The sequence below is a fragment of the Nocardioides zhouii genome, assembly GCF_004137345.1.
Classification (GTDB): domain Bacteria; phylum Actinomycetota; class Actinomycetes; order Propionibacteriales; family Nocardioidaceae; genus Nocardioides; species Nocardioides zhouii.
In genome coordinates, this window is sequence record NZ_SDWV01000017.1 from 1 (window position 1) to 57,240 (window position 57,240).

49 protein-coding genes (1 of these 49 only partly in view) are annotated in these 57,240 nt (G+C 72.3%); 15 read left to right on the forward strand and 34 right to left on the reverse strand.

Annotated features, from left to right (window positions below; genetic code table 11):
• The first annotated feature begins 71 nt into the window (after nt 1-71).
• Nucleotides 72-686, forward strand: a complete 615-nt coding sequence (locus tag EUA94_RS15540; protein ID WP_277986120.1) for a ClpP family protease — start codon at nt 72-74, stop codon at nt 684-686.
• Complete coding sequence (locus EUA94_RS15545; RefSeq protein ID WP_129427805.1) at nt 683-1,288, forward strand: ClpP family protease; 606 nt, start codon at nt 683-685, stop codon at nt 1,286-1,288. Before EUA94_RS15540 ends, EUA94_RS15545 begins: the two co-directional genes overlap by 4 nt.
• 86 nt (nt 1,289-1,374) lie before the next feature.
• On the opposite strand, the gene EUA94_RS15550 is transcribed toward EUA94_RS15545, so the two are convergent.
• The 5 genes from EUA94_RS15550 to EUA94_RS15570 all read right to left on the reverse strand — a co-directional run bounded on the left by EUA94_RS15550 (nt 1,375) and on the right by EUA94_RS15570 (nt 5,488).
• Nucleotides 1,375-1,671, reverse strand: a complete 297-nt coding sequence (locus EUA94_RS15550; protein ID WP_129427806.1) for a helix-turn-helix domain-containing protein — start codon at nt 1,669-1,671, stop codon at nt 1,375-1,377.
• A 59-nt stretch (nt 1,672-1,730) separates the two neighbouring features.
• Nucleotides 1,731-2,843, reverse strand: coding sequence for a trans-sulfuration enzyme family protein (locus EUA94_RS15555; RefSeq protein WP_340640864.1), 1,113 nt, complete (start codon nt 2,841-2,843; stop codon nt 1,731-1,733).
• On the reverse strand, nt 2,825-3,298 hold the full coding sequence (locus tag EUA94_RS22755; RefSeq protein WP_242494913.1) for a hypothetical protein: 474 nt from the start codon (nt 3,296-3,298) through the stop codon (nt 2,825-2,827). The genes EUA94_RS15555 and EUA94_RS22755 overlap by 19 nt, the downstream gene beginning before the upstream one ends.
• Before the next feature lie 69 nt (nt 3,299-3,367).
• Complete coding sequence (locus EUA94_RS15565; RefSeq protein ID WP_207210575.1) at nt 3,368-3,973, reverse strand: helix-turn-helix domain-containing protein; 606 nt, start codon at nt 3,971-3,973, stop codon at nt 3,368-3,370.
• Nucleotides 3,974-4,027: 54 nt separating this feature from the next.
• Nucleotides 4,028-5,488 (reverse strand): protein adenylyltransferase SelO, encoded by a 1,461-nt coding sequence (locus EUA94_RS15570; protein ID WP_129427809.1) that lies wholly within the window; start codon nt 5,486-5,488, stop codon nt 4,028-4,030.
• Nucleotides 5,489-5,530: 42 nt separating this feature from the next.
• On the opposite strand from EUA94_RS15570, the gene EUA94_RS15575 reads away from it, so the two are divergent.
• A complete protein-coding gene (locus EUA94_RS15575; RefSeq protein ID WP_129427810.1) occupies nt 5,531-5,932 on the forward strand; it encodes a GFA family protein in 402 nt (133 codons plus the stop codon).
• Between the two features lie 14 nt (nt 5,933-5,946).
• On the opposite strand, the gene EUA94_RS15580 is transcribed toward EUA94_RS15575, so the two are convergent.
• The 3 genes from EUA94_RS15580 to EUA94_RS15590 all read right to left on the reverse strand — a co-directional run bounded on the left by EUA94_RS15580 (nt 5,947) and on the right by EUA94_RS15590 (nt 8,634).
• On the reverse strand, nt 5,947-6,648 hold the full coding sequence (locus tag EUA94_RS15580) for an ANTAR domain-containing protein (protein ID WP_129427811.1): 702 nt from the start codon (nt 6,646-6,648) through the stop codon (nt 5,947-5,949).
• A 63-nt stretch (nt 6,649-6,711) separates the two neighbouring features.
• Nucleotides 6,712-8,277: a peptide chain release factor 3 gene (locus tag EUA94_RS15585; RefSeq protein WP_129427812.1), complete on the reverse strand. Its 1,566-nt coding sequence runs from the start codon at nt 8,275-8,277 to the stop codon at nt 6,712-6,714.
• 57 nt (nt 8,278-8,334) lie between these two features.
• Nucleotides 8,335-8,634, reverse strand: coding sequence for a sigma factor (locus tag EUA94_RS15590; RefSeq protein ID WP_165356919.1), 300 nt, complete (start codon nt 8,632-8,634; stop codon nt 8,335-8,337).
• Between the two features lie 92 nt (nt 8,635-8,726).
• Between EUA94_RS15590 and EUA94_RS15595 the strand changes: the two genes are divergently transcribed.
• Together EUA94_RS15595 and EUA94_RS15600 are read left to right on the forward strand one after the other, a co-directional pair.
• The gene (locus EUA94_RS15595) at nt 8,727-9,161 is read left to right on the forward strand and encodes a MarR family winged helix-turn-helix transcriptional regulator (RefSeq protein WP_129427814.1); all 435 of its coding nucleotides are present in this window, start codon (nt 8,727-8,729) and stop codon (nt 9,159-9,161) included.
• A 36-nt stretch (nt 9,162-9,197) separates the two neighbouring features.
• Nucleotides 9,198-10,415, forward strand: coding sequence for a glycoside hydrolase family 16 protein (locus EUA94_RS15600; RefSeq protein WP_129427815.1), 1,218 nt, complete (start codon nt 9,198-9,200; stop codon nt 10,413-10,415).
• Between the two features lie 104 nt (nt 10,416-10,519).
• On the opposite strand, the gene EUA94_RS15605 is transcribed toward EUA94_RS15600, so the two are convergent.
• Nucleotides 10,520-10,813 (reverse strand): hypothetical protein, encoded by a 294-nt coding sequence (locus EUA94_RS15605; protein ID WP_129427816.1) that lies wholly within the window; start codon nt 10,811-10,813, stop codon nt 10,520-10,522.
• 108 nt (nt 10,814-10,921) lie between these two features.
• On the opposite strand from EUA94_RS15605, the gene EUA94_RS15610 reads away from it, so the two are divergent.
• A complete protein-coding gene (locus EUA94_RS15610) occupies nt 10,922-11,659 on the forward strand; it encodes a hypothetical protein (protein WP_129427817.1) in 738 nt (245 codons plus the stop codon).
• 71 nt (nt 11,660-11,730) lie between these two features.
• Here the strand turns inward: EUA94_RS15610 and EUA94_RS15615 are convergent, their stop codons facing one another.
• Genes EUA94_RS15615 through EUA94_RS15630 form a run of 4 tightly spaced genes read right to left on the reverse strand, consistent with a single transcriptional unit; the run spans nt 11,731 to nt 14,536 of the window.
• On the reverse strand, nt 11,731-12,120 hold the full coding sequence (locus tag EUA94_RS15615; protein WP_129427818.1) for a DUF1801 domain-containing protein: 390 nt from the start codon (nt 12,118-12,120) through the stop codon (nt 11,731-11,733).
• Entirely contained in the window at nt 12,117-12,857 is a 741-nt protein-coding gene (locus tag EUA94_RS15620) for a DinB family protein (protein ID WP_129427819.1), read from the reverse strand. The genes EUA94_RS15615 and EUA94_RS15620 overlap by 4 nt, the downstream gene beginning before the upstream one ends.
• 36 nt (nt 12,858-12,893) lie before the next feature.
• Complete coding sequence (locus EUA94_RS15625) at nt 12,894-14,174, reverse strand: RNA polymerase sigma factor (protein WP_129427820.1); 1,281 nt, start codon at nt 14,172-14,174, stop codon at nt 12,894-12,896.
• Between the two features lie 14 nt (nt 14,175-14,188).
• Nucleotides 14,189-14,536, reverse strand: coding sequence for a YciI family protein (locus tag EUA94_RS15630; protein WP_242494914.1), 348 nt, complete (start codon nt 14,534-14,536; stop codon nt 14,189-14,191).
• Nucleotides 14,537-14,670: 134 nt separating this feature from the next.
• Here EUA94_RS15630 and EUA94_RS15635 point away from each other — a divergent pair, with 134 nt between their 5' ends.
• Together EUA94_RS15635 and EUA94_RS15640 are read left to right on the forward strand one after the other, a co-directional pair.
• Nucleotides 14,671-16,197, forward strand: a complete 1,527-nt coding sequence (locus EUA94_RS15635; RefSeq protein ID WP_129427822.1) for an ArnT family glycosyltransferase — start codon at nt 14,671-14,673, stop codon at nt 16,195-16,197.
• The gene (locus EUA94_RS15640) at nt 16,194-17,417 is read left to right on the forward strand and encodes a lipopolysaccharide biosynthesis protein (protein WP_129427823.1); all 1,224 of its coding nucleotides are present in this window, start codon (nt 16,194-16,196) and stop codon (nt 17,415-17,417) included. Before EUA94_RS15635 ends, EUA94_RS15640 begins: the two co-directional genes overlap by 4 nt.
• On the opposite strand, the gene EUA94_RS15645 is transcribed toward EUA94_RS15640, so the two are convergent.
• Genes EUA94_RS15645 through EUA94_RS15655 form a run of 4 tightly spaced genes read right to left on the reverse strand, consistent with a single transcriptional unit; the run spans nt 17,389 to nt 21,012 of the window.
• Nucleotides 17,389-18,132 (reverse strand): class I SAM-dependent methyltransferase, encoded by a 744-nt coding sequence (locus tag EUA94_RS15645; protein WP_242494915.1) that lies wholly within the window; start codon nt 18,130-18,132, stop codon nt 17,389-17,391. The two genes, EUA94_RS15640 and EUA94_RS15645, sit on opposite strands and share 29 nt — an antisense overlap.
• Before the next feature lie 8 nt (nt 18,133-18,140).
• A complete protein-coding gene (gene rffA / locus EUA94_RS22195; protein ID WP_165356920.1) occupies nt 18,141-19,304 on the reverse strand; it encodes a dTDP-4-amino-4,6-dideoxygalactose transaminase in 1,164 nt (387 codons plus the stop codon).
• Nucleotides 19,301-20,056, reverse strand: a complete 756-nt coding sequence (locus EUA94_RS22200) for a sulfotransferase domain-containing protein (RefSeq protein ID WP_165356921.1) — start codon at nt 20,054-20,056, stop codon at nt 19,301-19,303. The genes rffA and EUA94_RS22200 overlap by 4 nt, the downstream gene beginning before the upstream one ends.
• Nucleotides 20,053-21,012: a glycosyltransferase family 2 protein gene (locus tag EUA94_RS15655; RefSeq protein ID WP_165356922.1), complete on the reverse strand. Its 960-nt coding sequence runs from the start codon at nt 21,010-21,012 to the stop codon at nt 20,053-20,055. Before EUA94_RS15655 ends, EUA94_RS22200 begins: the two co-directional genes overlap by 4 nt.
• 168 nt (nt 21,013-21,180) lie before the next feature.
• Between EUA94_RS15655 and EUA94_RS15660 the strand changes: the two genes are divergently transcribed.
• The 3 genes from EUA94_RS15660 to EUA94_RS15670 are packed head-to-tail and all read left to right on the forward strand — an operon-like array spanning nt 21,181 to nt 25,759.
• Nucleotides 21,181-24,255 (forward strand): FtsX-like permease family protein, encoded by a 3,075-nt coding sequence (locus EUA94_RS15660; protein ID WP_129427826.1) that lies wholly within the window; start codon nt 21,181-21,183, stop codon nt 24,253-24,255.
• Complete coding sequence (locus EUA94_RS15665; RefSeq protein ID WP_129427827.1) at nt 24,255-25,097, forward strand: ABC transporter ATP-binding protein; 843 nt, start codon at nt 24,255-24,257, stop codon at nt 25,095-25,097. Before EUA94_RS15660 ends, EUA94_RS15665 begins: the two co-directional genes overlap by 1 nt.
• Nucleotides 25,094-25,759 (forward strand): ATP-binding cassette domain-containing protein, encoded by a 666-nt coding sequence (locus tag EUA94_RS15670; protein WP_129427828.1) that lies wholly within the window; start codon nt 25,094-25,096, stop codon nt 25,757-25,759. The genes EUA94_RS15665 and EUA94_RS15670 overlap by 4 nt, the downstream gene beginning before the upstream one ends.
• Before the next feature lie 3 nt (nt 25,760-25,762).
• Here EUA94_RS15670 and EUA94_RS15675 read toward each other — a convergent pair whose 3' ends face one another.
• The 4 genes from EUA94_RS15675 to EUA94_RS15685 are packed head-to-tail and all read right to left on the reverse strand — an operon-like array spanning nt 25,763 to nt 28,195.
• Nucleotides 25,763-26,503: an energy-coupling factor ABC transporter ATP-binding protein gene (locus EUA94_RS15675; protein WP_129427829.1), complete on the reverse strand. Its 741-nt coding sequence runs from the start codon at nt 26,501-26,503 to the stop codon at nt 25,763-25,765.
• Entirely contained in the window at nt 26,500-27,180 is a 681-nt protein-coding gene (gene cbiQ, locus EUA94_RS15680) for a cobalt ECF transporter T component CbiQ (protein WP_129427830.1), read from the reverse strand. The genes EUA94_RS15675 and cbiQ overlap by 4 nt, the downstream gene beginning before the upstream one ends.
• A 2-nt stretch (nt 27,181-27,182) precedes the next feature.
• On the reverse strand, nt 27,183-27,515 hold the full coding sequence (locus EUA94_RS22205) for a PDGLE domain-containing protein (RefSeq protein WP_165356923.1): 333 nt from the start codon (nt 27,513-27,515) through the stop codon (nt 27,183-27,185).
• Nucleotides 27,512-28,195, reverse strand: a complete 684-nt coding sequence (locus EUA94_RS15685) for an energy-coupling factor ABC transporter permease (protein WP_165356924.1) — start codon at nt 28,193-28,195, stop codon at nt 27,512-27,514. The genes EUA94_RS22205 and EUA94_RS15685 overlap by 4 nt, the downstream gene beginning before the upstream one ends.
• 177 nt (nt 28,196-28,372) lie before the next feature.
• On the opposite strand from EUA94_RS15685, the gene EUA94_RS15690 reads away from it, so the two are divergent.
• Complete coding sequence (locus EUA94_RS15690) at nt 28,373-28,777, forward strand: hypothetical protein (RefSeq protein ID WP_129427831.1); 405 nt, start codon at nt 28,373-28,375, stop codon at nt 28,775-28,777.
• Between the two features lie 433 nt (nt 28,778-29,210).
• Here the strand turns inward: EUA94_RS15690 and EUA94_RS15695 are convergent, their stop codons facing one another.
• The 6 genes from EUA94_RS15695 to EUA94_RS15720 form a co-directional block, all read right to left on the reverse strand.
• Complete coding sequence (locus tag EUA94_RS15695; RefSeq protein ID WP_129427832.1) at nt 29,211-30,752, reverse strand: HoxN/HupN/NixA family nickel/cobalt transporter; 1,542 nt, start codon at nt 30,750-30,752, stop codon at nt 29,211-29,213.
• Nucleotides 30,753-30,757: 5 nt separating this feature from the next.
• Nucleotides 30,758-32,056: a tetratricopeptide repeat protein gene (locus EUA94_RS15700; protein WP_129427833.1), complete on the reverse strand. Its 1,299-nt coding sequence runs from the start codon at nt 32,054-32,056 to the stop codon at nt 30,758-30,760.
• A gap of 76 nt (nt 32,057-32,132) precedes the next feature.
• Nucleotides 32,133-33,617: a DUF4331 domain-containing protein gene (locus tag EUA94_RS15705; protein WP_129427834.1), complete on the reverse strand. Its 1,485-nt coding sequence runs from the start codon at nt 33,615-33,617 to the stop codon at nt 32,133-32,135.
• A gap of 175 nt (nt 33,618-33,792) precedes the next feature.
• A complete protein-coding gene (locus EUA94_RS15710; protein ID WP_129427835.1) occupies nt 33,793-37,179 on the reverse strand; it encodes an error-prone DNA polymerase in 3,387 nt (1,128 codons plus the stop codon).
• A gap of 15 nt (nt 37,180-37,194) precedes the next feature.
• Complete coding sequence (locus EUA94_RS15715) at nt 37,195-38,766, reverse strand: Y-family DNA polymerase (RefSeq protein ID WP_129427886.1); 1,572 nt, start codon at nt 38,764-38,766, stop codon at nt 37,195-37,197.
• 5 nt (nt 38,767-38,771) lie between these two features.
• Nucleotides 38,772-39,461 carry a hypothetical protein gene (locus EUA94_RS15720; RefSeq protein ID WP_129427836.1) on the reverse strand — a complete coding sequence of 230 codons (690 nt, stop codon included), beginning with the start codon at nt 39,459-39,461 and terminating at the stop codon, nt 38,772-38,774.
• A gap of 163 nt (nt 39,462-39,624) precedes the next feature.
• Between EUA94_RS15720 and EUA94_RS15725 the strand changes: the two genes are divergently transcribed.
• Complete coding sequence (locus EUA94_RS15725; RefSeq protein WP_129427837.1) at nt 39,625-43,710, forward strand: family 78 glycoside hydrolase catalytic domain; 4,086 nt, start codon at nt 39,625-39,627, stop codon at nt 43,708-43,710.
• 44 nt (nt 43,711-43,754) lie between these two features.
• Here the strand turns inward: EUA94_RS15725 and EUA94_RS15730 are convergent, their stop codons facing one another.
• From EUA94_RS15730 to EUA94_RS15760, 7 genes are all read right to left on the reverse strand, one after another.
• Nucleotides 43,755-46,442 (reverse strand): FtsX-like permease family protein, encoded by a 2,688-nt coding sequence (locus EUA94_RS15730; RefSeq protein ID WP_129427838.1) that lies wholly within the window; start codon nt 46,440-46,442, stop codon nt 43,755-43,757.
• Nucleotides 46,442-49,612, reverse strand: coding sequence for an FtsX-like permease family protein (locus tag EUA94_RS15735; protein ID WP_129427839.1), 3,171 nt, complete (start codon nt 49,610-49,612; stop codon nt 46,442-46,444). The genes EUA94_RS15730 and EUA94_RS15735 overlap by 1 nt, the downstream gene beginning before the upstream one ends.
• Before the next feature lie 11 nt (nt 49,613-49,623).
• Nucleotides 49,624-50,310 carry an ABC transporter ATP-binding protein gene (locus EUA94_RS15740; RefSeq protein WP_242494916.1) on the reverse strand — a complete coding sequence of 229 codons (687 nt, stop codon included), beginning with the start codon at nt 50,308-50,310 and terminating at the stop codon, nt 49,624-49,626.
• A complete protein-coding gene (locus EUA94_RS15745; protein ID WP_242494917.1) occupies nt 50,307-51,218 on the reverse strand; it encodes an ATP-binding cassette domain-containing protein in 912 nt (303 codons plus the stop codon). Before EUA94_RS15745 ends, EUA94_RS15740 begins: the two co-directional genes overlap by 4 nt.
• Nucleotides 51,219-51,302: 84 nt before the next feature.
• Nucleotides 51,303-52,946 (reverse strand): ABC-F family ATP-binding cassette domain-containing protein, encoded by a 1,644-nt coding sequence (locus tag EUA94_RS15750; RefSeq protein WP_129427841.1) that lies wholly within the window; start codon nt 52,944-52,946, stop codon nt 51,303-51,305.
• A gap of 10 nt (nt 52,947-52,956) precedes the next feature.
• The gene (locus EUA94_RS15755; protein ID WP_165356925.1) at nt 52,957-54,966 is read right to left on the reverse strand and encodes an ATP-binding protein; all 2,010 of its coding nucleotides are present in this window, start codon (nt 54,964-54,966) and stop codon (nt 52,957-52,959) included.
• Nucleotides 54,963-55,859: a response regulator transcription factor gene (locus tag EUA94_RS15760; protein WP_129427843.1), complete on the reverse strand. Its 897-nt coding sequence runs from the start codon at nt 55,857-55,859 to the stop codon at nt 54,963-54,965. Before EUA94_RS15760 ends, EUA94_RS15755 begins: the two co-directional genes overlap by 4 nt.
• A 110-nt stretch (nt 55,860-55,969) precedes the next feature.
• On the opposite strand from EUA94_RS15760, the gene EUA94_RS15765 reads away from it, so the two are divergent.
• Both EUA94_RS15765 and EUA94_RS15770 read left to right on the forward strand, forming a co-directional pair.
• A complete protein-coding gene (locus EUA94_RS15765) occupies nt 55,970-56,320 on the forward strand; it encodes a response regulator (protein WP_129427844.1) in 351 nt (116 codons plus the stop codon).
• A gap of 265 nt (nt 56,321-56,585) precedes the next feature.
• On the forward strand, nt 56,586-57,240 hold the 5' portion of the coding sequence (locus EUA94_RS15770) for a CPBP family intramembrane glutamic endopeptidase (RefSeq protein WP_129427845.1). Its footprint extends 203 nt past the window's final position; 655 of the gene's 858 nt are visible here — the first part of the coding sequence; the start codon lies at nt 56,586-56,588; its stop codon lies off the right edge, out of view.

Below are 57,240 nucleotides of genomic sequence, written 5' to 3' on the forward strand. Positions count from 1 at the left end.
CGGTGGTCCGGTGGGGACCAGGGGTGCATCGGCAGCCCATCTGGAACTACCGACAAGAGGATGGTGCACCAGTGAGCATCAATCCCACGTCAGAGCGCATCGAGGACGAGCTGGTCCGTCGCCTCATGCACCAACGCATCATCGTGCTGGGGGAGGAGCTGCGCGAGGGCAACGGCAACCGGCTGATGCATCAGCTGCTGCTGCTCTCCGCCGAGGACCCCCACTCCGACATCAGCCTCTGGATCAACTCGCCGGGCGGCTCCGTCTCGGCGATGCTCGCGATCCACGACGTCATGCAGCTGATCCCCAACGACGTCAGCACCCTGGCGATGGGGATGGCGGCCAGCGCCGGCCAGTTCCTGCTGTCGGCGGGCACGCCCGGCAAGAGGTACGCCCTGCCGCACTCGCGCGTGCTGCTGCACCAGGGGTCCGCCGGCATCGGCGGCACGGCGGTCGACATCGAGATCCAGGCCGAGGACCTGCGCCTCACGCGCGACACCGTCATCGGCCTGGTGTCGGGGCACACGGGACAGACCAGGGAGACGATCGAGCGGGACTCGCGGCGCGACCGGTGGTTCAGCGCCGAGGACGCGCTGGCGTACGGCTTCGTGGACGAAGTCATCTCCTCGGTCGACCACGTGACGCCGGGCCATCAGCGCCCGGTCGGACTGGCGGGTGTGCGATGAGCGGCTACGCGATTCCGTACGTCGTCCAGCAGACGCCGCGCGGCGAGCGCACCCTCGACCTCTACTCCCGGCTGCTCTCCGAGCGGATCGTCTACCTCGGCACCGAGATCGACGACGGCGTCGCCAACGCCGTCATCGCGCAGCTGCTGCACCTGTCGTCGGAGAACCCCGAGCTCCCGATGAGCCTCTACATCAACTCACCCGGCGGCTCGATCTCGGCGATGCTCGCGATCTACGACGCGATGCAGTTCGTGAAGCCGCGCGTGGAGACGGTCTGCGTCGGACAGGCCGCGTGGACGGCGGCCGTGCTGCTGGCGGGCGGTGCGCCGGGTGGCCGGGCGATCCTGCCGCACGGCCGGGTCGTGCTGCACCAGCCGGCGACACAGGGCCGCGGCACCATCCCCGACCTGATCCTCGAGGCAGACGAGGTCGCGCGGGTCCGCCTCGAGCTCGAGGAGGTGCTGGCGCGGCACACCGGTCGTACGCCCGAGCAGATCCGGCAGGACACCGACCGGACGCTCGTGCTGCCGGGCGCCGCCGCCGTCGACTACGGCATCGTCGACACGGTCCTGGTCGACCAGGCGCCGGCGACACTGTCCTGACCAACGGAGGCAGTTCGCGGCAAGGTCCCAAGCCTGACGCGGCCCACGCCCGATGGCCGTCCCGAACTTCCTACGTTGCTGGGCTGTCAGGCGGCGAGGGCGAGAGCGTCGGGGCGTGCGGTCCGGACGGCGAGCTCGCGGACGCTCAGGTCGAGCGCCCCGGCGATCGCCTGCAGCATCTCCGAGGACGGGTCCTTGAGGCCCCGCTCGATCTCGGAGAGGTACTGCATCGAGACGCCGGCCCGCTCGGCCACGTCGACGAGCCGCTCGCCGCGGCCGGTCCGCTCGCGATGGAGTTCGGCTCCGACCAGCTCGCGCCACAGGGGCTCGGGCGCCGCGGGCGCGTCTGGCTGCCTGACCGGGAACCGCACGACGTCACCCATGTCGTCGAATCTAGCCACGGCTTCCAGTCGCGGCTCGTCGTTCTGCTGACAGCAGAACGTCAGCGCGGCCGATAGGCGAATGTCAGTGACGCGTCGAGGTCGGCGATGAGGTCCTCGGCGGCCTCGAGACCGATGGCGAGCCGGACGAGGCCGTGGTCGCGGAACGGCTGCGCGAACGCCTCCGCCGGACCTTCGGGGTACTCCTCGTATGCCACGAGGGTCTCGTCGTGACCGAGGCTGACGGCAGAGGTGATGACGCGCAGGTTGTTGACGAACGAGAGCCGATCGGTGTGGGTTCCGCCGATGGCGAATGACACGACGCCGCCGAACCCTCCCGACAGCTGGGCGACAGCCGCGTCGTGCTGATCGTGGCTGGGAAGGCCGGGATACGACACGTGGACGACTCGCGGGTCCGCGTCGAGGAACTCCGCGACCGCTCGGGCGTTCTCGCACTGCCGCTGCAGCCGCAACGGCAGGGTGGTGGAGCCGCGCATGATGAGCCAGGCGTTGAACGGGGAGATGGCACCGCCGGCGTGCCACATCGCACCGGTGCGGGTCTCTTCGACGAGGTCACGGTTGCCGATGATGACGCCGCCCATGGCGTCGCCGTGACCGTTGTAGTACTTCGTGAGCGAATGCATGACGAGGTTTGCGCCGTGGTCGAGCGGCCGCATCATCGGCGGTGGCGTGAAGGTCGAGTCGACGGTGAGCATCGCACCGGCGTCGTGGGCGATGCCCGCGAGAGCGGAGACGTCGGCGACGCGCAGGTCAGGGTTGGCGATGACCTCGGTGTGCACGAGCTTCGTGGTCGGGCGTACGGCCGCATGGACCTGCTCGAGGTGGGTGACGTCGACGAAGTCGACCTCGATGCCGAGCTTCTTCGGGAACACGTCGGTGAACAGGCCCGCGACGCGCATGTAGACGACGTTGGACACGATGGCATGGTCGCCGGGGTTGAGGGTGGTGAAGAACGCGGCGTGCAGGGCGGCCATGCCGGTCCCGAACACGGCGGCGGCCTCACCGTGGTCGAGCTTGGCCAGCTTCTCCTCCAGGCCGCGCTGGTTGGCGCCGTGTTCGCGCGTGTACACCAGGCCGCGGTAGCCGGGGTCGTCGATGTCGCTGGGGTCCTCCGGGAGCCGGTAGGAGTTCGCCATCACGATGGGGGTGCGGATGGCGCCGGTCGTCTCGTCGGCGTGGTTGCCTCCGTGGACCGACCAGGTGTTGCCGGTGAGGGTGTCGAAGTCGTGCTTGTCCGGTCGAGCCGTGTGCGTGGCGGTCTTGACACGTCCTCCTGGTCGTCGGCGACGTGGGAGGCCCCAGCCGGAGCGGGGAGGCGGCCGTCGCCGTAGGTGGCACGGACGTCGGAGACAACTATGCGGTAGCCGTCGTACCAGCGGGCGACCTGTCCCTTGGCCTCACGGTGTTGCGGGATCCGGCCGAGCATCGCGACCGACTGCCGGTCGGCGAAGTAGTACATGGCATTGACGACGTCACCCCCGGGAGAGAGCCACTTCTCGACACGGTCGAAGCCGGGCAGGCTGCGGGCGTAGTCGTCGATCTCCGAGTCGAGGCGGTGGAACTCGTCGTCGTAGGTACCGGGCTTGAAGATGAATTGGCAGCAGATCACCGGCGGTCTCCTGGGGTCGGGCTGTGTGATGCACAGGCGATGGGCCGGCGGGCGAGAGACGCGCCGAGGTCAGTCATGGCTGGCCTCGGTGGTCGTGGCTGTGCCGACGCCGGGCTCGAACACCGTCAGGGAGAACCGGGCCACCTCGCTGCCGTCGTTGGCGTACGAGTGGGGTGCGTCGCTGTCGAACGAGATGGCGTCGTCGACCTCGAGCACTTCGGTCTGGTCGCCTACCGTGACGCGCACCGTGCCCTCTCGGACCTGCAGGATCTCCTTCGTTCCGTGCACGTGCGCCTCGCTGTCGTGCCGGTCGCCCGGCGCCAGCGTCCAGTCCCACAGCTCGAGGATGTCCGGAGGCGTCGTACCCGCCAGCAACACGCCACGGCCGCCACCCTTCCCGGTCCAGAGGGCCGGCGCGCTGCCGGCGCGGATCACCTCGAACGGCTCGGCCTGCGGGACCGCGACCAACGCCTGAAGTCCGATGCCGAGTGCGTCGCTGAGCCGCAGGAGGGTGTTGACGCTCGGGTTCGCGGTGCCCTGCTCGACGTTGATGAGCATGCGCCTGCTCACGCCAGACCTGTCCGCGACCTGGTCGAGGGTCCACGTGCGGGCCTGGCGCTCGGAGCGCACCCTGGCGCCGATTGCGGCCGCAAGTGCGGTGGCGGTCTCGTCCATGAGTGCACCATAGTGCATCAGCGGTGCAACAATGACGCGTGGACCGCGACCGACCTACGTGCCGCAGAAGGTCTGGTAGCCCGCGAAGGAGTCGGGAGCCGGGTCGGCGTAGCGCTCGAGGCCGGGGCGTACGTCGAAGGGCGCGGCGAGCACGTCGAGGAGCCGCTCGAACGGAGCGAGGTCGCCTGCGGTCGCCGCAGCCAACGCCTCCTCGACGAGGTGGTTGCGAGGGACGTACGCCGGGTTGACCCGGTCCATCGCGTCGGCGTCGGGGGAGAGGGCGAGCCAGCGCCCGGTCCAGGCGTCGAAGCCGGCCAGGTCGAGGAACATCCCGCGCGCGGGCTCCGCGTCGCCGCGGGCGGCCGAGCCGAGCGCCCGGAAGAACGAGGTGTGGTCGGGGTGGTCGGCCGTCATCAGGACGGCGAGGTCGTTGACGAGGGTCCGCGCCGTGGCATCGTCCACGTCGTTGGCCAGGCCGAGCTTGGCGCGCATGCTGGCCGACCAGGCGGCGGTGTAGTGGTCGCGGAAGGTGCCGAGCGAGGCGCTCGCGAGGGCAACGGCGACGCCCTCGTCGTCGGCCAGCAGCGGGAGCAGCGACTCGGCGAATCGCGCCAGGTTCCACTCCATGACGATCGGCTGGTTGCCGTAGGCGTAGCGGCCCTGCTCGTCGATCGAGCTGAAGACCGTGGTCGGGTCGAAGGCGTCGAGGAAGGCGCACGGGCCGTAGTCGATGGTCTCGCCGGAGATCGTCGTGTTGTCGGTATTCATCACGCCGTGGATGAAGCCGACGAGCATCCACTGGGCCACCAGCGCGGCCTGGGCGCGCATGACGGCCTCGAAGAGAGCGAGGTAGGGCGCGTCCGCGTCGGCGGCCTCCGGGTGATGGCGCGCGATGGCGTGGTCGGCCAGGCGGCGCAGCAGGTCGAGATCGTCGGTGGACCGGGCGTACTGGAAGGTGCCGACCCGCAGGTGGCTGCTCGCCACGCGCGCGAGCACCGCCCCCGGCAGCACGGTCTCGCGCCGCACGTCGCGCCCCGTCGCGACCACGCCGAGCGACCGGGTCGTCGGGATGCCGAGCGCGTGCATCGCCTCGCTCATGACGTACTCGCGGAGCATCGGACCGACCGCCGCGAAGCCGTCGCCGCCGCGCGAGAACGGCGTACGCCCCGAGCCCTTGAGATGCAGGTCGCGGACCCGACCAGAGCCGTCGACCAGCTCGCCCATCAGCAGCGCACGCCCGTCGCCGAGGCGGGGGGAGTAGCCGCCGAACTGGTGGCCGGCGTACGCCTGGGCCACGGGCGTCGCGCCCTCGGGGACCACGGTGCCGGCGAGCAGCCCGATGCCCTCGGGTCCGCGCAGCCAGTCGGCATCGAGGCCGAGGTCGGCGGCCAGCGACTCGTTCAGCACGAGCAGTCGCGGCTCCGGGGTGTCCGCGGCCTGCCACGGCAGGGCCAGGTCGGCCAGCTCGGTGGCGAACTGGGTGCCGAGCGCGGTCGTGGTCGGTGCCTGGGTCACTTCTCGAGCCTACGCGGCGAGCAGTCGGAGGAGGATCGGGGCATGAGTACCCACGACGAGCCGGCCCGAGGGCGCAGTCTGTGCGGAGCAGTGGCGTACGTCGTCCGCGGCGACCTGCGGCCGGTGGTCAACTGCCATTGCGCGCGCTGCCGGCGGTTCACCGGCCACCACGTGGCCGTGACCGCTGCCGCCGTCGACGACCTCGAGGTGGTCGACGCGAGGGGGGACCTGACGTGGTTCGCGGTGTCGGGAGCGGCGTACGCCTTCTGCCGCGCGTGCGGCTCGTCGCTGTTCTGGCGCAGCGAGGACTCGCCCGGGACCTGGTCGATCTGTGCCGGCACGCTCGAGGTGCCGACGCACCTGTCGACCGCGGAGGCGTGGTGGGTGTCCGAGGCGAGCGACTACGCCGCGCGCCCCGACCTGCCCGAGCGCCTCACCGAGTGAGGCTCCCGCGCCGGTCACTCCACGTGGTGAAGCTCGACCACGACCGCAGCGACCAGCTCGACGGGGATGCCGGCGCGGCGAGCAGCGCCGTCGAGGTGGTCGCGCGCCTGCGCGACGGAGGTCTTGCGCCTGGCGGCGAGGATGCCGGTCGCCGTGTCCACCAGGGCGGCCTGCTTGAGCCGCTGGGGGGCCTGCTCCGCGGCCGCCCGCGTCGCGAACGACATGTCGGCGTTGGCCACCGCGCCGGGCGCCCACGCCCCGAAGATCCCGGCGAGGACCTCGTGCCTGTCGACGAAGGTGTCCTCGGCCTGCCCGTAGAGGTTGACGGTGGCCCGGATCCGGTCGTCCTCGATGACCGGAAGGGTCAGGGTGCTGTGCACACCGGCCGCGGCACTAGCCCGGGCGAAGTCCTGCCAGCGCGACTCGCTCAGCAGGCCCTCGGGTGAGGTCGCGATGCCGTGGCCCAGGTCCATCGCGTCGACGCACGGACCGCTGGCGACGTACTGCACCGCGTCGAGCACGGCGATCTCCTCATCGGTCGCGACGAGGGTGAAGGTGATGCCCTCCTCCCGCGAGGCGACGCTGACGCCGACGATGCCGGGCACGACCTCTCGGGCCCGATCGGCGGTGGAACGCAGCTGGTCGAGGAGCGACGTCTCGTCGTGCACGGCGTCGAGCTCGTCCAGTGCCTGCAGGGTCTCGGGGATGGGCTCCATGCCTCTGTTATCCCACGCCCGGAGATGCTCCGGGCCTACCCCGGCGGCTGTGCGGAGGGAGGCTCAGCTGCCGCCGGCGGGCAGCGCCTCGAGCATGATCTCCGGGTTGTCGCGGGCCGTGACCATGGCGCGCCACTGGTCGACGAAGAGCGCCAGGTGGGTGCCGTCGCTGCGCTCGAGCACCTCGACGCCGCGCATCCCGGCCAGGGCCGCGGATCCGGCGGAGTCCGTACGCCGGGCGACCTGGTAGTCGAGGCGGGAGAAGCGGATGGGGGAGTTGAACTCGTTGGTCATCCGGTCCTCGACGACCTCGAACTGCATCGGTCCGACCGCGGCGAGGACGGGGTTCTGGTCGCCGCGGAGGTCGGAGCGCAGCACCTGCACCACGCCCTCCTGGTCGAGCTGCTCGATGCCGCGGCGGAACTGCTTGTAGCGGCTGATGTCGCCCGCGCTGGCGGTGACGAAGTGCTCGGGAGCGAAGCTCGGGACCGGCGGGTACTCGATCGCGTCACCGACGTACACGGTGTCGCCGACCCGCAGCGACTGCGCGTTGACGAAGCCGACGATGTCGCCGGGCTCGGCGGTCTCCACCGACGTCGTCTCGCGACCGAACACGGCCTGCGCGAACTTCGTCGCGAAGGGCCGCCCAGTCGTCGCGTGGGTGACGACCATGCCGCGCTCGAAGGTGCCGGAGACGACGCGGGCGTAGGCGAGCCGGTCGCGGTGCTGGTTGTTCATCCCGGACTGCACCTTGAAGACGAACGCGCTGAAGTCGTCGGCCACCTCGCGCACCGACCCGTCAATGCCCTCGGTCGGGCTGGGGTCGGGGGCGATGTCGAGGAGCAGGTCGAGCAGCTGAGCGACACCGAAGTTCTGCAGCGCCGAGGCGAACATGACCGGCGTCGTCTCGCCCGCGAGGAAGCGCGCCTGGTCGTGGTCGGCCTCGTCGAGGGTCAGCAGCTCGTGCTCCTCGACGGCGTCGGCCCACATGTGGGCGTCGGCCTCCTCGACCTCGTCGGAGGCCATGCGTCGCTCGGGCGCGCGAGTGGCGCCGCCGGCGGTGCGGGTGTACTTCACGAACTCGCCGGTGCGGCGGTCGAGGACGCCGCGGAAGTCGCCGGCCTCGCCGACCGGCCAGGTGAGGGGGGTGGGCCGCAGCCCGATCTTGGCCTGGATGAGGTCCATCAGCTCGAGCGCGGAGAGGCCGGGGCGGTCCCACTTGTTGATGACCGTCATGACGGGGATGCCGCGCAGCGCACAGACCTTGAACAGCTTGAGGGTCTGCGGCTCGAGCCCCTTGCCGGCATCGACCAGCATCACGGCCGAGTCGACCGCGGACAGCACGCGGTAGGTGTCCTCGGAGAAGTCGCTGTGGCCGGGCGTGTCGACGAGGTTGATCACGTGGTCGCGGTAGACGAACTGCAGCGCGGCCGACGTGATCGAGATGCCGCGGGCCTTCTCCATCGCCATCCAGTCCGACACCGTGGCGCGCCGATCGCCCTTGCCGTGGACGGCCCCTGCCTCGGTGATCACCCGCGCGTGGAGGGCCAGCGCCTCGGTCAGCGTCGACTTCCCGGCGTCGGGGTGGCTGATGACGGCGAAGGTACGGCGGGGGCGGGCGTCGGGCATCGCGCGAATTTACCCGTCGCGGAGCCGCTTCCTCTCATCGCGGCAGCCGGACGACGGCTAGGCGCGTGCGGCTCGCACCGCGAGTCGGTGCGCGACCACGAGCACCCAGGCCGTGGCGCTGCAGCGCTCGGGGTCGTACGACGCCGAGCGCCGCCACGCGTCGACGAAGGCCTCGCAGGTGATCGCCTCGGAGGCGGCCGGGTCCGGGACCAGCCTCGTGACCAGCCCGAAGACCCGCGGCGCGAGGTGGTCGTACAGCTCGGTGAACGCGTCGACGTCACCCCGCCCGGAACGGACCAGCAGGTGCTCCAGCTCGTCGTGCCGTCGCTCGTCCCCGGAAACTGCGCGTAAAGCCACAGGTGCCCTCCCAGACGCCATCTGCGGCATTGTGCCTTGCGCACAACCCAATAGTGCACAACGTATCGGTTCTTCGGGCAGAATGTGGCGCTATGGAGTTGATCAAGGCCCCGCTGCTCGCGGAGCAGCTGTGCTTCGACCTGTACGCAGCGTCGCGGGCGGTCACGGCGGCCTACCGGCCGGTGCTGACGGAACTGGGACTCACCTATCCGCAGTACCTCGTGCTGATCGTGCTGTGGGAGCACCAGAGCCGCACGGTGCGCGAGCTCGCCTCCCACCTGCGCCTGGACCACGGCACCCTCACGCCCCTGCTCAAGCGGATGGAGGCACTCAGCCTGGTCGAGCGTCGCCGCGACAACGCCGACGAGCGCTACGTCGTCGTCTCGCTGGCGACCAAGGGGGAGTCGCTGCGTGAGCACGCCGAGCGGATCCACTGCGACATGAAGGACCGGCTCGGCCTCGGCGAGCGGGAGTTCGACGAGCTCCAGTCCACCCTGCGCCTCCTCACCTCGAGGGTCACGCACTAGTCACAACCAATCGGGTCCGGGCGGCGTCCCAGACGCATGCCAGCTCATCGTGCCGCCGCGACCGGCGTCCTCCTGATCGCCCTGGTCGCCGCGCCCTTCGGGTGGTCGTCGCCGACGTCGGCCGCCTCGTCGGACGACTCGTCCGAGCCCGCCGTCGAGCCGGCGAGCGTCTCGGTGCGCGTCACTGCCCGGCAGCGGGTGAGGCTGGAGGCCCTGCCGCAGATCGTGCAGCACGGTGGGTCGGTCGCCGACGCCGACGCCGCGAGGGCCGGGATGACCGCCAGGATGCGGCCGGTGCGCGTCGGGCGTCCGGTCCAGCTGCAGGTGCAGCAGGGGTCGTCCTGGGGCGCTGTGGCGACGGCCCGGCAGGACGCGCGTGGTCGCGCGCAGTTCGCCTCGGCCGCAGCCCTAGCTGGGGAGCCCCTGACGTACCGCGTGAAGCTGCGGGCCTGGGGCGGCCTGGCCGCGCTGGCGAGCGATCCGGTGAGCACCGAGCGCTGGCTGCAGCCGACGTGGACCGACGAGTTCGCCGGGTCCGAGCTGCGTCCGGTGTGGCACCACCGCGGCCGCGACTACGTGCACTCCAACCGCCGCTCCTGCTCGAAGGGCGACCCGCGGGCCGCAATCGTCGAGCGAGGGGCGCTGCGGCTGAGCGTCATCGTGGACCCGGACGCCACGACGAAGTGCCGGATCGGCGGGCGTGATGCGGTCTCGGGTCGCTACGCCTACCGCCTCAACGGGCACGTCGGCACCCAGGGCGAGTTCGGCTTCCGCTACGGCTTCGCGGCGGCGCGGGTGAAGTTCCACCGGCTGCGCGGGCAGCACGGCGCCTTCTGGCTCCAGCCGACGGCCGGGATGTATCCCGGCGCCCTCGGGAGCGAGATCGACGTCGTGGAGTACTTCGGCAACCACCACCCGCAGGGCGGCCTCGCGACGTTCACCCACCGCTACGACGGCCGCCGCCGGGTCTCCTCCGGGGGCTGGATCCCGAGCTCGGCGTCGTACCTCGCAAGCAGGCGCGACGGCTGGTCGAAGAACTACCACGTGTTCTCGGTCGAGTGGACGCCGCGCACGATGGTCTTCCGCATCGACGGCAGGGAGACGACGCGGATGACCGGCAACGTCTCGGCCGAGCGGCAGTTCCCGATCCTGAGCCTGATCGCGGCGGACTACGAGATCCCCAAGATCAAGGGACGGCACCTGCCCCAGCACATGTACGTCGACTGGGTGCGCGTGTGGGAGACCGGGAGCTGACCGCTCGGCGTCTCAGGCCGGCTCGGCCAGCAGGCGGTTGATCCGGTCGAGCTCATCGATCGCGCGAGCCTTCGCCTCGTCGGTGGTGCTCTCGACGCCCTGGCTCACGGTGTGTGGACGACGATGCCGCCCATGTAGGCCTCCCGCATCCGGAACTCGGAGCCGTCGACGAGCACCCTGCCGTCGCGGGTGACCTGGTCGCACTGGTCGTCGCTGCGGTCGCCGTGCCGGGCCGCGAACCCGCCGCCCATCGGCGAGGTGTTGTAGCCGAGCACGCCGCGGTCGTGGGCGACGCAGCGAGCGCGCTTCTCGCACTCGCGGCAGACGTGGTTGCGGTAGCGGTCGGACTGGTGGACGTGGACGGTCCCGCAGACGGGGCAGGCGTACGACGTCTCCACGCCGGACATCCTGCCCCACGTCGCTCTGGCACGCCTCGAGCCGATGACGTCGCGGCAGGTGCCGCCGAAACGTGAACGGCAACGGTGTGCGGATGGCACCCTCGAGAAGTGACTCGACACCTCCTGCGCGCTGTCGGCGCGTGCACGTGCATGCTTCTCGTCGCTCTCTCGGGATGCAGCTCTGACAGCGACGACGCCACCACCGACCGGCCGGTGACGGCCAGCCAGACGTCAGAGCCGGAGCCGGAGCCGGAGCAGGCGACCGACGCCGAGGTGACGCTCGCTGTCGAGGTGCGGCCAGAGGACCTTCCCCGCGGCTTCGGGACCACGAACCAGTTCGGGGAGAAGGGAGACCTGGTCGACGGCTACGTCACCCTGGACGTCTGCGGTGGGACCTTCCCGAGCGAGGCCCTTCGGACGGCGCGGCACCAGGTGGCCTTTGGGGCACGCAACGGCGACTCGATCTCGACCGAGACTGTTGCGTACGAGCCCGGCGGTGCGGATCAGGCGATGGCCGAGCTCCGCAGCGCGATCGCCAACTGCCCCCGGGGCTTCGTCAACTCCAGCGTGGAAGGGCAGCTCGACCTGAAGTTCCGGTACGAGGAGCTGCCGCAGGAGGCGGACTGGCAGGACGGGGCTGTCGCCGTGCGAGTGACCATCACACCCAGCAACAGGAACGGGCGCAGCTTCCCCGGCGCTCTCATCTACCAGACGAGGGGCGACGTGATGACTGCGGCCTACGTGTTCGCCGGTGCCGAGAAGTCAGGGAAGCTGGCGGCTCGGATCGCCTCCCTGCTCAGCAAGCGGCTGGAGACTGCCTCGCCCGGAGCCACCGCGACGTCCTAGACCGTGACGTCATACGGACAGGGCATCCGGTGGCGCCATCCGTACGACGTCCCGACCGGCACCCTCGCCGTTCACGAACCGCTGAGCCGGCGCCAGCCACCCTGCCGGTTGTGCGCGACGATCTCGGTCAGGATGCCGATCACCGCGTCCCGGTTGATCGCGTCGTGCTCGTACACCTGGATGGTCCGACCGGTGGCGTTGCCGTGGCCCTGGTTGATGATGCCGTGCGGATCGCTGACCGTCGGGTCGTACAGGAAGAGGTTGATGTGGTCCTTCGTCGCGAGGAGCGCGCAGACGTTGCCCTGGAGGACGAAGTAGGGCTGGACGGTGCGCTTGATCGTCTCCTCGATGTCGGGATCGGTCGCCCGGATCAGCTCGCGCAGCTGTCGGCAGATCGACTGCTGCCACTCGGGCAGCTGGGCGATGTACGCGTCGACCCCCGGATGTGCCCGTCCCGTCATGACGGCGACGCCAGCAGAGCCAGGTCGCGTCGTACGTAGCGCAGGTGCGCCCACTCCTCCTCGAGGATCACCCGGAGGCAGTCGCCGACGGTGGGGTGCCAGTCGCCGCCGCCCCAGGGGTTGTCACGCTCTTTAGCGAGCAGCTCGGGCGTGGCCGTCGCGAGGAAGTCGGTCACCAGCTCCTGTCGCTGGGCCCGCACCACCAGGATCTCGTCCCACGTCGGCTCGTCGGTGCGGAAGATCGACATGTCGAAGCCCATCTCGGCGGCGCCGGTGAAGATCTGGCCGATCTCGTGGAACGGCTGCTCGATCCCCTGGATCGCGCCGCGCAGCCACGCATCGGTGGCCAGCACGAGGTGGCGCAGGGTCTGGGCGAGCGACCACTCGTCCTCGACGTGGGCGTCCCTCAGCTCGGGCGGCGTACCTGCGACCGTGTCCTGCCACGCCGCCTGCACGGCGACCCACGCCTCACGCAGCCCCTCGGGCGTCTCGGCCTTCTGCAGCTCGCGGCCGGGGAACTGCCGGTTGAGCTCGGCGTCGACGAGGGGCACGACGTCGACCCCGTTGACGAGGAGCGTGCCGAAGAAGAGGTCTTGGCTGTCGATGTCGAGACCGTCGACGTCGACGCTGCGCATCGTCACGCCGCTGACGTCGGAGTAGCGCAGCATGGCGCCCTTGAAGCTCGCCTTGCTGAAGGTCGCACCCTCGAACTCGTCCGTGCCGGAGTAGGTCGTCATGGCTCCATCCTCACCGGGATTGCGGACAATCTGCGGTCATGACCTCGACGCGTTGTCCTCCGCGCGCCGCAGGAGTACCGCCCGCTCGCCCTCGTTGCGGGTGAGTGTCGCCGCGTCACCGAAGGCAGCGGCGGCCTCCGCATGCTCGCCGGCGCGCTCCAGCAGGTCCCCGCGCACGCTCGGCACGAGTGGCGACTCGCCGAGCGAGGCCGGGTCGACCGCGGACAGCACGGCGAGCCCGGCCTCGGAGCCGTACGCCCGACCGTGGGCGACGGCGCGGTTCACCTCGACGACCGGGCCGGGCGCGGCCTGTGCGAGCACGTCGTACAACGCAGCGATGCGCTGCCAGTCGGTGTCCTCCGCGCGAGGAGCGCGGGCGTGCTCGGCGGCGATGGAGGACTGGAGGAAGTACGTCCCGACCGGTGTCCCACGCGCGGCGAGCTCCGACGCGCGCGACAGGGCTGCGAGCCCGCGGCGGATCATCAGCTCGTCCCACAGCGTCCGGTCCTGCTCCTCGAGCAGCACGGGGGAGCCCGACGCGGACACGCGTGCCGCTGTCCGCGAGCCCTGCAGCTCGAGCAGCGCCTGGAGGCCGAGCACCTCCGGCTCCTCGGGCGCGAGCGCGGCGAGCATCCGGGCCAGCCGCGTCGCCTCGGCGGCGAGGTCGGGGCGCATCCAGTCGTCGCCCGCGGTGGCGGTGTAGCCCTCGTTGAAGATCAGGTAGATGACGGCCATCACGTCGTCGAGACGCTCCGTGCGTTCGGCTCCGGTCGGCAGCTCGAACGTCGCGCCGGCGGTGGCGAGCGTCTTCTTGGCCCGGGAGATGCGCTGGCCCATGGTCGACTCGGTCGTCAGGAAGCCGCGCGCGATCTCACCGGTCGTCAGCCCGCCGACCAGTCGCAGTGTCAGGGCAGCCCGCGAGTCGGGCGTCAGCGAGGGGTGACAGGACAGGAAGACCAGGCGCAGGACGTCGTCCTCGATGTGGTCGACCTGGCTCTCGAGATCGGGCACGTCCGCCTCCTCTCCTCTGGCAGAGCCCTCGAGCTCGGCGACCTTGCGGCGCAGGTTGTCGGCGCGGCGGAAGTGATCGATGCCGCGGCGCTTGGCCGCGGTCATCAACCACGCGGTGGGGTTCTCGGGGACTCCCGAGACGGGCCACTGCTCCAGCGCGGCGACCAGGGCGTCCTGTGCGAGGTCGGCGGCCAGCTCCACGTCGCGGGTCATCCGCGTGAGGGCGCCGACGAGGCGGGCCGAGTCGGCCCGCCACGCGGCGTGGACTGCCTCCGTGAACTGGTCAGTGGTGGTCTCTGCCGGCACGCGGCCAGCGTAGATCAGGCCTCGGGCGCGTCCGGGCCACCGGAGATCTGGCGCAGGGTCGCGACGACGGTGACCTCGGGCCAGTGCTCGGCGTGCAGCCGGGCGAACTCCTCCTGGTCGGCGACGGCGTCCTCGAGCGTGGCGTACTCGAGGAGCGACCACCCGCCGACGACCTCCTTGGCCTCGGCGTAGGGCCCGTCGACGCGGGTCACCTCGCCCTTGCGGACGACGAAGTTCACGGCGTCCTCGGTGCCGTAGAGCCCGCCCCCGTCGATGAACACGCCGCTGGCGGCGCGCTCGCCGATGTAGGCGTCCATCGCTCCGAACAGCGACTGCGGGGGCTCCCCGATGTTCTCTTCCATCCTGACGAATCCCATGAAACGCGGCATTGTGATCGCTCCTGCTGGTGGGTGTGGGTTGCTCTTTCGCACGTACGTCGAACGGCGGCGGACGCCTTCGACATCGACCCTAGAAGTTTTTTCCGTAGGGTGACTGCGTGCCTGAGGTGATCCGTCGTGACCGCCTCGTCCCTGTCGTTGCGATCGCGTGCGTCGTCGTCTACGTCGCGCACGGCTTCCACGGTGCGCTGACCCGCGACCTCGGCGTCTACAGCTACGCCGGCCAGCAGGTCGCGGACGGTGTGCCTCCCTATCTCGGCATCCTCAACCGGGCCGGCCCGCTCGCGCACGCGATCCCCGGGATCGGGGCCCTGCTCGCGCGGCTCGGCGGGTTCGACGACCTCCTGACGATGCGGGTCCTCTTCATGCTGATCGCCACCGCCGCGGTGTGCGCGACGTACGCGCTGGGTCGCGACCTCTTCGCCTCCCGGGCCGCCGGCCTCGTCTCGGCGGGCGGGATGCTCGCCTTCCACGGCTTCATCCAGTACGCATCCAACGGTCCGCGCGAGAAGACGCCGATGACGCTCTTCGTGGTCCTCGCACTGTGGGCCGTCACCCGCCGCCGGTGGTTCACCGCCGGGGTCTGCACCAGCCTGGCCACGCTGTGCCTGCAGACCGCGTTCTTCAGCACGTTCGCCGCCGTCGCTGTGGGCGTGCTGCTCGTCGCGGAGACCGGTCGGATCCGCGCCTCTGTCCGCGTCGCGCTGGGCGGCCTCCTCCCGGTGGCGGCCCTCGGCACCTGGTTCGCACTGGTCGGCTCGCTGCGCGCAGCCGTCGACGGCTTCTACGTCATCAACCGCCGCTACACCGTGCCCGACCCGCTGACCGACGACCTCGACCGGGTGTGGCTGGACCTCCAGGAGGCGTACGGCGTCACCGTGTGGCTGATGCTCGCGGGCGTCGTCGCCCTGGTCCTGGTCACCCTCGCCGCGGTCGTGCCGCCCGCCCGCCGGGCGTTCCCGGCGCTGCGCGTGCTGCCGGCGATGACGGCCGGGCTGGCGGCGGGGCTCGCCTGGACGCTGAAGGAGTACGACGCCTGGCCCGACCTGTTCCCGGTTTTGCCCTTCGCGGTGGTCGGCCTCGGCGCCGCCTTCGCGGTGGTCGTACGCCGTCTCGCACCGCGCCCGCAGTGGGTGGTCGCGACCGTGCTGGCCGGGGCCTGTGTCGTGCTCGCGCTCGTCTACGCGGTGTCGACGAGGGACCACACGCTCGACGCGCAACGGGAGGCGACGGCGGCCGTCCTCGCCGAGCTGCCGGAGGGCGCGACGATCACGTCCATCGAGGCGCCGCAGCCGCTCGTGCTGACCGGGCGCACGAACCCGACGCGCCACCAGATGTTCCGCAGCGGCCTGCAGGACTACCTGGACGACACCTGGCCCGGCGGGCGCGTCGGCTTCGAGGCCGATCTCGTCGGAGACGGGCCGGACCTCGTCTCCGTCGGCGAGACCACCTCGCTGCGCTGGCGCAGGGCGCTCATGCCGGAGTACGTCTTCATCGGTCGCGCGCCGCTGTGGGAGTGGTACGCCCGCGCTGACCTCGGCGAGGACACGATCGAGCGGCTGCGCACCGCCGCCGGCTACGACCCGGGCGACCCCTTCGCCCTGCTGGAGGACGACGCCGGATGACCGGTTCGCGCCGGGCTCCCGCCGTGCTCGCGGCCGGCTCCGTCGTCAGCGGGCTGCTGGCCTACGTGCTGTTCGCCCTGTTCACGCGCGGGCTCGGCGCCGAGGCGGCCGCCCCGGTCTCGGTCCTGTGGACGCAGTGGACCTTCGCGGCCGCGGCCCTCACGTTCCCCCTGCAGCACTGGATCACCCGCAGCATCGTCGCCGGTCAGGAGGGCGCCGTGCGCAGCGCAGCCGCGCGCGTCGCCGGGCTCGTGGTCGCCGTCGCGCTCGCGCTGGGCGTGGTCGCCTGGCTGTTGCGCGATCGCCTGTTCCACCGCGACGACGCGTGGTTCCCGGTGCTGGTCGTGCTCGTCACCCTGGCCACGGCAGCCGTGGGCGTGGTCCGCGGCGGGCTCGCCGGCCGCGGGCGCTTCGTCGCCGTGGCTTGCAGCCTGGTCGCCGAGAACGCCCTCCGGTGCGTGCTCGTCGCGGTCCTGCTGCTGGCCGGCATCCACCACCCCGAGGTCCACGGGCTGGCCCTCGTCGCCGGCGGGCTGGTCGCGGTGTGGCCGTCCGCCTGGCGGCTCTCCGAGGGGGGCGGGAGCGACGGTGGAGCGCTGACGTTCCTCGGCGGCGCCGCGACCGGGCAGGTCGTCGCGCAGGCCGTCCTCACGGGCGGACCCGTGCTGCTCGCGCTCCTGGGCGGCTCGCCGGCCGAGGTCACGGCGATGTTCGCCGCGCTCGCGCTGTTCCGCGCGCCGTACATGGTCGTGCTGGGGACGCTGCCCCAGCTGACCGAGCGCGTCACGACGTACGTCGTCGCGGGCGCCGTCGACCGGCTCCGCTCGCTGGCCCGCGGCCTGGCCGTCGTGACCGTCGTCGCCGTGCCGCTGGCGGGCGCGTTCGGCGCCGTGCTCGGCCCGTGGCTGCTGCGGCTGGTCTTCGGCAGCACCGTCGACGTCACCTCGGCCGTCGCCGCGGTGCTCGCCGCAGGCTCCACGCTCGCGGTCGCCAACGTCGTGCTGATGGTCGCCGCGCTCGCCGGCGACCGGCCCCTCCGGGTGGCGTTCGCGTGGGCCGCAGCCGTCGGCGTCGGGGCCATCGCCCTGGTCCTGCTCGCCGGTTCCTCCGCGGTGACCCGTACGTCGGTGACCTTCCTGGCCGCCGAGGTCGCCGCCACCGTCGCGCTGGCGGTCGTCGCGTGGGGCTCGCTCAGGCTCGGTCGGGCCCAGCGGGCTTGACCGCGACCAGGAGCACCGACGAGCCGTAGGGCAGGTCGCGGCGCCGCAGCACGCGGGCGTCGGCGGCACAGAGGCCCATCAGCACCCGGTCGACCCGGGCGGAGACCTGGGGGAGCCGCGTGTCGCCCGGCGGCGGGGGAGCGACGCGCCTCTTCAGCCGCTCAGCGACGAAGAGCGGGAAGACGCCGCTGAAGGCGTACGTCGCGCGCACCACGCGCATCCCGCCGTCCTCGACCAGGCGGGTCAGCGCCGGCCTCGTGTAGCGGCGGTGGTGGCCGGCCTGGACGTCGTGGTCCGACCACGCCCACTGGTAGGCCGGGACGGACAGCAGCATCCGGCCATCAGGAGTGAGCACCCGGGCCAGCTCGGCGATCGCGCGCGCGTCGTCGGCGCAGTGCTCCACGACGTCGAAGGCGGAGACCACGTCGAACGTCTCGTCGGCGAACGGCAGGTCGGTCGCCGACCCGCACACGCCCTGCCCGGGCACCAGCCCCTCGGGCAGCAGGTCGAGGCTGACGTGCTGCTGCTCGCCCGCCATCCAGCCCACGCTGGGGGCGTCCGCGCTGCCGACGTCGAGGGTGCGCCGCGGCGTGCCGAGGTGGGGTCGCATCACCACGCCCAGCAGGTCGGCGCGGGCGCGGTGCCACCAGTAGCCCTGCCGGCGCAGCGAGGACGAGCCCGGCTGGACCGGTGCGCCTGCTCCGCCTCTGCCCACCGGCTGTGTCAACGGTTCTCGAGGGTCGCCGACGAGGCCTCGAGGAACGACGTCGTCACCCGGTCGAGGTCGGGACCGGTCAGGTTGTTCCAGAACGGCAGGCGCAGCAGCCGGCCGCTGATGTCGCGCGAGACCGGGCACTCCGTCTCGCGCACGGCGAAGGAGCGGCCGGCGTCGGAGGCGTCCAGCGGCTGGTAGTGGAAGGTCGCCTGCACGCCGGACTTCCGCATCAGCTCGAGCACGTCGTTGCGGCGGTCGTGCTCGTCCAGCAGCACGTAGAACATGTGGTGCGCGGACCCGCGGTCCGCCGGCATGCGCATCAGATCGAAGCCGAGCTCGTCGGCGTACGGCGCCAGCGCGGCCGTGTAGTGCGTGACGAGGGCGCGACGCTTGCCCTGGATCACCTCGCGCATCTCGAGCTGCGCGAGGAGGTAGGCCGCGAGCACGTCGGAGAGGCCGAACGAGGACCCGGTGTCCTTCCAGGTGTACTTGTCGACCTGGCCGAGCATGAACGCGTGGCGGTTGGTGCCCTTGTCGTAGAGCACCCGCGCGCGGTCGACGTCCTCGGGGTCGTTGAGCAGCAGCGCGCCGCCCTCGCCGCACACGAAGTTCTTGGTCTCGTGGAAGCTGAGCGTCGCGTAGCGGCCCAGGCTGCCGAGCGGCTGGTCGCGCCACGTGCCGAAGAGCCCGTGGGCGTTGTCCTCCACGAGGCGTACGTCGGGCCACTGCTCCAGCACCGCGCGGATCCCCTCGACGTCGCAGGCGATGCCGGCGTAGTGCACGATCACGACCGCACGGACGTGCTCGTCGAGGAGCGTCGCGAGGTGCGCCGGGTCGAGGCCGAGGGTCACCGGCTCGATGTCGCAGAAGACGAGGCCGGCGCCCTGGCGCGCGTACGCGAGTCCCGTGCTGGTGAAGGTGAAGGACGGCACGATCACCGTGTCACCGTCCTGCAGCTCGAGCAGCATCGCCGAGAGCTCGAGCGCGGCCGTGCAGGAGGTGGTCATCAGCACCTCGGCCGCCCCCGTCTCGGCCGCGAGCAGCTCGGCGGTCCGCCGGGTGAAGTCCCCGCCCGAGGCCAGGTGCCCGCCACGGACGGCGTCCTGGACGTAGTCGAGCTCGCGCCCCTCCACGGAGGGGAGGTTGAACGGGACGTCGGGGAGCTCGGTCACCAGGGCAGCTTCCTTCCAAGGAGGTCGGCCAGCGCGGCGTTGCCTGGCTCGAAGTACTCCTCCAGAGTGCCCCGCAACGCCTCTCCTAATACAGGTCGGCTGCCTGAACTCTCGTTGACGGGTTCGTGCGCGGACTCGGGGGTGAGGGCGGGATCGACGCCGAGCGCGCCGACGAGCCCGGTGAGGACCGCCGGGTCGGCCAGCAGCTCCTCCAGGAACAGCACGTGCGTCGTGTCCGGGAAGGTCGACATCCACGAGGGGAGGTGGTCGACGTACCTCCCGCGCCGGACGTAGGCGAACGGCGAGACCGAGGTCGTGCCCGGGTCCCAGGGCTGCCTGGGCCCGCGCTCGAGGTCGGCGCGCAGGGCCTCCTCGACGTCGCGGGTCTCGAGCCCGTGGTCGGTGCTGAACCGCCAATTGCTCAGCGCGCGCTGCACCGGGTCGCGCAGCACCACGACGACGTGGGGCGTGCCCAACGCGGCCGCGGCGCGGGCGGGTGCCTCGGGGTCCTCGAGATAGCTGGTGCTCTTGTCGAGGAGCAGCCGCGCGTCCCCGGCGTGCGCGAACCACGTCGCGTCGTACGACGAGTGCCCGCGCGCGGCGAGATCCGCGTTGCAGAACACCTTGGGCTCGGGCCGCGAGGGCCGGGCCAGGGTGATGTCCGGGTGGGCGTCGAGGGCGGCACCGACATAGGTCGTGCCGCACCTCTGTGCGCCCACGAGCAGCACGTGCCGCGCGGGGTGCTCGGTCACTGCGAGACCCGTTCGGACACGTGGTACGTGGTGACGGCGCTGACCGCGTTGAGGGTGCGGACGACGTACTCGCCCAGCATGGACAGCAGCATGATGACGACACCGTTGAGCACCGCGAGCAGCACCGCGATGGTTGTCCAACCGGGGACGGCGGTGTCCACGAAGAACGACCGGACGAGGTAGAAGAGGCCCAGCAGGAAGCTGAACCCGGCGACGGCGAAACCGAGCGCCGCAGCCGCGCGCAGCGGGAACACCGAGTAGCTGAACAGGATCGTCAGGACCAGCGAGGCGATCCGGCGCAGGCCGTAGTTGCTCGTGCCGCTGGCCCGCGGGTCGTGGCGGACCAGCACGTCGGCGGGGCTGCTGGAGAACATCAGCGCCTGGCCGGTGATGTAGGGGTGCGCCGTACGGGATCCGCAGATCCGCTCCACGACGTCACGGCGCAGGATCCGGAAGTTTGAGACGGCGAGGCCCGGCGGCTGCTCGAAGACCCGGCGGTTGACGACGTTGATCATCCTGCTGCCGAGGCGGCGATAGCCACGGGCCTGCTTGCGCTCGAAGCGGCCGAAGACGACGTCGTGGCCCTCGAGCGCCTTGTCGATCAGGAGCAGCACCTGGTCGGGCGGGTTCTGGAGGTCGTCGTCCATGGTGATCACGAAGTCGCCGGTGGACTCGCGCAGGCCCGCCAGGTTGGCGTGGTGCTGACCGTAGTTGCGCAGCAGGTCGAGGGCGACGACGTGCGGGGACCGGCGGGCGCGCTCGGCGATCACGTCCCAGCTCCCGTCGCCGCTGCCGTCGTTGACGAGCACGACCTGGTAGCGCAGGCCGGCGGCCTCGAAGACCTCGACCACGCGGTCGATCGTGGATCCGACGACGTCCTGGCTGTTGTAGACCGGGATGACGACGGAGTACGAGAAGGCTGATCGATCGGGGGCTGACGGGACGGGAGCGCTCATGTCGTCGCCCACCGTGCCTCCCGATCGTCGTCCGGCCGCCGCCCGAGGGTGGCTCGCGTCGAGCATATGGCCCTGCGACCTGCCGGGGGGAAGGCCGGTCCTCTCGTCCCACCCGCACGGGCGAACGCCCGTTATCCTCACCGGACCGCACGACGACAGGATGTGGCCATGAGGGGCTGGGGATCCCCACGCGCGCACGCCTGGTCGCCCGCACGCCACGCGTGGCGGGCTGCGTGGGGCCACCGTCGCGGCCAGGCGCTCGCGCTGCTCGCGATCTCCACCCTCATCACCGCCTGCACAGCGTTCGCGCCGGTGTACGACCGCGCGATGCAGCAGGCGCTGGTCGACACCCTGCTGGCGCAGGCGACACCTGCCGAGGCGAGCGTCACCGTCGTGTCGGAGAGCAGCGACTTCGCGGGCGGGGCGATCGACTCGCGCGACCCGCGCGAGGTCGCCTCACTGATCCCCGACGACGTGGCGGCCCAGCTCGGTCCGGTCGTGCTCGGCCGCACCGCCATCGTCACGCCGACGACCGGCGAGGTCCCGCCGTCGGGACTGCTGCTGTGGCGCGACGGCGCCTGCGAGCACGTACGCCTGCTGAGCGGCACTTGCCCGGAGGCGAGCGGCGAGATCCTGGTCAGCGAGGCCGACGTCGACAACTTCGACCTCGTCGCGGGCACCGCGCTGGAGGTCAGCAACGCGATCGACGAGGACCTGGACGTGCCGCTGGAGGTGGTCGGCACCTACGCCCCGCTCGACGAGGCCTGGTGGCAGGGCCAGCGCACGGTCGGCATCTCGAGCATCACGCGGGGACTCGAGCCCTCGGCGAACCACGACGCGTGGCTGACGGTCGAGCAGACCTTCGTCGACGCCCTCTCCCTGACCGGCGAGACCTCACAGGCCGGCGCCCCCGTGGGCACCGCGGACGCCGACGTCGACTCCCTGGTGGCGCTGGGGGAGGGGGTCCAGGAGATCGCCCGCACGATGGGGCTGCGTGGTGCGGACCTCGAGCTCCGCACCGGGGTCGACGAGCTGACCGACGCCCTGGGGGCGCAGGTCGCCCAGGCCCACCGGACTGTGCCGCTGCTGCTGGCGCCGATGGCGGTGCTGTCCGTCTTCGTGCTGTGGCTCGTGCTCACGGCGGCGACCTCGGCGCGCCGCGGGGAGGTCGCCGTGGCGCGACTGCGCGGTCGCGGGCCGGCCGGGGCAGCCGCCCTGCTGCTCCTCGAGCTCCTTCCCGCCCTCCTCGTCGGCGTGGTCCCGGGGGCGCTGGTGGCACTGGCCGGCGGGGAGGTCGTGCGCCGCCTCCTGCCGGGCCAGTCGACCTTCGAGGCCGGTCCGGGCTTCGCGGGCGCGTTGCTGCTCGCGCTGCTCGCCGTGGTGCTGACCACCCTTGCCGCCGCGGTCCGTACGGCGCGCGAGCCCCTGCAGGACGTGGTCCGCAGTGGACCTGTCGCCTCCGGGCGGTGGGCGTTCGGGGCGGTCGAGGCCTTCGTGGTCGCCTGCGTGGGCACCGGCGTCGTGGCGTTCGCCAGCGGCAGCCTCCAGGGTCCCCTCGCGCTGGCCGGACCGGCGCTCACGGCGCTGCTCACCGGCCTCCTGCTCGCCCATCTGGCCGGTCCTGTCGGGCGTGCGCTCGGGCGCCGACTGCTGGGCCGGGGGCGGCTCGTGTCGGGCACCAGCCTGCTCGAGACCGGCCGCCGCTCCGAGGGACGCACGGTCATCGTGGTCGTCACTGTCGCGTGCGCGCTGGCGGCGTTCTCGATGGACGCCCTCGCCATCGGCGAGCGCAACCGGTCGACCGCCGGCCGGCACGAGTCCGGCGCCCCCGTCGTCGCCCGGGTGCCCGGCGGCGACCTCGACGCCGTCCGGGCCGCGCTCGGCGAGGCAGACCCGACCGGCAGCCGTGCGACGCCCGTGCTGGTGGGTCGCGACACGCTGGCCGTCGACCCGGCCGGGTTCCGCCGGATCGCGTTCTTCCCCAGGGAGGCACCCACGTCCGAGGAGTGGCGGGCGATCGCACCCCCGGAGGAGCAGCCTGTGGAGATCGCCGGGAGCCGCGTGTCGCTCGACGTGCGGAGCGACGGGCTCAACGCAGACGACATCTTCGGCAGTGAGGTCGACGTACGACTCAGCCTCGTCGTGACCTCCGCCACCGGCGTACGCCGTGCAGCGACCCTCGGCTTCCTGCCGTCCGACGGCTCGCGCCGACGCTTGTCGGGCACGGTCGACGCCTGCGCGGACGGCTGTCGACTGGCCGCCCTGCAGCTCGCGACGGCGCAGGGTGCGACGATCGACGGCGAGCTCGAGCTCTCCGACCTGCGCGTCGACGGGCGCTCGGTCGACTGGGTGTCGTCGGCCTCGGACTGGAACACGACGCAGGACGAGGACACCCTCATCGAGCCCGTGGCCGGTTCGGAGGGATCCGTCCGGTTCGCGATCGACGCCGGTGGGTTCTACCCGATCGAGGTGTCCCCGGCCTGGGTCCCGGCCACAGTCCCGGCCCTGCTGACCGACTACCACCCCGATCCGGTCGAGGAGTCGCTGACCGTGGAGGGATCCGACGGCATCGACCGGCCGGCCACTGAGGCCGGCAGGCTCGTCCTCCTGCCCGCTATGCCCGACGACTCCGCCCTCGTCGACCTCGACGCCGTCACCCGCGGGGCCTCGATCACCCGCGACAGCCGCCTCGAGATCTGGATGGAGGACGACCCCGACCTCGAGGCGGCCGTGCGCTCGGCACTGGAGGAGCGCGACCTCGCCCTGGCCGACGTACGCCGCTATGCCGACGTACGCCGGACCTACGACGACACCGTCGCCAGCTGGAGCCTCGCGCTGGGTGCCGCGGTCGCCCCCGCGGTCATGCTCCTGGCGCTTCTCGTCCTGCTGGTCCTCGCCGCCATCGGCTGGCGCACGCGCGCCCGGGACCTGGCCGTGCTACGGCTCAACGGCGTGGACCGGCGCACGACCCGTCGGCTCGGCGTCTGGGCCCGGCTGCCTGCGGTCCTGGTCGGCGTCGTCGGTGGCGTCCTCGCCGGGATCGGCGGGGCCGTTCTGGCCATGCCGGACGTGGCGTTCCTCCCCGAGGTCCCCGAGGTGCCGGTGCTCGACGTCAGCACGTCCTGGCCCGCGGTCGTCGCCGTCGCAGTGGTCTGCCTCGTCCTGCTGCCCGCGGCCGCGGCGCTGACCGGACTGGTGGTCGCCCGCCGTGCCCACGTCGAGCGAGTCAGGGAGGGCGCCTGATGGCCGGACTCGCGATCCGCACCCGCGGCCTGGTGCACATCTACCACGCCGAGGGGCACGACGTCGCCGCGCTGTCGGGCATCGACCTCGACGTCGGCGCCGGCGAGATGGTGGGCCTCCTGGGGCCGTCCGGCTCGGGCAAGTCGACCCTGATGAGCCTGCTCGCGGGGATCTTCCGCCCCAGCGCCGGGAAGGTCTTCGTGGGCGACGCCGAGCTCTCGACCTCGCCGCCGCGCGACCTCGACCGGCTGCGGGGGACCGAGGTCGGCCTGATGCTGCAGGGGGCCGACCGCAACCTGCTGCCCCACGCCACTCCCGCCGACAACGTGCGCTTCGCCCAGCGGCAGGCCCGCCGCGCCGGTCGTACGGTGCCCGACCCGGCCGAGGTGCTCGACGGACTCGGCCTCGCCGAGCACGCCGACCAGCCGCTGGGTCGCCTGACGCCCGGGTTGCTCCAGCTGGCCGCGGTCGCCGTAGCGGTGTCGACCCGACCCGGCCTGCTGCTGTGCGACGAGCCGACCAGCCAGCTCGACCACGCGGCCCGCGACCGCGTGCTGGCCGCCCTCGCCCACGTCAACCGCACCTACGGCACCACCGTCGTCCTGGTCACCCACGACCCGGAGGTCGCTCGCGTGCTGCCCCGCACCGTGACGATCCGCGACGGCCGGATCGGGGGAGAGGGGCGCAGTGGCGAGGAGTACGCCGTGGTGACCGCCGACGGCTTCCTGCCTCTGCTCGGCCACGCGCGCGACAGGCTGCCCCCGGGCACGCTGGTGCGCCTCCACGAGGTCGGCGACCACTTCGAGCTGCGTGCCGAGCCCCACGAGGAGGACCCCGCATGAGCGACCTGGACTGCGCGGACCTGTCGGTCGGCTACGGCGGGACCCTCGCCGTACGCCCTCTCGACCTGCACGTGGCGGGCGGGCACCTGCTGGCGGTCACCGGCCCGTCGGGCGCCGGCAAGTCGTCGCTGCTGTGGGCGCTCGCCCGCGCACTGCGGCCGGCCGCGGCGACCGTGACCGGAACGGTCCGGGTCGACGGCCGGGAGCTGGGCGACCGGGAGGACGCGGCCCGCGCGGGCGTCGTGCTCGTGCCGCAGCGCAACGGGTTGAGCGCCACCCTGTCGGCGGAGGAGAGCATCCTGGTGCCGCTGCTCGCGCTCGGCGTGCCGGCGCGCGAGGCGACGCAGCGGGTGGACGACCAGCTGGCCCGGGTCGGCCTGGCCGAGTTCCGCCGGCACCTCGTCGACCAGCTCTCGGGCGGCCAGCAGCAGCGCGTGGCGCTGGCGCGCGCCTTCGCCCTGCAGCCCCGGGTGCTCCTCGCCGACGAGTCGACCAGCGACCTCGACGCGGGCAACCGCGAGCTGATGATCGCGGCGCTGCGGGAGGAGGCGGCGCGGGGTGCCGCGGTCGTGCTCGCCACCCACGACCCGGAGGCCGCCGCGCAGACCGATGCGGCCCTCGCCCTCGACGAGGGCGTGGCCACCTGGGTCCGCAGACCCTGACGATCAGCAGACGTGCGGATCGAAGCCGAACGGCAGCTCGAGGCGGTGCGCCTTCATCAGCGCGTCGTCGGTGAGGATGTCGAAGGTGCTGCCCTCGGCGGCGACGATCCCGTCGGACAGCACGATCGCCCGCGGACACAGCTGGAGCGCGTACGGCAGGTCGTGGGTGACCATCATCAGCGTCACGTCGAGCCCGGTGAGGATGTCGGCGAGCTCGCGGCGCGAGGCCGGGTCGAGGTTGGAGCTCGGCTCGTCGAGCACGATGATCTCCGGCTCCATCACCAGCACGGTCGCGACGGCCACGCGACGTCGCTGCCCGAAGGACAGGTGGTGCGGCGGCCGGTCGACGAAGTCGGCCATCCCGACCAGGTCGAGAGCCGCCATCACCTGCCGGTCGAGCTCCGCGCCACGGACCCCGAGGTTGCGGGGGCCGAATGCGACGTCCTCGCGCACGGTGCCCATGAAGAGCTGGTCGTCGGGGTCCTGGAAGACGATGCCGACGCGACGGCGGATCTCCGCCAGGTTCTCGCGGACCACCGGCAGGCCGGACACGCTGACCGTGCCAGCGCCGGGCCGCAGGATGCCGTTGAGGTGCAGCACGAGCGTGGTCTTGCCGGCGCCGTTGGGACCGAGCACCGCGACCCGCTCGCCGCGTTGCACTTGCAGGTCGACGCCGAAGAGGGCCTGGTGTCCGTCGGGGTAGGCGAACGCCACCGACTTCAGGTCGAGCACCGGGGTGGTCATCGTCGTGCCCCCTGATGTGCACTGCCGTCGTAGCCGCGCGAGATCATCGCGAGGTGCACCCGCTCGCCCCGCTCGAAGGATCGGATGAAGAGGGCGCCTGCCGACTTCGCCACGACGGGCCAGTGGCGCGGGTCGCGGGCGGTGAACCCGCGCGACTCGCGGGCCGTCTTCATCCGGCGGAGCTCGTCGGTCACGACGTCGAGGTAGCGGACCATGAATCCCATGATCTGCACCAGCTGGGTCGGCACCCGCAGCCGCTCGAGCCCGGCGAGCAGGTCGCGCGGATCGGTCGTCGCGGCGAGGAGCAGGCTGGCGAGCACGCCGAGGGTCGCCTTGGTGACGAGCGCACCGGCGGCGACCAGGCCGGGCTTGCTCAGGCCGAGGCCGAGCACGTCGACCTCGGGACCGGTGGCGACGAACGGCAGCAGCGCCGCGAACATCAACACAGGCGTCTCGACGACCATCCGGCGGGCGAGGTAGCCCACAGGGACGCCGGAGACCGCGACCAGCACGCCCAGCGCGACGGCGTACGCCGCGAACGCCGGGACCCACGACCCGGGCGTGGCGACGACGACGAGCATGAAGGTGACGAGGCCGGCGACCTTGAGGTGCGCGGGAGCCCGGTGGAGCGGGGAGTGCCCGTGGAAGTGCAGCCGGTGTCCGTGCGGCGCGCCCACCGTCACTCGCCTCCGTCGGTGCGCGGTGCTGACCGCTTGCGCAGGAGCATCAGCGCCGAGGTGCACGCCAGCACGACCAGGCATCCGATGACCCCGGCGAGACCGCCGGACCAGCGGGAGTCGACCCCCGCGACCTCGTAGCCGGCCAGCGGGCCGTCCTGGGCACCGGAGGCCTGCTCGGCACCGGAGAAGCCGAGGTCACCGGCGACGCGGTTGAGACCGTCGGGGCTGGCCGAGGCCCACAGGCTGACCACGCCGGCGAGCACCAGTGCGACGAGCAGGCCGGCGACGAGGACGGTGCGGGTGGAGACCCTGCGGGTGGTAGTGGCGTTCATGCGGCGACCCGGGTCTCGAGGGTGCGTACGGCGAGCACGCGGCGGGCGCCGTGGACCAGGTCCGGGCGTACGGCGACGATGCTGGCGACCACGAGGAAGGTGATGACCGCCTCGCCGATGCCGATGAGCACGTGTACCCCGACCATCGCAGTGAGGAGGGTGTCGAGCGGGATCGGCACGGCGCCGCCGACGGCGTACAGCCCCACGAACGTCGCCGCGCTCAGCACGACCGACACGAGTGCGCCGATGGCGGCGGCCGGCGCGACCATCGAGAGCCGCTTCGGGAGCACGAGCTGGACGCCGCGGAAGGCGAGGTAGCCGGCGACGACGGTGACGACCCCCATCAGGACGACGTTGGTGCCGAGCGCCGTGATCCCTCCGTCCGCGAACAGCAGCGACTGGACGGCGAGGACCACGGTCAGGCAGAGCAACCCGGTGTACGGGCCGACGAGGACGGCAGCGAGGGCACCCCCCATGAGGTGCCCGCTGGTCCCTCCCGCCACCGGGAAGTTGAGCATCTGGGTGGCGAACACGAAGGTCGCGACGAGTCCGGCCAGCGGCGCGATCCGGTCGTCGACCTCGCGGCGGGCGCCCCGCAGGGCGATCGCGATGCCCGCGGCGGCCACACCCGCGGTCGCGAGCGACGTGGGCGCGTCCAGGAATCCGTCAGGAACGTGCATCGCAAGGCCTCCCAGGTCCTTGTTGCACACGATGTGCAACAACCTGTGTTCGGCACCGGGGTTCTGTCGGATGGGGGAGTCGGCGAACTTTCTGTGGCGCGGATCTCACGCGGTCGGCATGAGCGGACGTTCAGCGTTCCTCGGCATGAGTCGCGCTTGTGAGTAACACTGCGTCCCGTGAACGCAAGGCGGATGTCGGGCGCTGTGGCCTTTGCATGTGTCGCAGCGTCGCTCAACGCGTGCGGCGCCCAGGCCATCGACGGCGGTGACGCGACGGTACTGATCGCCGAGCGAGCCGACGGAGGCATGGACGCACTCCTCGAAGGAACCCTCAGGGTCGTCGACGGGTGCTTGGGCATCACTGAAGCCACCACCCATCGCGACACAGTCGTCGTGTGGCCGCACGGAACCGAGGTGACGAACGACGACCCCACAACCATCGCCCTCCATGGTGTCGGCGAGATCGCCGTCGGCGATGATGTGTCCGTGGCAGGAGGCGTCGACAGGAGCAACACCGGTCAAGTCGGCGGCTTGACCGTGCCTGTCTACTGCGACAGCGGAGAGATTTGGTTGGCGCGCTGACGACCTGTCATCGGCAGATCCGGTAGAGCTCATTGCGGCATGAGCGGACGCTCGCCCTCCAAGGGGCTTACGCCCGGGCCCGGGGCGCGGTTCCCGAGCCAAACGTTGGGTTCGGGTTGACGCAGATACCGGGGCCTACGGTCAGCCGGACCCCCCAAAGCCGCCCAGGTCCCGTTTGTGCCGGTCTTCCTCCGGGCGGTGCGAGCTACTCCGCTTGTTAAGCACCCAGCCCGCCCACACAAAGAACGCGATGAAAAGTAGGACAACGACCAGCCAACCCGGCATGGGAACCACCTCTCTCTGAGGCTAGGGCCACTGATACCAAAAGGCGCAATGGTCCAGACCGCCCCGATGGCACCGTAAGGCGGTCCGTCCAGCACCTCCGATCATCGGCAGATCCGGTAACTGGCGTCGCCAGCAGCGACATATCCGGTCAGAACTGCAGGAGCGTACGCACGATGACGCCCCCGCCGACGGCGCAGATGCCCACGGCAGCGCCGTAGCGCAGGTAGGTGCGCACGTTGCCGCCTATGAACCCGCGTCGTGTCGCCAACCCCTCGAGGCGCAGGACGAGGTCGCGCGCCAGCAGCCCGACGGCGGCCAGCGAAACGGCCATGCCGATGCCGAACGCCAGCACCAGGACGAAGCCGAACCAGGCCCGGCCCAGGGCGGTGGCCGCGAGCAGCAGGAGCAGCGCGGAGGGGCTGGGGACCAGCCCGCCGACGAGCCCCATCACCCAGACGCCCCACCGTCCGGGTGCGGTCTCCGGCTCGGCGGGAGCCTCGGTCTCGACCGCCGTGACGACGGTCCCGGGCTCCTCGGCGGCGTGGACGTGCGGGTGCTCGTGGTCGTGGTCGTGCTCGCCGTCGTGGGCGTGGTCGTGCGCCGGCTCGGGCGCGACCTCGTGGCCGTGCCCGTGCCCGTGCCCGTGCCCGTGGCCATGACCGTGCCCATGTCCGTGGCCGTGTCCACCGCCGTCGGTGCGGAGCCGGGCGAGGAGGTAGAGACCGAGGCCGACGATCAGCAGGCCGGTCGCGAGGGTGAGCCACGGATAGATCCGGGCTGGCACGAACGCGCTGCTGAGCGAGACGAGCAGTCCGAGCAGGAGGACCGAGCCGGTGTGCGCGATGGTGACGGCGCTGCCGACCGCGAAGGCCGAGCGCACCGACGAGTCGCCGCGCTGGGAGAGGTAGAACGCCATCACCGTCTTGCCGTGACCGGGGGAGAGGGCGTGGGTGGCGCCGAGGGCGAGTGCGGCGAGGACGGCCAGGCCGGCGGCCAGCCAGCCGCTGTCCCCGAGCAGCGCGGTGGCGCGGGTGGAGAGCCAGGAGCCGTCGGTGGCCGTGGGCCCCTCGTCCTGGCTGCCGGGCAGCACGCCCGCGGGGCCGCCGACCGAGACGACCAGGCTGGCGGTCGTCACGTCGAGCGGCGACTGGAGCAGGTCCTGGGGGTACGACGTGAGCCGGTCGCTCGTGCTCTCGGCGGGGACGTCGGAGCTGGTGAGCGTCATCCGGTCGCCGACGGCGGTGATCTCGCGCCACCCGACCGATCCGGGCGCGGTGGTGTCCTCGAAGGTGAGCTCGCCGGCCGCGATGTCGCCGTCGCTGGCGTACTCGCAGGTGATCCGGGTGATGGGCAGACCGCCCTCGCCGTCGCCGAGCGATGCGGAGGAGCTCTCGAGGGTGAGGTCGATGCGGCTGCCACCGGCCTGGAAGTCCAGGCCGCGGCCGGTCGTGGCGCACTCGCGCTGCGCGAGCGCGGGCAGGTCGTCGATCGCCTTGCCGAGCTGGGCGGTCGGGATCTCCGCGAGGTCGACGACGTGGTCGACCTGGACCCCGTCCGGGGAGACCAGGATCCCGGTGTAGCGGTTGACCGTGAAGTTGCCGAGCGGGTGCGCCGAGGCCGGAGCCGCGCCCAGGAGGACCGTGGTGGCGATGGCCGCCAGGGCGAGCAGCAGGCGGGCGAGCAGCCTCATCAGGTTCACTCGAGCTCCGTGAGGGTGGCGCGGGCCGCGTCGCGCTGCCACGGCGACAGCCCGGGGTCGGTCGCGAGTCCGCGCCGCAGGTGGGTGCGCGCCTCGTCGGTCATGCCCAGGGCCGCCTCGATGGTGCCGCGGTGGATCCAGAACCGAGCCTCGGGGGAGTCGAGGCTGGTGGCCCGGCGCGCGATCGTCAGCGCCTCGCGGTCGCGGCCGTTGCGGTGCAGCGCCCAGGCGAGCGCGTCGGCGACGTGGACGCTCGTACGCTGGGCCCACTCGGCCCGCGCCTGCTCCAGCGCGCGCTCCGGCGACCCGTGGTCGGCCTCGAAGAGCGCGGTCTCGAGGTCGGTGCGGACGCCGCTGGCCTCAAGCAGCTGGATCGTGGTGCGGACCACCGCGAACTGGGCGTCGGCCTCGTCGGATCGACCGAGGTGCTGGAGCAACTCGCCGAGCTCGGTGACGTACTCGGGGAGCGGCTGGCGCGTCACGACGTCCTGCCAGGTGGCGACGGCCTGCTCGAGGTCTCCCTCGGCCACCTGCAGGCGGGCCGACGAGACGATCGCGGGGAGGTAGTCGGGCACGGCCCGCTGGGCGACGGCGAGCTGCCGGGCGGCTGCTCCGAACCGGCCCTGCTTGCGCTGGATGTCGGCGAGCAGGGTCAGGGTGTACGCCTTGTCGTTCTGGGAGCCGTTGGCGGCCGCGCGGCGGAGGATGTCGGCCGCCCGGTCGAGGTCGCCGCGGAGCTCGTAGGCGTAGGAGTAGCGGGCGGCGATCGCGGTGCTCGGCTGGCGACGGTCGGCGACCGCCAGCGCCTTCAGCTGCTCGTCGTACCTGCCGAGCTCGTTGAGGGCATCGACGCGGATGGCGAGGGCGCCGAGGTCGCGCGGGTTGATCGCGAGCGCCTCGTCGGCGCTCGCCAGGGCGTCGGAGAAGTCGTGGCGGGCGGCGGAGATCGCGGCGCGCGCGGTGAGGGCGGGGAAGTTGTCGTCGGGCTCGACGTCGAACGACCGGGCCGCGGCCTCGTCTGCCTTCTCGTAGTAGGTGGCGTTGCCGGTCAGGCGGGCCTGCTCGACGTACGCGACGGAGAGGTTGGCCCATGACACGTAGTCGCCGGGGAGTCGGCGCAGGGTGTTCTGCAGTGCGGCGATGCTCGCCTCGAGGTCCTGGCCGGAGTCCGGCACGACACGGGGCACTGCGGCTGACGGCGTCGGTGAAGAGGGGTCAGAGGAGGTGGCGAATCCAATGCCACCCGAGACGGCGAGGACGAGGCCGACACCTATGACGATGAGGGTCCTGCGCATGCGTTGGCGTCCTTCCCTGAGGGTGGTGCAGCCCGGTCGCGTGACGAGTTCGCCACGCGACCGGGCTGATGTTAGGTCAGGCCTTGCGGCGACGCGTGGCGCCACCGATGCCGCCGAGCAGGGCGAGGAGCCCCACACCGACGAAGGCCATCGAGTTGGAACGACTCGGCACGATGCCCTGGAGCAGACCGTCCGAGCTGGCAGGCTTCGCCTGGCCAGCCTTGGTCGGGTGCGGGTTGGGGTTGCTGCCGCTGGCCGGGAGGGCCAGGTAGGGGAACGTGTTGCTGAACGCGGCGTCGTTGGCGTCGACACCGTCACCCAGGTCGTTCGCCGAACCGACGAGCTCACCCTCGACCACCTGGAGCGCGATGTCGATGACATCGTCACCAAGACGGCGGCCGTTGGGGTAACCCTGCACGTCGCCACCGATCACGCCGAGCCGGTTGGGCGTGGCCGTCACCGGGGTCGACATGTTGAGGCGGAGCTGCTCGCTGGGCGTGATCTTGCCCTTGGGCATGTTGAGGCCCTTGACACCCGTGAGGTATACCGACACGAGGTCGTTGCGCGGGGTCTTGGGAGCGTCGATGCCGTAGACACCCTCGATCAGCTTGGGCAGCTCGGGGTTGGTCACGTACTTGAGTGCCGCTGCGTCACCCGTGGGCTTGAGGCCGTTGAAAGCGTCCTTGAGCTTGAGCGGGATGACGACCTCGTTCACCAGCGGGTGACCCAGGCGGGACACCTGCACGTACTTGCCGTTGGTCGACTTCTTCTGGGTCGTCGACCAGACACCGATGATCGGGTTCTTGCTGACGTTGCCCTTCTTGGCCACCAGCTTCCGAGGAATCTGGAGAGCGACCGAGTTGACGTTGAAGCCGGCCAGCGTGTCGTCGCCGGCCTCGGAGAGGTCACCGCCGTAGAGCAGGTCGAAGACGCGCAGGTCGAGGAAGAACGAGTCCTCGGCCTGACCCACGAAGGACTTGATGTTCTTCTTGGGGCTGATGGTCGCCTGGTTGCGCAGCGCGGCGTAGTTGGGCATCGACGCCTTGCCGATGTTGGAGGGCGCGACGCGGGCCTTCTTGACGATGGTCTTGGTCTTGCCCTTCTTGATCTGCACCAGCTTGTAGGTCTGGTAGGCGTTCAGGTTCTTGTCCGCAAGGGAGGTGACCGGGCCGGTAGCGGCCAGGAACGTGTCCTTGGAGACGTAGTGGTCCTTGAACGTCCACCGGAACGTCACGTCGGGCTTGGCATCCGCGTTGTTGTCCACGTGGATGTCGTACTGGGCGTCAGTGGCCCACGGGTAGAAGTTCGGGCCACCCGCCGGCTCCTCGAAGGGGATCCAGTTGGCGACCAAGGTGACCGTCTTCTGGTTCTCCGGGCTGCGGAACGCGTAGGTGTCCGTGTTGTCGTACTGCGGGAGCCCCGCAATGAGTGGTGCCTCGCGGTGGCTGGAGGCCGTGGCCGCGAGCGGGCCGAGCCCGGCGAAGCCGACTGCCGTCAGCAGGCCTCCGGTGCAGGCCAGGGCGATTGCCCCTTGCCGCTTGGTGGGTCGTGAGCGCTTCATCAGCAAACTACTCCTTGTGTTGGCCCGGGGGTCGCGATCGTGCGTACGCCTGTACCGAGCAGCCCGAGACTCCTTGGGTGAGTCGGGTTGTCTGGTGTTCGGAGTCACAACCTAGGCGGATTGATCCGGTTTGGGCTCACCCTCGCGTGCCCTTCCCTCGTGTTTGGACAAACTTTCACCTGAAGTCGCGGGACGAGGCCCGTGCCTGGAGCACTGCACCGGCTCCCGGGACGACCACGTCTATGGCCTCGACCCGGTCGGCCAGCAGGTTCGTGACGCCCTCGTTGCGCTCGAGGCGTCCGCGGATCACCACGGCGACCCGGTGGCGGGCTGCCTGGCGGTGCGCCTTCATCACGCCGATCGAGCACACCACGTTGAGCATGCCGGTCTCGTCCTCGAGGTTGAGGAAGGTGACGCCCATGGCGGTGCCGGGACGCTGCCGGTGGGTGATGAGACCTCCCACGTGGACGCGCCGACCGTGCTCTGTGGTGGCGAGGTCGGCGATTGAGCGGACGCCGGCGCGGCGCAGCTCGTCGCGCAGGTGCTCGACCGGGTGCCGCTCGGGTGAGATGCCTGTCGCCCAGAGGTCGGCGAGGGTGATCTCGGGCTCGCTCATGCCGGGAAGGGTGGGTGCGTCGGGCGCGGGCGTGCTGCCCGGCAGGTGCTCAGCCCCCTCGGCGAAGCCGGCCGCCCACAGCGCCTCGCGGCGGTCGAGCCCCCACGCGTCGAACGCGCCTGCCGTGGCCAGCGCCTCGAGCTGCGCGGGTGTCAGGCCGGCGCGGCGCGACAGGTCGGGGATGCCGGTGAAGGGCGCATCGTCGCGGGCGGCGACGATCCGGCGCGCGACGTCCAGGCCGATGCCGCGCACCGAGTCGAGCCCGAGGCGTACGGCCAGCGCGGAGTCGCGCCGGTGCGCGGGCACCGGGTCGGGCGTGCCCGGCACCCACTCGACGCGGTCGAAGCGTGGGCGGCAGCACGCGCCGGGCCCGGTGGCGGCGACCGGGCCGATCACGACCGCCTCCAGGTCGGCCTGCGCCGCAGACCGCGTCACGTCGGGACGGCGTACGTCGACCCCGTGGCGGCGGGCGTCGCCGACCAGGGACTGCGGCGAGTAGAAGCCCATCGGCTGGTTGCGCAGCAGTCCGGCCAGGAACGCCGCGGGGTAGTGCAGCTTGAACCACGAGGAGGCGTACACCAGGAGGGCGAACGACAGGGCGTGCGACTCGGCGAAGCCGAAGTTGGCGAAGGAGAGGATCTTGACGTAGATCGAGTCCGCCAGGTCACCGGTGATCCCGCGCTTCGCCATGCCTTCGTAGAGCTTCTGCTTGACCGACTCGATGCGCTCGACCCCACGCTTGGAGCCCATGGCACGCCGCAGCAGGTCGGCGTCGTCGCGGCTGCAGTCGCCGAGGGTGACCGCCATCGCCATCAGCTGTTCCTGGAAGAGCGGCACGCCCTTGGTGCGCTCGAGCACGGGGACGAGCTCGGGGTGGTCGTAGGTCACCTCCTCCTTGCCGGTAGCGCGGCGGACGTAGGGGTGGACCGCACCACCCTGGATGGGGCCGGGACGGATCAGGGCGATCTCGATGGCGAGGTCGTAGAACTCACGCGGGCGCAGCCGCGGCAACGTGCCGATCTGGGCCCGGCTCTCGACCTGGAAGACCCCGATCGAGTCGGCCCGGCACAGCATGTCGTAGACCGCGGGCTCCTCCTTGGGCATCGTCGCGAGGTCCCACTGCTCACCGAGGTGGTCGGCGACCAGTCGCATCATGTGGTCGAGGGCGCCGAGCATCCCGAGCCCGAGCAGGTCGAACTTCACCAGCCCCATCGACTCGCAGGCGTCCTTGTCCCACTGCAGCACGGTCCGCTTGTCCATCCGGCCGCGCTCGATCGGGCACACCTCGCCGATCGGCCGCTCGGTGAGCACCATCCCGCCGGAGTGGATGCCGAGGTGGCGGGGCGCACCCATCAGCTCCTCGGCCAGCGCCAGCACCGGGGCGGGTACGTCGTGGGCGGCCGGGTCGTCGGCCACCACCGACGACCAGCCGTCGATCTGCTTGGACCAGGCGTCCTGCTGACCGCTGGAGAAGCCGAGCGCCTTGGCCGCGTCGCGCACGGCCATCCGCGGCCGGTAGGAGATCACGTTGGCGACCTGGGCGGCGTTGCGGCGGCCGTAGGTGTCGTAGACCCACTGGATCACCTCCTCGCGCCGGTCGGAGTCGAAGTCGACGTCGATGTCGGGCTCCTCGTCGCGGTGGGCGGAGATGAAGCGCTCGAACGGCAGCTTGTAGAAGACGGCGTCGACCGCGGTGATGCCGAGGGCGTAGCAGACCGCGGAGCTCGCCGCGGAGCCGCGGCCCTGGCAGAGGATGCCGCGCCCGCGGGCGAACGCGACGATGTCGTGGACGATGACGAAGTAGCCGGCGAAGTCCTTCTCGGCGACGACGCGCAGCTCGTGCTCCAGCCGCTCGCGCGCCTCGCGCTCGTGGGGCACACCGGCGTACCTCTCGGCGAAGCCGCGCTCGGCGAGCTCCCGCAGCCACGAGTCGGCGCAGTGGCCGTCGGGGATCTGCCGCTTGGGCAGGGCGGGGGAGGCCTTGCGCAGGTCGAAGGCCAGCTCGTCGGCAAGAGAGACGCTGCGCGCCACGGCGCCGTCGTACGCCCTGAGGGCGGCGGCGGTCTCCGTGCCGCTGCGCAGATGCGCCGAGCCCGACAGGTCGAGCCAGCCGTCGAGATCGGCCAGGCTGCGGCGGGAGCGTACGGCCGCCATCGCCGAGGCCAGGCGGGCGCCGGCAGGAGCGGCGTGGTGGACGTTGCCGGCCGCAACGACGTCGAGTCCGTGCACCGCGGCGAGGCGTGCGAGCGAGGCGTTGGTCGCGTCGGACCCGGGACGTGGCGAGAGCTCGACGAGGACGTGCTGGAGACCGAAGAGCCCGGTCAGCCGGTCGAGGGCCTCGGCCGCAGCGTCCTCGCCTCCTGCCGCGAGCGCCTGTTGGACGGCGCCCTTGCGGCAGCCGGTGAGCACGACCCAGTGGTCGCGCCCGCGCTCGCCCAGCTCGTCGAGGTCGTAGACGGGGCGGCCCTTCTCATCACCGCGCAGGTGGGCATCGGTCATCGCCGCGGCCAACCGGTGATAGCCCTCGACTCCGCGCGCCAGCACCAGCAGGTGGCTGCCCTCGGGGTCGGGTACGCCGTTCTGCGGACCGCTCAGCTCGAGCGACAGCTCGGAGCCGAAGATCGTGGGCAGGTCGTAGGCCGCCGCGGCCTCGGCCAGCATCGGCGCGCCGTAGAAGCCGTCGTGGTCGGTGATCGCCAGTGCGTGCAGGCCCAGGCGTACGGCCTCCTCGACGAGCTCGGCGGGCGAGCTCGCGCCGTCGAGGAAGCTGAAGTGGCTGTGGCAGTGCAGCTCCGCGTAGGGCGTGACCGACGCCGGCCGCTCGATCGCCCGGGTCTCGCTGGCGGGGCGCTTGCGCCGCGACACCGGGGCGTCGTCGGCACCCGGCAGGCCGCTGAGCCGGCGCTCGAGCTCCTTCCAGTGCATGGCGGGGTTGTTCCAGCCCATCAGTCCCTCCGTCGATCAGTCATAGCCCGCTTCGAGCGACCAGCCCTCGGGGGCGCGCAGCAGGAGCCAGGCGCGCCCGTCGGCTCCGACGACCTGGAAGCGGGCGGCCGGACCGGTCCCGCCCGACCACCAGCCCTCGTCGGTGGGCCAGGGTCCGGCCCACGCCAGCACCGGCTGCCACGGCATGCTCTGCCGGCCGGGGGTGTCCCCGACCCGGAACCGCCGCGGCTCGCCGGTGACGACACCGCGGTCGGTGACCCGTACGTCCCGGCCCGCGTCGTCCACCACCTCGGCCACCGGCGGGGTCGCGAACACCCGGACCGGCGCGGGACCCGGGACGCGCCCCGGCCACGGTCGTTCGACGGGGCGCAGGTCGACGGCGCGCTCGCCCCACGGCACCAGCGACTGCCGCGCGGCGGGACTGCGGCCGCCCTGCAGCACCGGGCGGCGTACGGAGTCGAAGCCGACCATGCCCTGCACCCGGGTTACGCCTCGCTCCACGAGGTCGTCCGACGCCGTGCCCCACAGGGCCTCGCCGTGGGCGGCGGCCGGCTCGACCACCTCGGGCACGAACCGGATCTTCTCGATGGGGGCGCGCACCTCGCCGGACTTCTTGCGACCACGCAGGGCTCCGCCGACAGACGCCCCCTGCAGCTGCCATTGCACCCGGTCCACGAGGTCGCGGGCGTTGAAGTGGCGCGGGTGCAGCCAGGCGCGCGACGAGCACACGACGCCGTCGGACTCGGCCTCCACGCGCACTCCGGTCGCGACGAGCTGGTGGTGCGCCAGCTGGGTGATGAACCGTTCGGCGGTGGTGCGCACGCTGAAGGTGATCGCCTCCACGGAGTCGAGCGGCGGCTCGAAGGACACCTCTGCCTCGAGCTCGGGCGGGGGAGTGCGCGCCGCGAAGTGCGCCCGGTCCTCGCCCCGCGCCCGTCGCCGTACGTCTGCTCCGTAGGTGCCGAGCCGGTGCTCCACGGCGTCACCCGGCAGGTCGGCCAGGTCGCCCAGCGTGCGGAGTCCGAGCCGCTGGAGCAGCCCGACCACCTCCCTGCCGCGCGGTCCGTCGTCCTGCAGCACGTGCACCGGAAGGCAGCGGAGGAACGTCGCGGAGCCCCCGGCCTCGACGACCACCCACGACTGGACGTCGGCGGTGCGCGCGGCCTGCTCGGCGGTGAAGAGGTCGTCGGCGATCCCGACGCGTACGTCCCAGACACCGCCCTCGACGAGGGCCTGGCAGGCCGTCGCGGCGGCGAGGGTCTCGGTGCCGTACCAGCTGCCGGGAGCCTGGACGGCGAGCAGTCCCGGCCGCAGCGCCGCCACCCCGGGCCGGAGGTCCTCGACGATCGCCAGCACGGGCTCGAAGGCGCGGGCGTCGCGATCGGGGTTGGCGGGGAGGAGCACGAGCTCGGGGCACCGGGCCTGGGCGTCGCGCCGGCGCTGTCCGCGGCGTACGCCCTCGGCGCGCGCGGGACCGTTGCACACCTCCACGACGTTGGCGGAGAGGACGGCGGCGGGGGAGCGCAGCGAGCGATCCGCCTCCTCGAGCGCGGCGACCACCGACCAGTCGGGGCACCACACGACCATCACCCTCACCCGGCTCGGCCATCCACTGGCCGCCGGATCTCGCGCACCTGCCGGTCGGGGCCAGGCTCTACCCGGTGCACGCCGGGCCAGGCCAGGTCCGCGCGCTGCGGCGGCCGGGCCCCCCGGCGTACGACGAGGCGCCCGCGCCGGTCCAGCAGGTGACCGGTGCCCGAGGCGGGACCGCTCCACGCGGAGTCCTCGACACTGAGCCGGGCCTCGACCCGGGGCCACTCGCCGTGGACGACGAGCACGGCGGCCCTCGTGCGCAGGCGCGAGTCGAGGATGCCGGCGGTGCGCTCGTCGACCGAGGTGGGCGGTCGCAGCACCACCACCCGGAGCACGTCGACCAGCGCTGCCGTCACCTCCAGCCAGTGCTCGCCGGGATCGGGCACCAGCACCGTGCGCGAGAGCTCGATGCCCAGCTCGGCCGCGGCCTCGGCCCCGAAGTCGGCGCAGCCCGCGAAGCCCACCCACTCCCCGGCCCGCGAGGCACCGGCGGCCAGGGCGAGGGCCAGCGACGCGGAGTCGACGGCGTACGTCGCCCCCGCGTGGAGGGGCACGATGTCGGTGAGCCCGGGCAGGGTGGGGACCGGCTCACCGGCCGGCTTGTGCTCCATCGCGGCCACCCGCGCCCGGAGCTGCTCGACCACCGACTGCCGCTGGTCGAGCGCGGCGACTGAGCGGGCGGACGACATCTCCCCATCATCGAACAGGTGTTCGAACGAGTCAAGCGGCAGGGAAGTGTTGCGCGCGCTGTCCGAAATCGGACAGTGCGGCCCGGTTCGTTGACGTGGCGGTCGTCACACATCTACCGTCGGACACTCCTCGTCATGAAACGTTTCAAGAGCGGAGCAAGCCGTGCGCAAGTTGGTCACGTCGTCCCTGGCCCTCGTCCTCACGGCGACCGCAGGACTCCTGGGCGCGGTCGCGCTGCCCGCAGTCGTCCCCACACCGGCGACCGCAGCCCCGGCCTCACCCGGAGCGCCGAGCGAACTCACCGTCGCGCAGCTCCCCTCGCCGCGCGACGTGGGCAACCTGACGTCCCCCCTGCTGGGCTGGCAGGTCGGCCACGCGCGCCAGGAGGCCTACCAGGTCCAGGTCGCGGAGAGCGAAGATCGGTTCGGCGGCGGGGACACCTGGGACTCCGGGCGGGTCGTGTCCTCGCTGAGCACCAACGTGTCGTACGCCGGTCCCGCACTGGCGCCGGCGGAGTCCTACGTGTGGCGCGTCCGCACGTGGAGCGGTGAGACGGCGTCCGAGTGGTCGGCCGTCTCGCGATTCGGCACCGCAGCAGGCGGCACGTGGGGCGACTCGCGTCCTATCTGGGTCGGCGAGGAGTCCACGAGCTCGTGGACCGACTACACGTTCGAGGGCAACTTCCGCATCACCGCCCAGAACGCGACGATCGTGTTCCGCGCCAGGGACGCCAGCAACTACCTGATGTGGCAGTTCCGCGGCAACGGCCTGAACACCCTCGCCCCGCACACGCGGGTCGGGAGCACCTTCACCCAGCTGAAGTCCGTGCCTCTCGGCAAGACGCTCGCCAACAACACGACGTACGCCTTCCGCATCGTCGCCTCGGGCACCACCATCACGACCTACCTCGACGGCGTCCAGGTCGACGTCACCACCGTGACGTCCGCCTTCTCCACCGGGCGCATCGGGTTCCGCACCGGCGGCACCGAGACCAACTCGTGGGACGACCTCAAGGTCACCGCCGCGTCCGGCACGGTGCTGTACCAGAACGCCTTCGACGCCCCGTCGACCGACTTCAGCTGCGGCACGGTCTCCGGCGGCCGGCTCGCCGTCGGGACGGGGCAGAACTGCGTCTACGGCGTCGCGTCCACCGACTGGGCGTTCCTGCGCGGAGAGGTGGAACTCGCCGACAAGGACGTCGCGTGGGCGACGCTCTACGCGACCGGCGCCTCGACCGCGCCGACGCGCCAGTTCGTCTACAAGGCGTGGCTCAACGGCACGTTCGTCGGGCTCGGCCCGACGCAGCCGATCGCGGGGGAGACCCGCTACGACGGCTACGACGTCACCTCCCTGGTCCGCTCCGGCGAGTCGAACGCCCTCGGCGCCATCGCGTACACCACGTCCGACAAGCGGTTCCAGGCGCACCTCGTGGTCGAGTACGTCGACGGGTCGCGGCAGACGTTCGGCACCGGCGCCGGGTGGACGGCGTACAACGGCAGCACGGTCTACCCGGCGGCCGGCAGCATCGGGACCTCGTACTTCACCGCGCCGAAGGAGAACATCCAGTCGGCCGCGTTCCCGACCGGGTTCGACCAGCCCGACTACCACGACGCGACCTGGCAGCCTGCCGCGGTCAAGGCGACCTTCACCAACCTCCAGCCCACGCCGACCGCCAAGGTCGAGCACCAGCTGAAGAACCCCGAGGTCGTGGTGGAGAAGTCCCCGGGCAACTACTTCATCGACTACGGCCGCACCTGGATCGGCGGGCTCAACCTCGACGTCGACGGGACGGCCGGGCAGGTGCTCGACGTCCGCTTCGGGGAGGCGCTCTTGTCCGCGCAGACCGTCCGTTTCAACATGAGCACGGGCAACAGCTACCAGGACCGCTGGACCCTCAAGGCCGGTGCGCAGCACCTGGAGACCTGGGGCATGCGCGTCTTCCGCTACGCCGAGGTGCTGGGTGCGCCGACCGGGCTCGGGAAGGACGACTTCCCCGCGCTCGCGCAGGTCTACCCCTACGACCCCGAGGGCGCGCAGTTCGACTCCTCCGACGACAACCTGAACCAGGTGTGGGAGCTGTCGCGCCACACCGTCGACGCCACCAACCACAACCTCTACGTCGACTCGTGGAGCCGCGAGCGGGGTGCGTACGAGGCGGACTCCTACCTCCAGATGATGGCCAACTTCTTCGTCTCCGACGACCCGACGCTGGGCAACTACTCTCTGGACTACCTCCTCACCGGCCGCACCTGGCCGACCGAGTGGCCGATGTACACGATCCTGGCCTTCCACGACAGCTACCAGCAGACCGGTGACATCGAGGCGTTGGCCCACAACTACGACAGGCTCGTGCCCAAGCTGCCCGACGAGTGGTTCGAGGCCTCGAGCGGCCTGGTGCGCAAGAACTCCGGCTCGAACGGCGCCGGCAGCTGCAACGACTGCGACATCGTCGACTGGCCGACAGGGGAGCGCGACGGCTACGTCTTCCGCCCCTACAACACCGTCATCAACGCGATCAGCCACCAGAGCTACCGCGACATGGCCGAGATCGCCCGCGCCCTCGGCAAGACGGCGGACGCGACGGCCTTCGACGCCAAGGCCGACGCGATCAAGGCGGCCGCAACGGCGCGGTTGTTCGACCCCGCCACCGGCGCCTACCGCGACGGCCTCAACGCCGACGGGACGCCGATCAACCACTACGCGATCCAGGCAAGCGTCTTCGCCACCGCGTTCGGCCTCGCCGACGACGACCAGGCGACGCAGACGGCGGAGTACATCCGCACGCGCGGCATGGCGTGCAGCGTCTACTGCGCCGCCTTCGTGCTCGAGTCGCTCTACAACGGCGACCGCGCCGACGTCGCCCACGCGATGCTCACCAGCACCGGGCTCCGCAGCTGGATGAACATGATCAACAAGGGTGCCGGCGCGACCATGGAGGCGTGGGACCTGAGCCTGAAGTCCAACACCACGTACTCCCACCCCTGGGCGGCCTCCCCGGCCTACAACGTGCCCCAGGGCATGTTCGGCATCAGGCCGACCACGCCGGGCTACGCCACGTTCGACGTGCGTCCCCAGCCCGATGCCGTCGAGTGGGCCGGCGTACGGCTGCCGACGCTGAAGGGCAGCATCGGGGCCGCGCACCACACGGTGGGTGACCGCACCGACGTCGGGGTCAACATCCCGGGCAACACCACGGCCCGCGTCTTCGTCCCCGGCGCGACCGAGGGCGGGGAGCCGGTCGTGTACGTCGACGGCCGCGCCACCGCGGCGACGTACGAGCGCGGCTACCTCCGCGTCGACGACGTGACCGCCGGCTGCCACGTGCTGAGCCTCGCGCCGGGTGAGGCCCCCGGGCTGGACGCGCACCTCACCGACGTCTGCCCCGCCGGCTACACGGCGCCCGACCTGACGGCACCGGTCGTCACCGTGCAGACCGACCCGGCAGCGCCGACCGGCGACAACGGCTGGTTCACCGGTGCAGTGTCCGTGAGTGCGAGCGCCTCAGACGACCGCACCGGTGACGTCGCGATCGAGTACGGCGTCGAGGAGGGTCAGTGGACCCCGTACGCCGGTCCGGTCGAGGCGCCCGAGGGCGAGACGACCTTCCTGTTCCGCGCGACCGACGAGGCGGGCAACGTCTCGGGCACGTCGTCGGTCCTCGTACGACGCGACGTCACCGCACCGGGCCTCACCTGGTCCGGTTCCGTCGACGACGGGGGGACGTACGACTTCGGCTCGGTCCCCGACGCTCCCACCTGCCAGGCCAGCGACGCACTGTCCGGCGAGGCCGGCTGCGAGGTCACCGGCTGGAGCGACGAGGTCGGCAGCCACACGCTCGTCGCCACCGCACGCGACCTCGCCGGCAACACCACCACCGAGCGCCGGACCTACGTCGTCGCCCCGTGGCGGCTGACCGGGTTCTACAAGCCGGTCGACATGGGCGGCGTGGTCAACGTGGTCAAGGCGGGCTCGACGGTGCCGCTGAAGTTCGAGGTGTTCGCCGGCGACACGGAGCTGGCGTCGACCGACGCGATCCTCGGCCTGCGGACGGTCCAGACGAGCTGCACCTCCTCGTCGCAGGACGAGGTGGAGACGACGGTGACCGGGGCGACCGAGCTCTGGTACGACGCGGTCGAGGGGGTGTTCCGGTACAACTGGAAGACGCCGAAGGCCGGCACCGGCTGCCTCAGGCTCGTCGTCATCACCGCCGACTCCTCGGAGCTGACCGCGCTGTTCCGCTTGCGCTGAGCCTCGGCGCCCGGTCCGGTCGGGGTCTTCGGGCACTGAGCAGGTCAGGCTCGGAGCACCTCGCCCAGGGGGCGACGCAGGACGCTGCGCAGCTCGAGCGCCGCGACGACCACGACCGCTGCCAGCAGCACCAGCACCGCGAGCCCGCTCCACCAGGGGACGACGAGCGACGGCGTGCCGGGTTGCCCCGTGACCAGCTCCAGGGACAGTGAACCGAGGACGGCGTGGGCGCCCGCGGCTCCGACGGCCGAGCCGGCGATCGCCGCGACTGCGACCGGGAGGGCCAGCTCGACGACGAGGAGTCGCCACACGTCACGCGTGGGAAGGCCGAGCGCGCGCAGTCGTCCGAGGGCCGCAGCACGAGCCGGCGCCCCGACGACCGCCGCCAGCACGGCCGCGAGGATCGCGAGCGCCAGCAGGACGGCCGACGACACGAGCGCGAGGGCGACGAGGACCGAGGGCAAGGGTGCGTCGCGGCGCGTACGCAGCTCGTCGGCGTAGGTCGCCACGGAGCTCTCCGGCACCTCAGGCGCTGCGGCTGCGACCGCGGCCGAGGAGCCCGGCCCGACGGCCCAGACGGTGTTCGGCGGCGCCACTCCGCCGGCAACGGCGAACGCCTCGGCGTCCACCACGACGACCGCCCTGGCCGGGGCGCCGACGTCCGGGGCAGTACCCACGACGGTGAGGGGGACGTCGGCCTCCTCCCACGTCACGTCCAGGTCGCCGACCAGGCGCGCGTCACCGCCCCTGACGAGCGCCGGTGCCGGTCCGGCCGCCGGGCTCCGGAGCCGGCCGAGCCCGGGAGCCTCGGCGAGGTCGCTCGCCAGCAGCAGGCGCTCGTAGGCGGCCGAGTCGACCACCACGAGCCGGACGACCTCGACCCCGCGTGCGGACGAGACGCGGACCCCCTCCTCGACCCGACCGGCGGCCGCGGCGCGTACGCCGGTCGCATCCTCGAGGTCGTGCGCGAGGTCCAGCAGGCCGTCGTCGGGCTCCGCGTCGATCCGGGCGTCCCCGCCGACCGCGGAGAGCGCGCCGTCGGCCTGCCCCTGTCGCACGGTGCCCGTCAGCGCCAGGCCGAGCGTTATCCCGGCCATCGCGACGACGGTGACCACCACCGGCAGCACCCGGGTCGCCGTCTGCAGCAGGCGGGCGGTGGCGACGAACGCGACGCTGCCCGTCGACCGACGGGCCAGTCCTAGCGCCCACGTCAGCAGCGGCGGCAGCAGGCGGAGGAGCACCACGGCACCGACGACCGCCCACCAGACCGGTGCGCTGGAGGCCGTCACGTCACCGCCCGGACTGTCGGGCTCGACGACGCCCCGCTGCTGCAGCGCGGTGTACGACAGGACCGCCGCTGCCAGCACGGCTCCCTCCAGCGCCAGCCGGCGAAGCCGCCGGGAGCGCGCTGCCGCACGACGAGCGATGCGGTTCGCGGGCGCCCGACGTGCGTCGCCGACGCGGGCAGCCGCGGCAGCGCCGAGGAGGGCAGGAGCGGTCGACGCCACGAGCAGGACGGCGACCGACCACCCCCATCCGCCGGACCCGCCGAGCACGCGCGCGGCACCCAGGCCGAGCAGCGTCGCGACCCCGGCCACTGGCAGCGCCTCCACCACGAGCTCGAGGGCGATCCCCGGCAGCGAGGCGCCCCGCTGGCGCACCATCGACAACGTCGACTCGCGCCTGACCACCAGGAGCTGGGCGCCGAGGACGAGCACCAGCAGTGCGCAGGAGACGAGTCCGACGACCAGCACCTGGGCCTGCCCGCGGGCGGAGGCCACCTGCGCCCGCCCCTGCTGCAGCACGGATCCGAGCTGGCTGTCCCAGGAGATCTCACCGCTCGCCAGGGCGGCCGACGACTGGAGGGACACGATCGAGCGCTCCAGGACCTCGGCCTGGCGCCACCTCACGCGTGAGGGCTCGGGCGTGAAGACGACGTGTCGGGTGAGGTCGTCGCCCGGCAGGGCGAACCGGAGGTCCGGCAGCGACTCCGCGGAGACGAGCGCTGCTCCCGAGCTGAAGGGCAGTCCGTCGGCAGTGCCGACGACGGGCTGCAGCATCCGGGGAGACACCTGCCAGGCAGCGTCGCCCTCGTCGACCGGGACGAACGTCCCGCTGACCTCGATCGTGAGCGTCCGACCGAACTCGTCCTTGGCCGGCAGCCGGTCGCCGACGCGGACGCCGAGCGCGTCGGCGACCTCCTGCGACACCGCGACCTGCACCGGCCACGGCTCGTCCCCGCTCGTCCCGTCGCCCACGTCGGTGCTCGCCCGCGGTGCTCCGCCCTCGGCCCAGGTGACGGCCGGCGGGGCGCCGGCGGTGTCGACGTACGCTAGCTGGAGGAAGCGTCCGGTGCCCGCGTCCAGCAGCTGCAGGGCGGGGGTGGTGACCGACGTGACCCCGGGCCGCAGCACGCGGGCAAGTTCCGGTGGCATTGCGCTGAACGCGTAGTCGGTGTCCTGGCGGACCTGTACGGCCGTGCTCGGGTCCCGCGTCTTGCCGCGCGGGTCGTCGTACCACTCGGGCAGGGTCGCGACCACGGCACCGCGCGGTCCGGCGTCGGCCACCGCAGCGGCGATCGCCCGGTCGGCCGCGCGCTCGGTCGCCGGAGCGACGGCCGCTGTCAGCGCGACCGTCAGCATTGCGACCAGACCCATCAGGAGCAGGACGGCCCAGTCGCTGCGGGCGCGCCCGGTGAGGGTGGGCAGGTGGATCCCCTGAGGTCGACGCATCACTGCCCCCTGGTCCGTACGCGCGCGGGCTCGGAGCTGCGTACGTGACGGTCGGAGAGGACCGCCGTGACGGCGACCGTGCCCAGCAGCAGCCCGCCGACGAGCACACCCTCGAGCAGCCAGGGCCACGTGACGATCGGGGAAGGAACGGGGGTGGCGCCGAGGTCGGACCGGACGAGGTGCGGACCGAGCAGCGCCGCGGCCGCCAGCCCCACGACGACGCCCACGAGCAGGACCGGGACGAAGAACGCCAGGTGCTCGACCACCAGCAACCGTCGCGAGTCCCGGCGGGACAGGCCCAGGGCACGCAGGCGTACGACCTCTGCCGCGCGCCGCTGCCTTTCAGCGCCCAGGACGAGCCCGACCGCCGCGAGCAGCAGGGCCACGGCGAGGGCGACGAGCGTCAGGAGCGTGGTCGGCACGGCGACCCGCAGCGGTCCCCGGGACAGCTGCTCGGCGACGTCCTGACGGACGGTGACGTCGCCCAGCTCGAGCTCCCGCAGGGCCTGCACCGTGCCGGCGGTCGGACGACCCACCCACCAGGCGTCGACGACCGGGTCGAGCCGGCCGGCGTCGATGAGGGCACGCGAGAGCGCGTCCACGTCGGCGAGGACGGCGACCTGGCCGGGGGCCGACGGAACGCTCGGCACCACTCGCGCGACCTCGAGGACGAGGACGGCGTCTCCGACGATCGCCGACAGCTGGTCGCCGACCTTCGCCCCGACGGCGTCGACCAGGTCCCGGGACGCGACGACGGGAACCTCCCCGGACACGGGGAACGCCGTCGCGAGCAGGTCGGCTCCGGTGTAGGAGAAGTAGTCGAGGTTGAGGCCGAGCTCGGCGCGCAGCTCGGTGCCACTGCCCGTCGTACGCAGCCCTGCCGTGGCGCCGGCCACCGGGCTGTCCTTCTGCAGCGGCTCCAGCCGCCAGGCGGGGCCATCCGCGGGCCCGTCCCCGGTCGACGGGACATCCACCACCATCCGGACCATGACGCGCGTGCTCAGGGTGCCGGGCTCGCCGTCGACGGAGCCGTCCAGCTCGAGCCGGACGGCCACCAGCTGCAGGTCGGCGCCCATCGGAGCCAGCCACTGCACCTCGTGGGAAGCACCGTCCAGGGGCAGGACCGCGGCGGACACGGAGCTGCGGAACCCGGACCGGTCCTCGACCACAGCCGTCGGGACCACGGTGATCGTCGCGCCGCGCGGGCTCTGTCCGCGGAACGTGATCCCCGCGCCTCCGGTGGGCAGGGGGACGCCCGCCACGGAGTCGTCCGGCGCCAGGCGCGCGCCGATGGCGGCCCAGGTGGTGCCGGGAGCCGTACGCCCGCGCAGGAGCACGCCCGCCTCACGGGTGTCGACGGCGACCAGCACGGGGCGGGAGCCGGCCTCACCGACGAACCGGCCCAGCGCCAGCGGACGGTGGATCACGGCCGAGAGGACGGACCGGTCCCGGACAGCCGCCTCGACCTGCTCCGCCTCGGCCGGGCCCGCGGGCGCCGGCAGGGTGAGGGCAGCGTCGGTCCCGACGCGCAGCGCGGCCTGGTCGACCTGCGAGCGCTCCCAGGTCGTACGCAACGACAACCCCAGGACGGCCGCCGCGACCGAGGCCGCGATGAGCACCATCGCGGTGCCCGCATCCGGTCGACGGGCGGCCTGCTGGGTGGCCAGCGGCCAGATGAGGGACCGTGACCGGGCGCCCGCCCTGGCTGCGCGGGAGAGGACCACGGGCACCGTGCGCACGCCGAGCACCGTGAGCGCAGCGACGCAGAGCACCGGCGCCAGCGTCAGGGTGAGGTCGCCCGAGTCGGCCGCCGTCGCGGGCTGCGTCCGCACCTGCCACCACGCCGCGGCCGCCGCAGCGAGCAGCACCGGTCCGATCCCGAGCCTGGCCAGGGCCCCCCGACGAGACCTCGGGCCGGGTACGGGCGCGGGAGCCAGGGTGGTCGCGACGAGTGCCGCGGTGAGGACCACGGCGGAGGCGAGCACGGCCAGCACCAGGCTCCACGGGGTCGACGGGTCCTGCTGGAGTCCCGCTGCCGCGAGGTCGGGGAGGTGCGTGAGCCGCGAGTGGACGAGCGCGCTGGCCGGGACCGCGACTGTCGCGGCGACGAGGGAGAGCAGGAGTGCCTCGGTCCCGGCCGCCAGCACCTGCTGTCGGCGAGCCAGGCCCATCGCGCGCAGGAGGTCGCGCTCGTCCTGGCGGACCGTCGCCACGAGCCGGCCGGCGAGCAGCGCGGCGGCGAGGGCCAGCGCACTGCCGAGGAGCAGCACCACCAGGACGGTCGCGCGGGTGCTGGCCTGCTGCGCGTGGAGGCGGGTCAGCGTGAGGGGGAGGTCGGAGGCCAGCCGGGTGATGCGCGCGCGATCCCCGACCCCGGCCGACAGCAGGCCCGACGCCTCGCCGAGCGAGTCCGCGGCATCGCGGAGCGTCGCGTCGCTGGCCCGCTCCCTCGTCGGGTGGGCGGTCACCCGCAGGCCCCGTACGGACGAGCCCGAGGCCAGGAACGACGACTCGCCCACCACGAACGGCCCATAGGTGGGCGCTGCCTCCAGGCCGTCGCTGTACGCCGCGGAGAAGCCGGATCCCCCCAACGGGTCCCGCTCCCACTCGACCCCGGAGCGCGGCCGGAAGGTGCCCACGACGACCACCGTGACCGGTGCGTCGACACCGCCGAGACCGGACTCCCTGCCGAGCGTCACCTCGTCGCCGAGACCGAGGTCCAGCAGGCGCGCGGTCGTGGCCGGCACGACGGCCTCGGCCGGTGCCGCCTCGCCGGAGGGCCACCGACCCGACGTCAGGTCCGCCCGGTCGGCGAGGCCGTCAGCCATCATGAGGTAGGCCTGTCGGTCACCGTCGTCCAGCAACCGCAGCCGTGACGTGGCGGTGGTCTCGAGGTGGGGCCGCATCGGCGCCAGGACGTCCTCCACCACCCGCCCCGCCTCCGCGGCTGCCCCCTCCACGTCACTGCTGTCGAGCTCGACCAGGAACGCCGTCACACTCAGGTCGGACGCGGGCTGGTGCTCGATGGTCGCCCGGAAGGCACGGTCCGCGGTGGCGCCGAGCAGCAGCGTGCAGACGCCGACGAGCGTGGCGGCCGTGGCCACGAGCACGATGACCGCGGTGAGCAGCCGACGCTGCTCGCGCGCACGTCGCAGCACCAGCCCGAGCACGGTTCGCCCCCTCAGCCGGTGACCCGACCGTCCGAGATCGCGAGGACCCGGTCGGCGAGTGACATCAGCAGAGCATCGTGCGTGGCCACCACCGCGGTGACCCCCTCGGACTCGACCACGGCGCGGAGGAGGGACATGACCGAGAGGCCGGTCTCGGTGTCGAGCTGGCCGGTCGGCTCGTCGGCCAGCAGCAGCCGGGGCGAGCCCGCGAGGGCGCGCGCGATGGCCACCCGCTGCTGCTGGCCTCCCGACAGCTCACCCGGTCGCTGGTGCGCGTGGTCGCGCAGCCCGACGAGGTCGAGCAGCAGCTCGACGCGCCGGTCGCGCTCGGCGACCGGCGTACGACGCAGGCGCAGGGGCACGCCGACGTTCTCGGCCGCGGTCAGCGCGGGGATCAGCCCGAAGGTCTGGAACATGTACGCGACCGAGTCGCGGCGCAGCCTGCTCAGGCCCTCGTCGTCCAGGGTCGTGACCTCGTGGCCGGCGATCCGGACCGATCCCGTGTCGGGTCGGTCGAGCCCGCCCAGCAGGTTGAGGAGGGTCGTCTTCCCGGATCCGGAACGGCCCACTACCGCGACCATCTCGCCGGGGGCGACGTCGAACGAGACGTCGTGCAGGGCGGTCACTGCCGCCGCGCCGGAGCCGTACGTGCGGGTGAGCCCCTGCACCGCGACCATCGGCTCGACCGGGTCGGTCACGCTCCCTCGCCGCGGTCCGAGCGGATCTCGACGTGGTCCTCGGCGAGCGCCAGGCGTACCCGGCGGGTGAGGGCCAGGGCCTCGCGGTAGTCGCGGGGGAGCTGGACGCGGCCCGCGCGGTCCATCACGGCGTACTCCTCGGCGGAGGCCGGCGCACCCTCGGACTCCTGGCTGCGCACCACCTCGCTGCTGGTGCGGCCGTCGCGGATGGCGACCGTACGGGCGACCTGCCCGCTGACCTCGGCGTCGTGCGTGACGACCACCACCGTGGCCCCGAGCTCCCGGTTGACCGTGCGGAGCGCGGCGAACACCTCCGCCGCGGTCTCGCTGTCCAGCTCGCCGGTGGGTTCGTCGGCGAGCAGGAGGCGTGGACCGTTGGCGAGGGCGACGGCGATGGACACCCGTTGCTGCTCGCCGCCGGACATCTCGACCGGACGTCGGTCGGCGCAGTGCGAGACGCCCAGGAGCTCGAGCAGCTCGGCGGTCCGCTGCCGGCGCTCCCTGCGGGCGACTCCGGCGATCGTGAGGGGGAGGTCGACGACCTGGCTCGCGGTGAGGTACGGCACGAGGTTGAGCGACGCCTGCTGGCGTACGAAGCCGACCACGTGACGGCGGTAGTGCACCTGCTCGCTGCGCGACATGCCGACCAGGTCGTGTCCGGCGACCTCGGCGCGGCCGGCCGTCGGCGCGTCCACGCCGGCCAGCACGTTGAGGAGGGTCGACTTGCCCGATCCGGAGGCACCGACCAGCGCGATCAGCTCGCCCTCGTGCACCAGCAGGTCCAGGCCCTGCAGGGCCTGCACCTCGATCGTGTCCGTCTGGTAGATCCGCACGACGTTGTCGCAGACGACGAGGGCGTCGTGACCGAAGGCGAGGTCGTGGTGCGGTGCGGCGGGGAGCGTCAGCACGAACAGGGCTCCTTCACCTCCGCAGTATGGGCGCGCCCACCGCGGGGGTCCAGAACCGTGCCCGGGGAGTCGGGGTGCCGGGCCTCAGACGTGGCGCACCACGACGCGGCCGCCGTCGACCTCCCACCGCTGGTCGAGCCGGACGTTCTCCAGCAGCCGGCGGTCGTGGGAGACCAGGAGGAGCGCGCCGGCGTACGACGCCAGGGCCTCCTCGAGCTGCTGGATGGCCGGCAGGTCGAGGTGGTTGGTGGGCTCGTCCAGGACCAGCAGGTTGATGCCGCGGGCCTGCAGCAGCGCCATGGCGGCGCGGGTGCGCTCGCCGGCGGAGAGGCGGCCCACCAGGCTGGTGACCTGGTCGGCCTTGAGCCCGAACTTGGCGAGCAGGGTGCGCACCTCCGCCTGCGTCAGTTCCGGAACGAGCAGCTCGACGGCGTCGCCCAGCGGCAGGGCGTCGTCGAGGCCGGTGCGGGCCTGGTCGATGACGCCGACGGCCACGGACGCACCGAGCGACGCCGACCCGGTGTCGGGCGCGGCCTGGCCGAGGAGCAGCCGGAGGAGCGTGGTCTTGCCGGCGCCGTTGGGACCGGTGATGCCGATCCGGTCGCCCGCGTCGACCTGCGCGGAGACCGGGCCGAGCCGGAAGTCGCCGAGGCGGCAGGTGGCCTCGTTGAGGGTCGCGACGACCCCGCTCGACCGGGGGGCGGCGGCGATGTCGAACTGCAGCACCCACTCCTTGCGCGGCTCCTCGACCTCGTCCAGCCGGGCGATGCGGGACTCCATCTGGCGGACCTTCTGGGCCTGCTTCTCCGAGGACTCGGTGGCCGCCTTGCGCCGGATCTTGTCGTTGTCGGGGTTCTTCTTCATCGCGTTGCGCACGCCCTGCGAGCTCCACTCGCGCTGCGTACGGGCCCGCGCCACCAGGTCGGCGCGGGTGCCGGCGTACTGCTCGTACGCCTCCCGCGCGTGGCGCCGCGAGATCTCGCGCTCCTCGAGGAAGGAGTCGTAGCCGCCGTCGTAGACGGTCACCTGGCCCTGCGCCAGGTCGAGCTCCACGATGCGAGTGACGCAGCGTGCCAGGAACTCGCGGTCGTGGGAGACGAGGACGACGCCGCCGCGCAATCCCTGCACGAACGCCTCGAGCCGCTCGAGGCCGTCGAGGTCGAGGTCGTTGGTGGGCTCGTCGAGCAGGACGATGTCGAAGCGGCTGAGCAGCAGCGCGGCCAGGGCGACCCGCGCGGCCTGCCCGCCGGACAGGGCCGTCATCAGCGCGTCGGGGCCGACGTCGAGCCCGAGGTCGGCCACCACCGGTGCGATCCGGTCGTCGAGGTCGGCGGCCCCGCTCGCCATCCAGCGGTCGAACGCGACCGCGTACGCGTCGTCGGCACCGGGCTCGCCGGACCCCAAACCGGCGGCGGCGGACTCCATCGCCGCAGTCGCCTCGGTCGCACCCGTACGCCGGGCGACGTAGTGCGCCACCGTCTCGCCCGGCACGCGCTCGTGCTCCTGGGGGAGCAGTCCCACGAAGGCGTCCGTCGGTGCGCAGCCGACGGAGCCGGCCATCGGCGGGACCGCGCCACCGAGCAGGGACAGCAGTGTCGACTTGCCCGCCCCGTTGGCACCCACGACGCCGATCACGTCGCCCGGGGCGACCGTGAGGTCGAGTCCCTCGAACAGGATGCGGTGACCGTGCCCACCGGACAGGTCCTTCGCGACGAGCGTGGCGGTCACGCGCGGGAGCCTATCCGGCACTCACTCCGGCGGGGGCGGGCAGGTACGCCGGCAGGTCGAAGGTGAACGTCGTCCCCACGCCGCCCTGTCCCACGCTGCTGCGGATGGTCCCGCCGTGCCTCTCGACGACCAGGCGACAGATCGACAACCCGATGCCCGTGCCGACCGTCGACCCGGCGGAGTCGGCGCGACTGAACCGGTCGAAGACCGACTCGTGCTCGCCCTCCGGGATCCCTCGGCCGTTGTCCGTGACACCGACCAGCACGCGTCGTCCGCGCACCTCGAGGTCGACGTCCACCCGCAGCGGCCGGTCCGGTGAGACGTACTTGACCGAGTTGCCCAGCAGGTTGGCGAAGAGCTGCCGCACGGACCACTCGTCACCCAGCACGATCGCCCCCTCGGGGCCCCGCACGGTGATGTCCGGCACCGCGAGCAGCTCGCCGAGGTCGGCAATCAGTCCGGCGGGACCGGCCATCTCGAGGGGCTCGAGATCGAGCTCCCCGCCCTCGGCGAGGGCCTGGTCGAGCATGCCGTCGAGGAGGTCACCGAGCCGGACGACCCCCGTCAGCGCCTTGCCCAGCAGGTCGCGTGCCTGCGCGACGGACGGCACGTCGCCGGACAGCTCCTGCGAGGCGAGGGACACCCATCCGCGCACGGTCGTGAGGGGGCTGCGCAGCTCGTGGGCCGTGACCTCGGCGAACTCCGCCAGCCGACGCGCCTCCGCGCGCTCGCTCGTGACGTCGCGGTAGACGACGAGCGCGGCTCGTCCGTCTGCGGACTCGGTGCCTTCGGGCAGAGACGTGGCGCGCACCGAGACCACGCGTTGCCTGCCGTTCTCGAGCGGCACCACCACGTCGTGGGGTGCCACGTCGCCCTCCGCCAGTGCGCGTCGGGAGGGGTGCTCGTCGCGAGGAAGCGGTGAGCCGTCGGCTCGCAGCAGCTGGTAGGCGGCGGTGTTGCCCGAGCCGTGCATGGACGTGCGCTCGAGCAGCCGGCGAGCCGCACCGTTGATGGTCACCACCTGCCCGGTGGCGTCGACCACGACCAGGCCCTCGGTCATCGCCTCGGTCATCGCCGCCAGGAGCCGGGCACGAGCGGCGGCCGTGGCCTCCGAGCTCGTCAGGCGGGCCAGGACGTCCTCGCGCTGGTCGCACACCGTGCCCACCACGAGCGCAGTGAAGAGGGCGACCAGCACGAAGGCCTGGGTCAGCAGCGCAGCGGTGGCAGGGTCCTGGATGAGGGAGAACGGCCCGCGGCCCGCCAGCGTGAGTGCCAGCGCGACCCCACCGAACGTGCCTGCGTGCACGGCAGCCGCGTAGGTGGAGAAACGGACGCCGCACCAGATCGAGAGCGGGATGGCCGCGTACGCGAGGGGCAGGGGCAGGAGGAACACCACTCCGTAGACCAGCCCCGACGCGAGCCAGAGGAGTGCGAGCTCGCTGCGGGAGGAAGCGGGTCGTCGAGCCGCGTGCGGCTGCACCAGTCGCTCCCAGGTCAGGTGCCCCACGCTGCCGACCAGCATGATGCTGCCGAACTGCTGCCCGAACCACAGGAGACCGTCGCGCCACGTGACGGCCCCGGTCTCGAGCCAGAGGCCGGTGGTCCCGATCGCGGCTCCGACGAGGCAACCGATGGCGACGGTCATCGTGCCGCGGGCAAGGACAGGGAGGGAGTGGATGCTCTGCGTGCCACCCGCGCCGAGCGCCTCCGGGATCCAGCGCCTGATGAGGATCACGACGAGTGCGGACTGGATCGTCATCGCCAGCGTTCCCGACACCGCGAGGAGGGGAGTCGCGCCTGTCGCCAGCAGCACCAGTGCCAGCTCGACGGCCTGCACGGTGAGCGCCGCTCCCCACTGGGCGCTGTACATCAGCCACAGCACGCCGATCCCGGCAGCGGGCCAGGCGAGACTGACGTGCTCGCCGGGAAGGACCGTGGCTCTGCCCAGGATCGTCGCGAGGGCGTACGCGAGGGCGACGGCGGCGAACGTGTGCCGTTCCGTCCAGCGGGCGCGGATCACGGGGCGCCCCGGTCGTCTTCCGTGTCGTCTTCCGTGTCGTCGACCGGGTCGGCGAGCCGGTCGGAGGCGGCGTCGAGCAGGTCCATCAGGCCCGCGACCTCGACTGCTGGACGGTCCTGCGCGTCCTGCCCGAACCACCGGCGTACGTCGTCGCGCAGCTGGTCGACCCGCTGCCGGAGCTCGTGGCGGGTGGTCCCTGCCTCGGTGTCGGGAGCGCACACCCAGCGATAGCCGAGCCCGGTCTCGGTGCGGATGAACTGCGGGTCCCTGGCGTCGTCGCCGAGCTTGGCCCGCAGGGACTTCACGTGCGCGCGCATCGTCTGGTGCGTCTCGGCGCCCGCGTGCGCGCCCCACACGTGGGTCGACAACCAGCGGTGCGTGACGACGCGACCGGGCTCGCGGCTCAGCCCGTCGAGGATCAACCACTCCGTCTCGGTCAGACGGACCTCCTCGGTGCCGCTATGGACCCGTCGATCGGTGTAGTCCACGTCGAGCCCGGCGAAGCCTCGCCGGGTCGGCCGCTCCTTCGTGACCGCCAGTCGGCGTTCGGCGACGCTGAGCCGCGCCCGCAGCTCGCTGACGTCGAAGGGCTTGTCGATGAAGTCGTCCGCACCAGCATCGAGGGCGTCCGCCTTGCGGCGCACCTGCCGGCTGCCGGAGACCACGAGGATGGGCGTGTCGGTCCACTCCCGGAGACGGGCGATCACCGTGCTGCCCGGCACGTCGGGCAGGCCGAGGTCCAGGAGGATGACGTCCGGCCGGCCGCTGGCGGCCAGCTCGAGGCCCTCCCGCCCGGTCGCGGCCAGCAGGACCGTGTGGCCCAGGCTCGGGAGGAGGTCGGCGAGCATCTGGCGCGTCAGCGGGTCGTCCTCGACCACCAGCGCCAGCGCCATGCAATGGACGATACGTCCGCTGGCACCCGGGCGGGCGCCTTCACGCCACCTTCACGCCGAAGGGCAGACGTCCCTCGTCCTTTAGTCGCGTGTCGGGCAGCGTGAAACCCATGGTGAACACCTTGGTGGTCGACGACGACGTGGACGTCCTGGAGTTCGTGGCCGCGCTCCTGGGCCGGGCCGGCCACGAGGTGACGACGTCGGTCAACGGCCTCGAGGCGTTCGACCTGCTCCTCGCCGAGGACTTCGACCTGTGCGTCCTCGACCACGAGCTGCCCGGGCTGACCGGCCTGGAGATCGCGGGCGCCTTCCGCGAGAGCGGGAAGACCACCCGGTTCGTTCTTGTGTCGGGGCTGACGCGGCTCAAGCTGGAGGGCGCCGAGCCCATCCACGAGTTCGTCCGCAAGCCGTTCGACCCCGACCAGTTCCTCAAGATCGTGAAGGAGCTGCTCGCGACCTGACTGACCCAGCCGCGGCCCCCGACGCGGCTGCCCGAGCCGCCTGCGAGCGCCCCCGACTCGCGGCGGCCACCTCCATCCCCCATGGAGGAGGCAGATGAAAGGACGGGGCCGGGAAGCGTGACCCCCTGTTGGCCACCCGGCCCCGTCCCATCACGCAGGGTGGCCGTCGTACGGGTGCGCCGTCCCGGCCCCGTGGTGACCTTTGGCACTGCACTCGACGAGGCAGCCGCGACACGCTGAGCACGACCGTCACGGAGGCGACCCGATGAGCACCTCGACCTGGGGACGTTGGGGTGAGGGCGTTCGCCACCGACCCGTGACCGCCTTCGTCGCGCTGGCGTTCGTCTTCAGCTGGGCGGCGTGGCTGCCCCTGCTCGCGGCGGTGCACGGGTGGGTGCCACTGCCTGCCTGGCCTGCGCTGCACCTCGTGGGAGGGCTCGGGCCCGCGGCCGCGGCAGTGGTCGTCATCCACTACACCGAAGGACTGCCCGGCCTGCGCCGGCTGGGCCACGGACTGGTGGCATGGCGCGGACGACGCCGGGCGTGGATCTTCGCGCTCCTCGTGCCGCCGTTGTTGCTCGTCGTCGCCGCCCCGCTGTCGGTCTGGGTCTCGGGTGGCGCGTGGGCCGACCTGGACTGGTCGGCGTTCGGTGCCTCGGCCGAGTTCGCCCCACTGCCTCTGGCCCTCTGGTGGGTCGTCAACCTGCTGTTCTACGGCGTGGGGGAGGAGCTGGGGTGGCGCGGCTTCCTCCAGCCCCGGCTCGAGGAGGGTCGGTCCTTGGTCGGGGCCGCCGGGTGGGTGAGCCTCCCGTGGGCGGCGTGGCACCTGCCACTGTTCGGAATCACGCCGAGCTATCGGGCGATGCCGCTCATCGGTTTCGTCGGGTTCGCCCTCAGCATCTGGGTCGCCTCGTGGATCT

Excerpts from the sequence above, each read along its gene's own strand:
- EUA94_RS15545 (WP_129427805.1), top strand. The coding sequence starts at position 683 with ATGAGCGGCTACGCGATTCCGTACGTCGTCCAGCAGACGCCGCGCGGC.
- EUA94_RS15550 (WP_129427806.1), bottom strand. The coding sequence starts at position 1,671 with ATGGGTGACGTCGTGCGGTTCCCGGTCAGGCAGCCAGACGCGCCCGCG.
- EUA94_RS15565 (WP_207210575.1), bottom strand. The coding sequence starts at position 3,973 with ATGGACGAGACCGCCACCGCACTTGCGGCCGCAATCGGCGCCAGGGTG.
- EUA94_RS15575 (WP_129427810.1), top strand. The coding sequence starts at position 5,531 with ATGAGTACCCACGACGAGCCGGCCCGAGGGCGCAGTCTGTGCGGAGCA.
- EUA94_RS15580 (WP_129427811.1), bottom strand. The coding sequence starts at position 6,648 with ATGGAGCCCATCCCCGAGACCCTGCAGGCACTGGACGAGCTCGACGCC.
- EUA94_RS15585 (WP_129427812.1), bottom strand. The coding sequence starts at position 8,277 with ATGCCCGACGCCCGCCCCCGCCGTACCTTCGCCGTCATCAGCCACCCC.
- EUA94_RS15595 (WP_129427814.1), top strand. The coding sequence starts at position 8,727 with ATGGAGTTGATCAAGGCCCCGCTGCTCGCGGAGCAGCTGTGCTTCGAC.
- EUA94_RS15600 (WP_129427815.1), top strand. The coding sequence starts at position 9,198 with ATGCCAGCTCATCGTGCCGCCGCGACCGGCGTCCTCCTGATCGCCCTG.
- EUA94_RS15615 (WP_129427818.1), bottom strand. The coding sequence starts at position 12,120 with ATGACGGGACGGGCACATCCGGGGGTCGACGCGTACATCGCCCAGCTG.
- EUA94_RS15620 (WP_129427819.1), bottom strand. The coding sequence starts at position 12,857 with ATGACGACCTACTCCGGCACGGACGAGTTCGAGGGTGCGACCTTCAGC.
- EUA94_RS15630 (WP_242494914.1), bottom strand. The coding sequence starts at position 14,536 with ATGGAAGAGAACATCGGGGAGCCCCCGCAGTCGCTGTTCGGAGCGATG.
- EUA94_RS15640 (WP_129427823.1), top strand. The coding sequence starts at position 16,194 with ATGACCGGTTCGCGCCGGGCTCCCGCCGTGCTCGCGGCCGGCTCCGTC.
- EUA94_RS15655 (WP_165356922.1), bottom strand. The coding sequence starts at position 21,012 with ATGAGCGCTCCCGTCCCGTCAGCCCCCGATCGATCAGCCTTCTCGTAC.
- EUA94_RS15660 (WP_129427826.1), top strand. The coding sequence starts at position 21,181 with ATGAGGGGCTGGGGATCCCCACGCGCGCACGCCTGGTCGCCCGCACGC.
- EUA94_RS15665 (WP_129427827.1), top strand. The coding sequence starts at position 24,255 with ATGGCCGGACTCGCGATCCGCACCCGCGGCCTGGTGCACATCTACCAC.
- EUA94_RS15670 (WP_129427828.1), top strand. The coding sequence starts at position 25,094 with ATGAGCGACCTGGACTGCGCGGACCTGTCGGTCGGCTACGGCGGGACC.
- EUA94_RS15675 (WP_129427829.1), bottom strand. The coding sequence starts at position 26,503 with ATGACCACCCCGGTGCTCGACCTGAAGTCGGTGGCGTTCGCCTACCCC.
- EUA94_RS22205 (WP_165356923.1), bottom strand. The coding sequence starts at position 27,515 with ATGAACGCCACTACCACCCGCAGGGTCTCCACCCGCACCGTCCTCGTC.
- EUA94_RS15685 (WP_165356924.1), bottom strand. The coding sequence starts at position 28,195 with ATGCACGTTCCTGACGGATTCCTGGACGCGCCCACGTCGCTCGCGACC.
- EUA94_RS15695 (WP_129427832.1), bottom strand. The coding sequence starts at position 30,752 with ATGAGGCTGCTCGCCCGCCTGCTGCTCGCCCTGGCGGCCATCGCCACC.
- EUA94_RS15700 (WP_129427833.1), bottom strand. The coding sequence starts at position 32,056 with ATGCGCAGGACCCTCATCGTCATAGGTGTCGGCCTCGTCCTCGCCGTC.
- EUA94_RS15705 (WP_129427834.1), bottom strand. The coding sequence starts at position 33,617 with ATGAAGCGCTCACGACCCACCAAGCGGCAAGGGGCAATCGCCCTGGCC.
- EUA94_RS15710 (WP_129427835.1), bottom strand. The coding sequence starts at position 37,179 with ATGGGCTGGAACAACCCCGCCATGCACTGGAAGGAGCTCGAGCGCCGG.
- EUA94_RS15715 (WP_129427886.1), bottom strand. The coding sequence starts at position 38,766 with ATGGTCGTGTGGTGCCCCGACTGGTCGGTGGTCGCCGCGCTCGAGGAG.
- EUA94_RS15720 (WP_129427836.1), bottom strand. The coding sequence starts at position 39,461 with ATGTCGTCCGCCCGCTCAGTCGCCGCGCTCGACCAGCGGCAGTCGGTG.
- EUA94_RS15730 (WP_129427838.1), bottom strand. The coding sequence starts at position 46,442 with ATGCGTCGACCTCAGGGGATCCACCTGCCCACCCTCACCGGGCGCGCC.
- EUA94_RS15760 (WP_129427843.1), bottom strand. The coding sequence starts at position 55,859 with ATGGCGCTGGCGCTGGTGGTCGAGGACGACCCGCTGACGCGCCAGATG.
- EUA94_RS15765 (WP_129427844.1), top strand. The coding sequence starts at position 55,970 with ATGGTGAACACCTTGGTGGTCGACGACGACGTGGACGTCCTGGAGTTC.